General features: G+C 70.4%; 46 protein-coding genes (1 of these 46 only partly in view). 22 read left to right on the top strand and 24 right to left on the bottom strand.

Translation table 11 applies throughout. The features are described from left to right. The first annotated feature begins 95 nt into the window (after positions 1 to 95). Positions 96 to 1700 carry an alpha/beta hydrolase gene (locus OHN74_RS02575; RefSeq protein WP_327692861.1) on the top strand — a complete coding sequence of 535 codons (1605 nt, stop codon included), beginning with the start codon at positions 96 to 98 and terminating at the stop codon, positions 1698 to 1700. 210 nt (positions 1701 to 1910) lie between these two features. Here the strand turns inward: OHN74_RS02575 and OHN74_RS02580 are convergent, their stop codons facing one another. Beyond that, positions 1911 to 2351 (bottom strand): SsgA family sporulation/cell division regulator, encoded by a 441-nt coding sequence (locus tag OHN74_RS02580; protein WP_327692862.1) that lies wholly within the window; start codon positions 2349 to 2351, stop codon positions 1911 to 1913. A 485-nt stretch (positions 2352 to 2836) separates the two neighbouring features. On the opposite strand from OHN74_RS02580, the gene OHN74_RS02585 reads away from it, so the two are divergent. Next, positions 2837 to 4279, top strand: coding sequence for a PP2C family protein-serine/threonine phosphatase (locus tag OHN74_RS02585; protein WP_327692863.1), 1443 nt, complete (start codon positions 2837 to 2839; stop codon positions 4277 to 4279). Positions 4280 to 4329: 50 nt separating this feature from the next. Here the strand turns inward: OHN74_RS02585 and OHN74_RS02590 are convergent, their stop codons facing one another. Next, positions 4330 to 5826: a DNA-binding protein NsdB gene (locus OHN74_RS02590; RefSeq protein ID WP_327692864.1), complete on the bottom strand. Its 1497-nt coding sequence runs from the start codon at positions 5824 to 5826 to the stop codon at positions 4330 to 4332. 233 nt (positions 5827 to 6059) lie between these two features. Between OHN74_RS02590 and OHN74_RS02595 the strand changes: the two genes are divergently transcribed. After that, entirely contained in the window at positions 6060 to 7205 is a 1146-nt protein-coding gene (locus OHN74_RS02595) for an aminoglycoside phosphotransferase family protein (RefSeq protein WP_327692865.1), read from the top strand. Positions 7206 to 7426: 221 nt separating this feature from the next. Continuing rightward, entirely contained in the window at positions 7427 to 9406 is a 1980-nt protein-coding gene (locus OHN74_RS02600) for an N-acetylmuramoyl-L-alanine amidase (RefSeq protein ID WP_327692866.1), read from the top strand. Between the two features lie 74 nt (positions 9407 to 9480). Here the strand turns inward: OHN74_RS02600 and OHN74_RS02605 are convergent, their stop codons facing one another. From OHN74_RS02605 to OHN74_RS02635, 7 genes are all read right to left on the bottom strand, one after another. Further along, entirely contained in the window at positions 9481 to 9978 is a 498-nt protein-coding gene (locus OHN74_RS02605) for a hypothetical protein (RefSeq protein WP_327692867.1), read from the bottom strand. A 72-nt stretch (positions 9979 to 10050) separates the two neighbouring features. Further along, complete coding sequence (locus OHN74_RS02610) at positions 10051 to 10665, bottom strand: CGNR zinc finger domain-containing protein (protein WP_327692868.1); 615 nt, start codon at positions 10663 to 10665, stop codon at positions 10051 to 10053. Positions 10666 to 10767: 102 nt separating this feature from the next. Further along, a complete protein-coding gene (locus OHN74_RS02615) occupies positions 10768 to 11010 on the bottom strand; it encodes a DUF397 domain-containing protein (protein ID WP_055523791.1) in 243 nt (80 codons plus the stop codon). 83 nt (positions 11011 to 11093) lie between these two features. Then, entirely contained in the window at positions 11094 to 12260 is a 1167-nt protein-coding gene (locus OHN74_RS02620) for a thiolase domain-containing protein (protein ID WP_327692869.1), read from the bottom strand. After that, the gene (locus OHN74_RS02625) at positions 12250 to 13308 is read right to left on the bottom strand and encodes a thiolase domain-containing protein (RefSeq protein ID WP_327692870.1); all 1059 of its coding nucleotides are present in this window, start codon (positions 13306 to 13308) and stop codon (positions 12250 to 12252) included. Before OHN74_RS02625 ends, OHN74_RS02620 begins: the two co-directional genes overlap by 11 nt. Then, on the bottom strand, positions 13305 to 14252 hold the full coding sequence (locus OHN74_RS02630; protein WP_327692871.1) for a Zn-ribbon domain-containing OB-fold protein: 948 nt from the start codon (positions 14250 to 14252) through the stop codon (positions 13305 to 13307). Before OHN74_RS02630 ends, OHN74_RS02625 begins: the two co-directional genes overlap by 4 nt. A 46-nt stretch (positions 14253 to 14298) precedes the next feature. Beyond that, positions 14299 to 15099, bottom strand: a complete 801-nt coding sequence (locus OHN74_RS02635) for a crotonase/enoyl-CoA hydratase family protein (protein WP_327692873.1) — start codon at positions 15097 to 15099, stop codon at positions 14299 to 14301. Between the two features lie 193 nt (positions 15100 to 15292). Here OHN74_RS02635 and OHN74_RS02640 point away from each other — a divergent pair, with 193 nt between their 5' ends. From OHN74_RS02640 to OHN74_RS02655, 4 genes are all read left to right on the top strand, one after another. Then, positions 15293 to 16912: an acyl-CoA synthetase gene (locus tag OHN74_RS02640; RefSeq protein WP_327692874.1), complete on the top strand. Its 1620-nt coding sequence runs from the start codon at positions 15293 to 15295 to the stop codon at positions 16910 to 16912. 173 nt (positions 16913 to 17085) lie between these two features. Continuing rightward, entirely contained in the window at positions 17086 to 19128 is a 2043-nt protein-coding gene (locus OHN74_RS02645; protein ID WP_327692875.1) for a sulfatase, read from the top strand. Positions 19129 to 19670: 542 nt separating this feature from the next. Then, positions 19671 to 20966, top strand: a complete 1296-nt coding sequence (gene paaK / locus OHN74_RS02650) for a phenylacetate--CoA ligase PaaK (protein ID WP_327692876.1) — start codon at positions 19671 to 19673, stop codon at positions 20964 to 20966. A gap of 104 nt (positions 20967 to 21070) precedes the next feature. Continuing rightward, positions 21071 to 21637 carry a cysteine hydrolase family protein gene (locus tag OHN74_RS02655; protein WP_327692877.1) on the top strand — a complete coding sequence of 189 codons (567 nt, stop codon included), beginning with the start codon at positions 21071 to 21073 and terminating at the stop codon, positions 21635 to 21637. 3 nt (positions 21638 to 21640) lie between these two features. Here OHN74_RS02655 and OHN74_RS02660 read toward each other — a convergent pair whose 3' ends face one another. Further along, entirely contained in the window at positions 21641 to 23140 is a 1500-nt protein-coding gene (locus tag OHN74_RS02660) for a fatty acyl-CoA synthetase (RefSeq protein WP_327692878.1), read from the bottom strand. Positions 23141 to 23252: 112 nt separating this feature from the next. Between OHN74_RS02660 and OHN74_RS02665 the strand changes: the two genes are divergently transcribed. Beyond that, positions 23253 to 25679: a penicillin acylase family protein gene (locus OHN74_RS02665; RefSeq protein ID WP_327692879.1), complete on the top strand. Its 2427-nt coding sequence runs from the start codon at positions 23253 to 23255 to the stop codon at positions 25677 to 25679. A gap of 120 nt (positions 25680 to 25799) precedes the next feature. Here OHN74_RS02665 and OHN74_RS02670 read toward each other — a convergent pair whose 3' ends face one another. Both OHN74_RS02670 and OHN74_RS02675 read right to left on the bottom strand, forming a co-directional pair. Further along, positions 25800 to 27350, bottom strand: coding sequence for an acyl-CoA synthetase (locus tag OHN74_RS02670; RefSeq protein ID WP_327699953.1), 1551 nt, complete (start codon positions 27348 to 27350; stop codon positions 25800 to 25802). 8 nt (positions 27351 to 27358) lie between these two features. After that, positions 27359 to 28501 carry an NAD(P)H-dependent flavin oxidoreductase gene (locus OHN74_RS02675; protein ID WP_327692880.1) on the bottom strand — a complete coding sequence of 381 codons (1143 nt, stop codon included), beginning with the start codon at positions 28499 to 28501 and terminating at the stop codon, positions 27359 to 27361. Between the two features lie 183 nt (positions 28502 to 28684). Here OHN74_RS02675 and OHN74_RS02680 point away from each other — a divergent pair, with 183 nt between their 5' ends. Beyond that, positions 28685 to 30463, top strand: coding sequence for a serine hydrolase (locus tag OHN74_RS02680; protein WP_327692881.1), 1779 nt, complete (start codon positions 28685 to 28687; stop codon positions 30461 to 30463). Between the two features lie 38 nt (positions 30464 to 30501). Here the strand turns inward: OHN74_RS02680 and OHN74_RS02685 are convergent, their stop codons facing one another. The 4 genes from OHN74_RS02685 to OHN74_RS02700 form a co-directional block, all read right to left on the bottom strand. After that, positions 30502 to 32097 (bottom strand): phytoene desaturase family protein, encoded by a 1596-nt coding sequence (locus OHN74_RS02685; protein WP_327692882.1) that lies wholly within the window; start codon positions 32095 to 32097, stop codon positions 30502 to 30504. Between the two features lie 65 nt (positions 32098 to 32162). Then, entirely contained in the window at positions 32163 to 34397 is a 2235-nt protein-coding gene (locus OHN74_RS02690) for a serine/threonine-protein kinase (protein ID WP_327692883.1), read from the bottom strand. A 57-nt stretch (positions 34398 to 34454) separates the two neighbouring features. Then, positions 34455 to 35312, bottom strand: coding sequence for an oxygenase MpaB family protein (locus tag OHN74_RS02695; RefSeq protein ID WP_327692884.1), 858 nt, complete (start codon positions 35310 to 35312; stop codon positions 34455 to 34457). A gap of 123 nt (positions 35313 to 35435) precedes the next feature. Next, on the bottom strand, positions 35436 to 36134 hold the full coding sequence (locus OHN74_RS02700) for a TetR/AcrR family transcriptional regulator (RefSeq protein ID WP_327692885.1): 699 nt from the start codon (positions 36132 to 36134) through the stop codon (positions 35436 to 35438). A 149-nt stretch (positions 36135 to 36283) separates the two neighbouring features. Here OHN74_RS02700 and OHN74_RS02705 point away from each other — a divergent pair, with 149 nt between their 5' ends. Beyond that, the gene (locus OHN74_RS02705) at positions 36284 to 36991 is read left to right on the top strand and encodes an SDR family NAD(P)-dependent oxidoreductase (protein WP_327692886.1); all 708 of its coding nucleotides are present in this window, start codon (positions 36284 to 36286) and stop codon (positions 36989 to 36991) included. Between the two features lie 261 nt (positions 36992 to 37252). On the opposite strand, the gene OHN74_RS02710 is transcribed toward OHN74_RS02705, so the two are convergent. Further along, positions 37253 to 38146, bottom strand: coding sequence for a M23 family metallopeptidase (locus OHN74_RS02710; RefSeq protein ID WP_327699954.1), 894 nt, complete (start codon positions 38144 to 38146; stop codon positions 37253 to 37255). Between the two features lie 332 nt (positions 38147 to 38478). On the opposite strand from OHN74_RS02710, the gene OHN74_RS02715 reads away from it, so the two are divergent. From OHN74_RS02715 to OHN74_RS02730, 4 genes are all read left to right on the top strand, one after another. Next, the gene (locus OHN74_RS02715; protein ID WP_327692887.1) at positions 38479 to 38727 is read left to right on the top strand and encodes a hypothetical protein; all 249 of its coding nucleotides are present in this window, start codon (positions 38479 to 38481) and stop codon (positions 38725 to 38727) included. Between the two features lie 338 nt (positions 38728 to 39065). Next, positions 39066 to 41516, top strand: a complete 2451-nt coding sequence (locus tag OHN74_RS02720; protein ID WP_327692888.1) for an MMPL family transporter — start codon at positions 39066 to 39068, stop codon at positions 41514 to 41516. A 125-nt stretch (positions 41517 to 41641) separates the two neighbouring features. After that, complete coding sequence (locus OHN74_RS02725; RefSeq protein ID WP_327692889.1) at positions 41642 to 42922, top strand: sensor histidine kinase; 1281 nt, start codon at positions 41642 to 41644, stop codon at positions 42920 to 42922. A gap of 66 nt (positions 42923 to 42988) precedes the next feature. After that, a complete protein-coding gene (locus tag OHN74_RS02730; protein ID WP_327692890.1) occupies positions 42989 to 43645 on the top strand; it encodes a response regulator transcription factor in 657 nt (218 codons plus the stop codon). Here OHN74_RS02730 and OHN74_RS02735 read toward each other — a convergent pair. Next, on the bottom strand, positions 43615 to 44295 hold the full coding sequence (locus OHN74_RS02735; RefSeq protein WP_327692891.1) for a DedA family protein: 681 nt from the start codon (positions 44293 to 44295) through the stop codon (positions 43615 to 43617). The genes OHN74_RS02730 and OHN74_RS02735 overlap by 31 nt on opposite strands. Then, positions 44292 to 45023 carry a class I SAM-dependent methyltransferase gene (locus OHN74_RS02740; protein WP_327692892.1) on the bottom strand — a complete coding sequence of 244 codons (732 nt, stop codon included), beginning with the start codon at positions 45021 to 45023 and terminating at the stop codon, positions 44292 to 44294. Before OHN74_RS02740 ends, OHN74_RS02735 begins: the two co-directional genes overlap by 4 nt. Positions 45024 to 45146: 123 nt before the next feature. On the opposite strand from OHN74_RS02740, the gene OHN74_RS02745 reads away from it, so the two are divergent. Then, positions 45147 to 46301 (top strand): sensor histidine kinase, encoded by a 1155-nt coding sequence (locus OHN74_RS02745; RefSeq protein WP_327692893.1) that lies wholly within the window; start codon positions 45147 to 45149, stop codon positions 46299 to 46301. After that, entirely contained in the window at positions 46298 to 46948 is a 651-nt protein-coding gene (locus OHN74_RS02750; RefSeq protein WP_327692894.1) for a response regulator transcription factor, read from the top strand. The genes OHN74_RS02745 and OHN74_RS02750 overlap by 4 nt, the downstream gene beginning before the upstream one ends. 168 nt (positions 46949 to 47116) lie before the next feature. On the opposite strand, the gene OHN74_RS02755 is transcribed toward OHN74_RS02750, so the two are convergent. Further along, positions 47117 to 47611, bottom strand: coding sequence for a peptidase inhibitor family I36 protein (locus OHN74_RS02755; RefSeq protein WP_327692895.1), 495 nt, complete (start codon positions 47609 to 47611; stop codon positions 47117 to 47119). 37 nt (positions 47612 to 47648) lie between these two features. After that, positions 47649 to 48575 (bottom strand): hypothetical protein, encoded by a 927-nt coding sequence (locus OHN74_RS02760; protein WP_327692896.1) that lies wholly within the window; start codon positions 48573 to 48575, stop codon positions 47649 to 47651. Between the two features lie 327 nt (positions 48576 to 48902). Between OHN74_RS02760 and OHN74_RS02765 the strand changes: the two genes are divergently transcribed. Next, complete coding sequence (locus tag OHN74_RS02765; protein WP_327692897.1) at positions 48903 to 49988, top strand: DUF5937 family protein; 1086 nt, start codon at positions 48903 to 48905, stop codon at positions 49986 to 49988. Positions 49989 to 50216: 228 nt separating this feature from the next. Here the strand turns inward: OHN74_RS02765 and OHN74_RS02770 are convergent, their stop codons facing one another. Continuing rightward, the gene (locus OHN74_RS02770) at positions 50217 to 51347 is read right to left on the bottom strand and encodes a DUF3533 domain-containing protein (protein WP_327692898.1); all 1131 of its coding nucleotides are present in this window, start codon (positions 51345 to 51347) and stop codon (positions 50217 to 50219) included. Positions 51348 to 51499: 152 nt separating this feature from the next. Here OHN74_RS02770 and OHN74_RS02775 point away from each other — a divergent pair, with 152 nt between their 5' ends. Continuing rightward, entirely contained in the window at positions 51500 to 51976 is a 477-nt protein-coding gene (locus tag OHN74_RS02775; protein WP_327692899.1) for a hypothetical protein, read from the top strand. Here the strand turns inward: OHN74_RS02775 and OHN74_RS02780 are convergent. Further along, the gene (locus OHN74_RS02780; RefSeq protein WP_327692900.1) at positions 51939 to 52259 is read right to left on the bottom strand and encodes a CocE/NonD family hydrolase C-terminal non-catalytic domain-containing protein; all 321 of its coding nucleotides are present in this window, start codon (positions 52257 to 52259) and stop codon (positions 51939 to 51941) included. The genes OHN74_RS02775 and OHN74_RS02780 overlap by 38 nt on opposite strands. Before the next feature lie 210 nt (positions 52260 to 52469). Beyond that, entirely contained in the window at positions 52470 to 53063 is a 594-nt protein-coding gene (locus OHN74_RS02785; protein ID WP_327692901.1) for a TetR/AcrR family transcriptional regulator, read from the bottom strand. A 1009-nt stretch (positions 53064 to 54072) separates the two neighbouring features. On the opposite strand from OHN74_RS02785, the gene dctA reads away from it, so the two are divergent. From dctA to OHN74_RS02800, 3 genes are all read left to right on the top strand, one after another. Then, complete coding sequence (dctA, locus tag OHN74_RS02790) at positions 54073 to 55518, top strand: C4-dicarboxylate transporter DctA (protein ID WP_327692902.1); 1446 nt, start codon at positions 54073 to 54075, stop codon at positions 55516 to 55518. Beyond that, positions 55518 to 56693, top strand: a complete 1176-nt coding sequence (locus tag OHN74_RS02795; protein WP_327692903.1) for a glycerate kinase — start codon at positions 55518 to 55520, stop codon at positions 56691 to 56693. Before dctA ends, OHN74_RS02795 begins: the two co-directional genes overlap by 1 nt. A 132-nt stretch (positions 56694 to 56825) precedes the next feature. After that, a protein-coding gene (locus OHN74_RS02800) for a LysR family transcriptional regulator (RefSeq protein ID WP_327692904.1) crosses the window boundary here: on the top strand, positions 56826 to 57671 show its 5' portion. 66 nt of this gene lie beyond the right edge of the window; only the first 846 of its 912 coding nucleotides appear in the window; it begins with the start codon at positions 56826 to 56828; its stop codon lies beyond the right edge, outside the window.

Below are 57671 nucleotides of genomic sequence, written 5' to 3' on the forward strand. Positions count from 1 at the left end.
GGCCCACACGCCAAGAGGCGAGGCTCTGTGAGCCCGCATATCGTGTTCGAGGGCGCCGTCCCGGTCCGCAGCCGGGCCCGCCCCTGGAGGCACTCATGCGGTCCGCGCACCGACGCCGGGCGCTCGCCTCGGCCGCGACCCTCGCCCTGCTGGGGACGGGTGCGCCGACGGTGGCCACGGCGGACGACGACCCCGGCCTGTCCCGCTTCTACCACCAGAAGATCAAGTGGTCGGCCTGCGCCGACGAGACGGCGATGGACGACGTGCCTACGGACGACCTCCAGTGCGGCAAGGTCACCGTCCCGCTCGACTACGCCGAACCCGGCGGCGACACACTCGACCTGGCGATGGCCCGCTACCGGGCGACGGGTGGGTCCCGGGGTTCCGTGCTGCTGAACTTCGGCGGGCCCGGCGGCGCGGGCGTCAGTCAACTCGCCTACGAAGGCAAGGACTTCATGGGTCTGACGAACGGCTACGACGTCGTCACCTTCGACCCGCGCGGCGTGGGCAGATCCTCTCCCGTCAGCTGTGGCGAAGGCACGGACACGGACGCCGAGGTGACCGGCGGCGAGACCGGGGCCGATCCGCGTGCCGTCCTCCGGCAACTGCGCAGGGCCGCCCAGGCCTGTGTACGGCACTCCGGGCCCGTTCTGCGCCACATCGGCACCGTCGACGTCTCCCGCGACCTCGACGTGATGCGTCAGGCCCTCGGCGACAAGAAGCTCAACTACCTCGGATTCTCCTACGGGACCCGTCTCGGCGCGGTCTACGCCGCCCAGTTCCCCAAGAAGGTGGGCCGGTTCGTCCTCGACGGCGTCGACACCCTCACCGAATCGCTCGCCGAGCAGGGTCTCGCGGGCGCTGCCGGGCAGCAGACCGCCCTGGATGGCTTCCTCAGCTGGTGCGTTGCGGACATCGCCTGCCCGTTCGGGCAGGACGCCCGCATCGCCCGCCGACGGGTCGTCGACCTGGTCGCCTCACTCGACCAGGACCCGGTGCCGACCGGCTACGGCGACCGCTTCTCCGGCCAGGACCTGGTGGGCGCCATCGGCCAGGGGCTCTACAGCAAGCGGATGTGGTCGCCCCTGGAGCGGGCTCTCGCCGCGCTGGTCGAGGACGGGGACGCGCGAGGAGTCATGGCGTTCGGCGGCTCGGGCACCGCCGTCCCCGCCCTGCCGAGGCGGAGCCTCGTACCGCGGAGCAGCCCGTCCCCGGACTCCGACGGCCACCTCGTCGACGAGGTGGAGGTGCCCATCGACAACCTCCCCGCCGCGCTGATGGCGGTCAACTGCGCGGACGACCCCGACCGGCCCACCGCGGCCCGGATCACCAAGGATTTCGCCGCCCTGCGGGCCGCGTACGAGAAGGCCTCCCCGGTGTTCGGCCACTACCGCCTCACCGAGGTCCTGACGTGTTACGGCCGCCCGAGGGGCACGGACTTCATCCGTACGCGGGTACGGGACGTCGACACGCCGAAGATGCTTCTGGTGGGCACGCGCGGCGACCCGGCCACGCCGTACCGCTGGACCACGGAGACGGCCGAGCGGCTGGGCTCGTCGGCCGTCGTCCTCGACAACAAGGGCGAGGGCCACACCGGGTACGCGTCCTCGAAGTGCGTGCACCGGACGGTCGACGCGTTCCTGCTGTACGGCTCCCTCCCGCCCGACGGCAGTTCCTGCGCCGCGGACGACGCGGGCTGAGGCCGCCTGCGATGCCGGGCGGAACCGGTCGCACTCCCCCGCTCCCGCTCGCTCCGACCACTCCGAATGCCTGACGTCCGAATCAGCCCTGTGGTGCACATATGGCGCACGCCCTCGGCCCTGCCACGCTGCTCGTCGGCGTGCTGCGCTGCTGACCGCCGCGCCACCGACCCCCACGTCCCCGGTCTCCGGCCAGCGACCTGTCCGCGCTCACTGCTCCCTTCCCTCGCTGCCCGCCGAAGGCGCGCCGAGGAGGTCCGACAAGCCTCGGTCGACGGCGTCGCCGAGGTCCTCTCTCCCGGCCGCCACGACGGCGAACGTACGGAGCAGGAAGCGTCGCAGGGCCGGTGTGCCGAACTGGAGCAGGGCCAGGCCGTGCGGCGAGTGGAGTTCCAGGACCGTGTGTGCGGCGCTGCACGGCCAGATGTGGACGTCGCCGCCCCCGGCGGGCCGCCGTACTCCTTCCTCCAGCAGGCTCCGGGCGAAGGTCCAGCTCACCTCCTCGCCGTCCAGGGCGACCTCGGCCGGGAAATCGATGTGCACGGCCAGCGGATCCGTCGAGACGTAGCGGAGCGTGGCGTGGACGGGGAGCTCCTGCTCCTCCGAGGTGATCAGGCGTGCACGCGCGGGCTGTTCGAGGGTGACATCCATGGCAGTCTCCGCTCCGGTTCGGGCCGACGATGGTGATGCCGACGCGTTGTGCCGACGTGGTGTTACGACCCCGAAATGGCCTCTCCGATTACGCGGATTCCGCAGCTATTAATGTGAGCTGCATCACCAAGTCGCGTGGTTTTCCGCAGGGATCAAGGACCGCTGGGCGATTCGGGGGCAACCTGACGATGCGCCCCGGCAACACATCGCCACGCATCGCACAAAAGACCGTCGAACACGCGCTTGAATGAGTGGCCACTCATCTCCATCGATCCACCAAGTCGCGTACCCCGCCTACGACTTGGCACACCAGACGCGTACCGTTTTCGCATCAGGAAAATCGTCCAAGAAGACTGTGGCATATGCCAGAAGCACCACCGTCCCGTGTGTTGCCAAATCCCTTACAGGCCGTCGCAGGCTGTGCAACAGTCGTAACCGGTCCTTCCGTCAGCCTTGGTCGTACCGTCCCTTCATCGGAGTGCGTCATGCCGCCCCATCTCTCCGCGGACCGTCCAGCCGCCCAGCCGCCCTCGCGCGGCTCGGTCGAGGCGCTCATCACGCAGACCCGACAGCTCAAAGGTGACGTGGACGCCGTACGACGGGACACACCCGCCGACGGATCGGACCCGCAGGGCCGCTGGCAGCGCGCTCTGTACGACCTGGCGCTGCATCAGCTCAGCGACCTCGACGAACACCTGGCCCAGCTGCGGGACGGGCCGCAGCGTCTTCCCGAGGCGCCCCTCGCCGCCGAGGCGGTCCCCGCCGTCCGAGCCGTGCCGACGGCTCCCCGGCGCGACTCGCTCCTCAGCCGGGTCGGCAGCGCGGAGTGGAATCTCCTCAACGACGAGGCAAGCTGGTCCGGCGAGCTGTACCAGATCCTCGGCCGGGACCCCGCCGCGGACCCGCTCACCCTCGACGAACTGCCCTCCCTGGTGCTCGACGAGGACCGGCCGAGGCTCACCGCGATGGTCACGGACTGCCTCATCGACGCCAAGCCCATCGACGGTGAGTTCCGCATCGTGCGGCCCGACGGCGGTGTCCGGACCGTGCACATGATGGGCGAGCCCGTGCTCGACGCCGACGGCAGCACCGCCTCGATGTGGGCCGTGCTGCGGGACGTCAGCGAACTGCGCCGCAGCCAGCGGACGGTGGGCGAGACCCATGACTCGTTGCAGCGTCACCGGCACCACGCCCAGTCCGAGCGTCGGCTCGCGGTCGAGCTGCAGGAGGCCGTGCTGCCGCCATGGCGTGGCTCCCTGCGACTCCCGCACCAGGGACCGCAGGCTCTGGACCTGGCCGCCCACTACCTCCCCTCCTCGACGAGCGCGCTGATCGGCGGCGACTGGTACGACGCGCTCGAACTGTCCGACGGCGACACCTTGTTGAGCGTCGGAGACCTCACCGGCCACGGGGTGACCGTGACCTCGGGCATGGCGATGCTGCTGGGGGCGCTGCGCGGCATGGCCGTCGCCGGCACCCAGCCGGGGCAACTCATGACCTGGCTCAACCAGTTACTCGACGCGTCCGTCCAGCCGGCCCTGGGCAGCGCGGTCTGCTGCCGCTACCGGCCCGAGTCCCGAACCCTCACCTGGGCCCAGGCGGGCCACCCCGCCCCGCTGCTGTTCCGCGACGGGACGGGGCGCACGCTGAACCCACCGGACGGCGTCCTGCTCGGCGCCACCTCGGGCGCCGTCTACGGGCAGGCCGAAGAGACCCTCGCACCCGGCGATGTGCTCCTCCTGCACACCGACGGACTGGTGCCCGGCGGCCGGGAAGGCACCACCGCCGCGCACCGCCTGCTCGAACTGGCCCCGCGCTTCGACGAGGCGCGGACCGCGCAGGAGTGCGTACGGGCGGTGGTGGAGGAGTTCGGCGAGACCGAGCGCGAGGACGACGCCTGCGTGATGATCGCCAGGGTGGCCCCGTAACCGTCGAGGCCCCGTAGCAGGCAGGGGCGAGGCGAGGCCCCGTAGGCCGGCTACGCCCGTGTGCTGTTGGTACCCCTTCCTTTCACCTGCTTCGGCAGCGACAGTTTGATCTCTTCCCGGAGTTCGCCGATCTTCGGATAGCTGGAGTACTCGGCGGTGAGCCGGTACATCTCGCGCAGCCGGTCCCAGGTGCGGTGGGAAGAGTTCGAGCCCATCGACACCAGGGCCAACCGCGCGTATCCGGCGGCCTGTTCGGGGTCGTCCGCGATGAAGCAGGCGGAGGCCATGGACAGGAAGTCGAAGATCTTCGACCGCTGGCGGCCGTCGACCCTCAGTTCCAGGGCCTTCTCCGCGTAATACTGGGCCTGTACGGCCGCGGCAGGTTCGTGCTCGGCCAGGGTGCGATAGGCCAGCGCCTGCATGCCGTACAGGTCCTCCGCCTTGAACATCTGCATCCAACTGGGCGGCGGAACATCGCCCTTGTCGGAGACGAAGAGATCCTCGGCCTGCCCGAGAGTGCGGCGCATCGCCTGACCGCGCCCCATCGACGCCTGCGCCCAGGCCTCGACGGTGTACAGCATGGCCTTGGTGCGGGGCAAAGTCTCCTCGCCCGAACCGGAGTTGGCGAGCTTCATGAGGTCGAGCGCGTCGTCGGGCCGGCCAAGGTGCACCATCTGGCGAGCCGCCCGGGAGAGCGCCTCCCCGGCGCGCGGCCGGTCGCCGCCCTCACGGGCCGCGTGGGCGGCGATGACGAAGTACTTCTGGGCCGTGGGTTCCAGGCCGACGTCGTGCGACATCCAGCCGGCGAGGACGGCGAGGTTGGCGGCGACGCCCCACAGACGCCGCTGAAGGGGTTCGGGATGTCGGTAGGCGAGCATGCCGCCCACCTCGTTGAGCTGACCCACCACTGCCTTGCGCTGGAGCCCGCCGCCGCGGGCGGCGTCCCAGGCCCGGAACACCTCGACGGCGCGTTCCAGTTCCTCGATCTCCTGCCACCCGATGGGGGCGGCCTCGTACCGGTCGAAACCGGCGGGGTCGGCGTGCAGGGGATCGTCGAGGTCGGGTGCGTCGGCGGAGAGAGTCGGGTCGGTGTGCAGCCAGTCGTGCATGGCACTGCTGAGTGCGGAGCCTGCGGTGAGCGCGACGCCCGCACCCACCAAGCCGCGTCGGTTGAGCATGAGGTCCATTCCCGTGAATTCGGTGAGGACCGCGGCAGTCCGTTCGGGCGCCCACGGCACACCGTCGGGAGCTTCAGCACTCCCGGCGCCCGGCCGTTTCCCCACACGCCCGTGCCGGACCAGACCTAAGTCCTCTATGGTCACGACACGGCCGAGACGCTCGGTGAACAGTGCAGCCAGTACGCGCGGCACGGGATCTCGCGGGATCTCTCCCGTGTCGATCCACCGCCGCACCCGCGAGGTGTCGGTCGCCAGCTGGGGGTGGCCCATGGCCGCCGCCTGCCGGTTGACCAGCCGCGCGAGCTCGCCCTTGGACCAGCCGGCCAGGCCGAACAGGTCCGTCAGACGAGTGTTGGGTTGTCCGCTCACGTCAAGCCCCCAGGTTCTCGGCTGAGTTGACAGTAACCGTCTGTCAGTTGCTGAGCGACTATTCGCCAGGGTTCGCCAGGGTTCGCCAGATGGTGTGCCACTGGCCGACGGGTGTCAGGTAGGAACGCGCCACCCCGACCCGGTCACCGAGGAACACTCCCCAGGGTGCACCTGGGAGGCCGGGCCGGGTAGCGCACGACCACCGTCGGCACACGAAGGGATCTGTTTCTCCCATGTACGCAGCATCGTCCTCCGTGTCCGCCCCTCCAAGGCTCCTGCACCCCCGCCCGGGTGGCAGCGGCCCTTACCTCGACCCCGCACGACCGGGGGCTCCCGTACTCGGCGCCGGTGCCGGCCGGGCGCGACGGCTGCCGGGGATCGGCACCCAGCCGCTCAGCGGCAGACTCGACCTGTCCGGTCCCCAGGGCGCGCAGCTGCGCACGGCCATCGCGTCGGTGCACCGGATCTGCCCGGAGTTCGCCCCGGTTCAGGTGCTGCGCCGCAGTGGACGCTCCGTGCTCCTGGTCGGGACGACGGGGCGGAGCACGGCCGTCGCGAAGTGTTTACTGGACCAGTCCCCAGCGTGGGCCGAGCGCATCCGGCACGAAATAGCCGCATACCGCTCGTTCGTGCGGCACCGCCCGCCGGTGCGGGTGCCCCGTCTGATCGCGGCGGACCCGGACAACTGCACGCTGGTCATCGAGCGGATGCCGGGCCGGGTCGCGGCCCTGCAGAGGCATCCGGCCGAGACACCGCCGCGTGCGGACATCAGGGCGGCGCTGGGCGCGATCTGCCGGCTCAACGCCTGGCGTCCACCGGCGGGTACGTTCGACGCCCCGCTGGACTACGCGGCACGTATCTCCCGGTACCACGAGCTGGGGCTCCTCACCGACCGGGACATGGGCGATCTCCAGAAGCTGGTGCACGGGATCGCGCACTCGGCGGGCCGCCAGGGCATGGGCCAGTTCTGCCACGGCGACGCACTCCTGTCCAACATCCTCCTCTCCCCGGCCGGTCCAGTGCTGGTGGACTGGGAGCACGCGGGCTGGTATCTGCCGGGGTACGACCTGGCAACGCTGTGGGCGGTCCTCGGTGACGCGCCGGTGGCAAGGCGGCAGATCAGCCAGCTCGCGCAGGCGGCGGGACCGGCGGCACGGGACGCCTTCCTGGTGAACCTGATGCTGGTACTGACGCGCGAGATCCGTACGTACGAACTGGCCGTGCAGCGTTCGATGCACGAGGCGACCCCGGCGGCACCGGGACCGGCCCATCCCGGTGCTGCGCCGTCCGGTGAGGAACAGCGGCTGCTGCTGAGGCGGCTGCACGACGACTGCCAACTGGCCCGACGGGCCGTGCGCGCGGCGGTCGGTACTCGCTGACGGGGGGCGTGGGCCCGCGATGCGCCTGAACAGCGGCGCAGCGCGGGCCCACGCCATGTCCGGGCGCAGGTCGCCACGAAAGTTCCCGCACCTCTATTGACATGGGAAGTCTCCGGCCTCTGGGCATGATTGACGGACCGTCGGGCAGCCGAGCCGCTAATGTGCGTAACGGCTCCGCACGTCCGCCGCTCCCCCACGCCCGCCCGACCCCGGAGGCCGCATTGCGAGGACATGCCACCGACCCCGCCCGCCCCACCGATCCCGGACACAGACGCCTGCGCAGAGCCGCCGGCGCGCTCGCCTCGGCGGCACTGCTTCTGCCCCTGCTCGGCGCGGCCCCGGCCGACAGCGACGCCTCGGCCACCGGGCTGCAGCGCTCCTTCTCCGCTGCGGCGAACAAGTACCACGTGCCGCAGAGCCTTCTGCTCGCCGTCTCCTACATCCAGTCCCGCTGGGACACACACGCCGGGGCGCCCAGCGTCACCGGCGGCTACGGCCCGATGCACCTCACTGACGCCCGTACCGCCCTCGCCGACGCCCCGCACCACAGCGAGGGCACGGAGGACGCGCGCGGCGACAGTGCCCGTCCGGCCCTGCACCCCACCACGGAGGTGCCGACACAGGCCGAACTCCCGCCCCGTCTGCAGACGTTGACGAAGGCGGCCGAGCTGACCGGCCTGCCCGCCGAGCAGCTCCGCACCGACCCGGCCGCCAATGTGGCCGGCGGCGCCGCGCTGCTGGCCGCCGCCCAACGGGACCTGGCCGAGCCGCTGAGCGCCGACCCGGCGGACTGGTACGGGGCGGTGGCCCGCTTCTCCGGCGCCGACGACACCGCGACGGCCGCGGCGTACGCCGATGACGTGTACGACGTACTGCGCACCGGCGAGGAGCGCACGACCGACGAGGGACAGCTGGTGGCCCTGGCCGCGCGTCCCGGACTGGCCCCCGACACCGCCCAGTTGCGGCGGACCGGGCTGCGGAAGGTGTCCGCGGCGGGCACCGAGTGCCCGTCGACGGTGTCCTGCGAGTGGATTCCGGCGCCGTACGAGGAGTTCGGCGAGGGCGACTACGGCAACCACGACCTGGGCGACCGGCCGGCCGGCCAGAGCATCCGGTACATCGTCGTCCATGACACGGAGGGTGCCTGGGACGGCGTACTGACCATGGTCCAGGACCCGACCTATGTGTCCTGGAACTACACGCTGCGCTCCACGGACGGGCACATCGCGCAGCACGTGAAGGCGAAGGACGTGGCCTGGCACGCGGGCAACTGGTACGTCAACGCCAAGTCGATCGGGCTGGAGCACGAGGGGTTCCTGGCGAACCCGGACGCCTGGTACACGGAGGCGATGTACCGGGCCTCGGCCCGGCTGGTGAAGTACCTGGCGGACAAGTACGGCATCCCGCTGGACCGGCAGCACATCCTCGGCCACGACAACGTGCCGGGCCCGACCACCTCGACGGTCTCAGGAATGCACACCGACCCGGGCCCGTACTGGGACTGGCAGCACTACTTCACGCTGCTGGGCCGCCCCTTCGAGCGGACGGCCCACGTGCGGGGCGACAGCCCAGTGGTGACGATCCGGCCGGACTACGCGTCGAACCGGCCCACGTACACGGGCTGCGTCACATCGGGCCAGGCGTGTGCGGCGCACGGGTCGAGCGAGGTGCGGCTGTACTCGCAGCCGGACACCTCGTCGGCGCTCGTCAAGGACATCGGGACGCATCCCCCGGGCGGCGTCTCGACGATCGGCGTGAACGACATCGGGTCGCGGGTCTCCACCGGCCAGCAGTACGCCGTCGCGGAGCGCAGGGGCGACTGGACGGCGATCTGGTATCTGGGCCAGAAGGCCTGGTTCCAGAACCCGGCCGCGAACCCGACGGCGGTGGCTTCCGTCGGCGCGGTCGTGACACCGAAGGACGGTCTGACGGAGATCCCGGTGTACGGGAGGGCGTACCCGGAGGCCTCGGCCTATCCGGCGGGTGTGCCTGCCCAGGCGGTTTCGCCGCTGCCGTACAAGCTGCCCGCGGGCCAGACGTACGTGGCCGGGGAGAAGGTGCCCGGCGAGTACTACTACGCCGTCACCTTCGACGCCGCCTCGCACCGGGTCGTGGTGGGCAAGGATCAGTACTACGAGATCCAGTTCGGCCACCGGGTGGCGTTCGTCCGGGCGGCGGACGTACGGCTCACCCTGTCCTGAGCCACCGACGACAGAGGTGAGGGCCGGTTTCCGCCGCGCGGCGGAAACCGGCCCTCACCTCTGCGGATGTCGCTTCAGGCCGTCTGGAAGAGCTCCGCAGGCAGCGGCTTCAGCAGCGCGTAAAGGTCGTCGGTGATCGGTCGGTCCCAGGCCGCGATGGTCACCAGGACGTTGTCGCTGCGGTCGAACTGCACGCAGGCGATCCGGCTCTCGGAGAGCTTGAGACGACGCACGATGAGGAGGTTGTCGCCCTGCATCACCGGGACGTCCTCGGTGCCGACGACGGTGACCTCCTCCTCGTTCTCCAGGGCCACCAGCAGCTGGGCCACCTCGAACGGGACCTCGTCCTCGGCGACGTCGCGGGCCGGGGAGCCCTCGGGCAGGTTGCCGATGACCATCGCGGGGCCTCGGCCGCCGAACAGGTCGTAGCGCAGGAACACGCCCTGGCAGCTGCCATCGGGGGCGGGCAGCAGGCCCGCGCCGAGATTGCCGGGCCAGTCGCCCGGATCCATGGCCAGGACATCGAAGTCGGGGCCGGCGGGAGTGGCGCTGCGGCGGCGGAGGAACGACATACAGCCATGGTACGTGCCCGCCCGAGGCTCCTGTTCCGCGGGCGCCGCCTCCGCACTATGTCCTACTGGGCCCTACTGGCTCGTCTGCTTGCGCCGCTCGTGATGGCGGGCGACGCGGGCCCGGTTCCCGCAGGAGGGTCTGCACCACTCCTGCCGCGGATGTTCCTTGAGGAAGTAGCGCACACAGCGCGGCGCGTGGCAGGCCCGCAGCCGTTCCCGGTCCGCACTGGCGAGAAAGGCGACAGCGGCCCGAGCGAGCACGGTCACGACCTCCCCCTCGCCCCGCAGGCCCTGGAGTCTTACGACGGGTTCGGCGTCGTCGGCCCAGTCGAGCACGGGGACGGTGGGCGTGCGGGCGGCAGCCGCGTTGAGCCGGCGCAGCGCCTCGGTCGAGGGCAGCAGCCGTGCCGCGTCCGCCGGGCTCGGCTCCCCGGGCCGCACCGCGCGCGCGAAGAGGGTCCGCACGGCGACACGCAGTTCCCGTACGGCGGTCAGCGCAGCCTCGTCGGCGACGAAGCCGTCCGTGTCCGGCAGGGTGTCGCGGTGTGCGTGCACCCAGGTGGTGAGGCCGGCGGTGTCGGTGAGGTCGTCGGCGATGCCGCCGTCGCCGTCGTGGCGGACGGTGAGAGCGAGGTCGAGGGTGAGCCGCGCGTCGTCGGTGATGTGGCTGGTGATCAGGTCCCGCATGTGGCTAATGCTAATCCCCGAGGCATCCATTAGCACCGCAGGGGCGGCCCTGTCGTTCGCGGGCAGCCCCTGCCACTGCCTTACCTCAAGGTCAACGCGGTCTCAGGTCAGGTCGAACTCCCCTTCCCGTGCCCCCGACACGAACGCGCCCCATTCCGCGGGCGTGAAAATCAGGGAAGGGCTGTGCGGGCGGCCACTGTTGCGCATCGCGATGAACCCCTCGACAAAGGCGATCTGGACATCCCCCCGCCCACTGCTGCTGGACTGCCAGTCGGCGTTGCTGAGGTCCAGCTCCGGCTTGTCCCAGCCCGCGAGCGGGTGCTCCTGGATCGTGCTCTCGGCCACGTCCGTGCTCCTCCCGGTTACGTCGTCCGCCGCCAGCCTAGCCATCGGTTCCTGCCGCCGACAGGCCACGTGAGGGGGACGCTTCAGGAGGTGGGCGGTTCACTGCCGACGAGCCACATGGAAAAGAACTGGGAGCCACCGCCGTAGGCGTGCCCGAGGACCCTGCGGGCCCCGTCCACCTGGTGTTCTCCGGCCAGCCCGCGCACCTGAAGGGCCGCTTCCGCGAAGCGGATCATGCCCGAGGCGCCGATCGGATTGGTCGACAGAACGCCGCCCGACATGTTGACCGGGAGGTCCCCGTCGAGTTCGGTGACCCCGGACTCGGTGAGTTTCCAGCCCTCGCCCTCGGCGGCGAAGCCGAGGTTCTCCAGCCACATGGGTTCGTACCAGGAGAACGGGACGTACATCTCGACGGCGTCGATCTCCCGGCGCGGGTCGGCGATCCCGGCCTGCCGGTACACGTCGGCCGCACAGTCCTGGCCCGCCTTCGGGGACACCGCGTCCTTGCCCGCGAAGAGCGTGGGTTCGCTGCGCATCGCGCCGCCGTGCAGCCAGGCGGGCGGGCGCGGTGAGCGGGCGGCACCTGCACGGTCGGTGAGGATCATCGCGACCGCGCCGTCCGAGGAGGGGCAGGTCTCGGAGTAGCGGATCGGGTCCCACAGCATGGGCGAGGCCTGGACCTTCTCCAGCGTGATGTCGTGCTCGTGCAGATGCGCGTAGGGGTTCAGTAGCGCGTTGCGCCGGTCCTTGTACGCGACCAGCGAGCCGACCGTGTCGGGGGCACCGCTGCGTCGCATGTACGCGCGGACATGCGGGGCGAAGAAGCCGCCCGCCCCGGCCAGCAGCGGTTGCTGGAAGGGGATCGGCAGGGACAGTCCCCACATGGCGTTCGACTCGGACTGCTTCTCGTAGGCCAGGGTGAGGACGGTGGCATGGACCCGGGACCTGATGAGGTTGGTGGCGACGAGGGCCGTGGACCCGCCGACCGAGCCTGCCGTGTGCACGCGCAGCATCGGTTTGCCGACCGCGCCGAGCGCGTCGGCGAGATACAGCTCGGGCATCATGACGCCCTCGAAGAAGTCGGGCGCCTTGCCGATGACGACGGCGTCGATGTCGGCCCACGTCAACTCGGCGTCGGTGAGCGCCCGTTGGGCCGCCTCTCGCACCAACCCGGCCATGGACACGTCCCGGCGGGCGGCGACGTGCTTGGTCTGTCCGATCCCGACGACCGCCACGGGTTCACTGGGCATGACGGGGCTCCCCTTCGAGTACGGCGACCAGGTTCTGCTGGAGACAGGGTCCGGAGGTGGCGTGGGCGAGCGCCCGGTCGGACTCGCCCCGGTGGATACGAGCGGCGGCCTCGCCAATGCGGACAAGACCGGCGGCCATGATCGGGTTGGCGGCGAGGGCACCGCCGGAGGGGTTCACACGGACGTCGTCGCCCAGCCGGAGCGCCTTCCTGAGGACCACCTCCTGCGAGCTGAACGGCGCGTGCAACTCGGCGGTGTCCACGGGCCGTTCGAATGCGCCGGCCTTCTCTGCGGCGAGCCGCGTCGACGGCGAGTCGGTCAGCTCTCGGACGCCCAGCGAGTGTGCCTCGATGCGGTGGTCGATGCCCCGGATCCAGGCGGGCCGCTCGCACAGTTCCCGGGCGCGGTCACCGGCCGCGAGGATCACGGCGGCGGCCCCGTCGCCGATCGGCGGGCAGTCTCCGGTACGCAGCGGATGCACGACGTACTCCCCGTGCGGAACCGAACCCCGCAGCTGGGCATGGGAGTTGGCCTGGGCGTCCGCCCGGCTCCGGGCGGCGACGGCGGCGAGCGCGGGCTCGTCGGTGTAGCCCTCGTCGATGAGCGCCTGCGCCTGGAGCGCGGCGAGCGCCACGGAGTCCGGCCACAGGGGGGCCACGTAGTACGGATCGAGCTGCCGGGTCAGGACGTCCCGCACCGAGCCCGGCGACGACTTGCCGTACGCGTACACGAGGGCTGTGTCGGTGTCACCCGTGAGCAGTTTGGTCCATGCCTCGTACAGCGCCCAGGCCCCGTCCATCTCCACGTGCGACTCGGAGATGGGTGGCCAGGCGCCCACGCCGTCGAGCGCCAGGGTGAAGGAGAAGGCGCGGCCGGCGAGGTAGTCGGAGGAGCCTGAGCAGGTGAAGCCGATGTCGCTGGTCTTCAGGCCGGTCGCGTCGAGCACCTCGTGCAGCACGGGCATGAGCATCTCTACTTCGGAGAGCTCGTCACTGGTGCGCCGGTGATCGGTCTGGGCGAAGGCGACGACGGCGATCTCGCGTGTCACAGCGACTCCTTGAACGTCTCGTAGTCCGCGTCGGGTTCGCCGGTGGGCCGGTAGTGGTCGGGGTAGCGGCCCCCTTCCGTCCACACCGGTTCCACCCGCAGCCCCATGCGGACCTGGTCGTAGGGGATGCCCCCGATCCGGCCGTGCAGAGCGAGGTCGGCGCCGTCGAGGGCGATGTGCGCGTAGACGTAGGGCACTTCGATGTCGAGGTTGCGCGCCTTGATGTTGACGATGCAGAAGGTGGTGACCGTGCCGCCGGGGCCCACCTCGACCTGCTCGGCCGTGGCGACACCGCAGGTGGGACACGCGCCCCTGGGCGGGACGTACACCTTCCGGCAGGACGGGCAGCGCTCGCCGACGATCCGCCGCTCGGCGAGGGCGTTGATGTAGGCGGTCTGGGCGCGGCCGGGCGAGTAGGTGTAGTCGAGGCGGGCCTGAGCGACGATGCCGGTCACCATGGACTCGAACTGCCCGTCGTGGTCGCCCGTTTCACCGCCGATCGCGCTGTCGTCGGGCTCGAAGCAGGCGATGTCCGTGATCGCTCCGGAGCGCTCCGCCGCCCAGCGGATCCGGACGCGCATACCGGTGTGGACGGCGTCGGGGCCGGGAGCGTCGAGAGCGTGCAGAAGGGCCGTGTCGGCGCCGTCGAGCCGGACCAGGACCCAGGCGAAGGGTGTGTCGAGGGGCTGGCCGCGGCGCGGGGCGTGGTTCCACGCCCAGGTGGTGACGGTGCCGGTGGGTGCGACCTGCACGAGGTCGCGTATCTCGTCGGCGGTCACCGGGTCGTACTCGACGGGCGGGACGAGGGTGCGGCCGTCGGTGGTGCGGACGCCGAGGACCACCTGTTCTCGCAGGCCGGTCAGGAAGGCGCTCTGGACGGGGCCCAGAGAGCGGGTGAAGGGAAATTCGACGACCAGGGGGGCTTTGAGGACTTCGGTGGTCATCCCGGGTACTCCTTCGCGGGGTCAGGGCCTGATCCGCCGGACAGGCCTAGGCCCGCCGGTAGACGGGCGGGCGCTTCTCGGCGAAGGCACGGGTGCCTTCCTTGGCGTCGGCGGTGTCGAAGACGGGCCAGCCGCGCTTGAGTTCGGCGGCGAGGCCCTCGGTCTCGGTCAGCTCGGCGGTCTCGTAGACGGATGCCTTGACGGCCTCCACGGCGAGCGGGCCGCAGGCGTTGATGCGCTCGGCGATCTCCAGGGCCTTGTCCAGGGCGGTCCCGTCGGGGACGACGTGTCCGATCAGGCCGATCGCGGCGGCCTCCTGGGCGCTGTACGGGCGTGCGGTGAGCAGCATTTCCAGGGCGTGGGTGCGCGGGATCTGCCGTTGGAGGCGGACCGTGGAGCCGCCGATCGGGAAGAGTCCGCGCTTGACCTCGAAGAGTCCGAAGGTCGCCGACTCGCCGGCGACCCGGATGTCGGTGCCCTGGATGATCTCGGTGCCGCCGGCGACGCAGTACCCCTCGATCGCGGCGATCACCGGTTTGCGGGGGCGGTGGTGGCGCAGCATCGCCTTCCAGTGCAGGTCCGGGTCGGCCTTGAGCCGGTGACGGTATTCCTCGCCCTCCAGACCGCTCCCGGCCAGGGCCTTCAGGTCCATCCCGGCGCAGAAGGCGCCTCCGGCCCCGGTGAGCACGATCGAGCGGACGGCGTCGTCCGCGTCCGCCTCGACCCAGCCGTCGTACAGCCCGACGAGCATCGGCAGCGAGAGCGCGTTCTTGGCTTCCGGCCGGTTGAGTGTGAGCACCAGTGTGGCGTTCTCACGCCGAACGGTCAGGTGTTCCGTGCCACCCATCGCCCATCTCCCCTCTGAAAGAACGAGAACAGGTGAAGAACGAGAACAGGTTGCAGGAGCGGAGGAAGCACTTCAAGGGTTTTCTGACAGGTAGTCAGATTTCTTCGGTGCCGCCCCTTCACAGTTGCCGCGCCCTTTGCTCTGATGACGGCGAGCCGACAACCGCCAGGGATGCCCAGGGTCAGGAGGAGCGGTGGAGTACAACCTTGCCGACCTGTTCGAGTCGGTCGTGGATGTGGTGCCGGACCGTGCGGCACTCGTGTACCTCGACCATCCCGGTACGGGCGCGGAACGCCGCCTGACCTACGCGGAGCTGGACGCCGCCGCCAACCGGATCGCCCATCATCTGATCGACAGCGGGATACGCCCCGGCGAGCATCTGGGCCTGCATCTCTACAACGGGGTCGAGTACCTCCAGACGGTGCTCGGGTGCCTCAAGGCGCGGGTCGTACCCGTCAACGTCAACTACCGTTACGTGGAAGAGGAGTTGGTGTACCTCTACCAGGACGCCGCCCTCGCCGCCCTGGTGTTCGACGCGGAGTTCACTGAGCGGGTGGCGGCGGCACAGCCGCAGGCCACGGCGTTGCGGCACCTGATCCGCGTGGGCGAACCGGAACCGGGCTCGCCCGAGTTGGGGGCAGTGCCCTTCGCCGAGGCGGAGGCCGCCGGGTCACCCGAGCGGGGCTTCCCGGCCCGTTCGGGCGACGACCAGTTCATCATCTACACCGGCGGCACCACCGGTATGCCCAAGGGCGTGATGTGGCGCCAGGAGGACTTGTTCTTCGCGGGACTTGGCGGGGGCGCCCCCACCGGCGAGCCGGTCAAGTCCCCGCAGGAACTGGCCGAGCGGGTCGCGGCCGGCGGTGAGGGGATCACCTTCTTCCCCACTCCCCCGCTGATGCACGGCACCTCGACCCTGACCGCCTTCATCGGCTTCAACTTCGGCCAACGAGTGGTGATCCACCGCAAGTTCACCGCCGAGGACGTGCTGCGCACGATCGAGAAGGAGAAGGTCACCAGCGTGTCCCTGGTCGGCGACGCGATGCTGCGTCCCCTGATCGACGCCCTCAACGGACCCATGAAGGGCACGGACTGCTCAGCCCTGTTCAGCGTCTCCTCCTCCGGCGCGATCATGTCGGAGACGGTGCGCGCCGAGTTCCAGGCCCTGGTCCCGAACGTCATGCTGCTCAACAACTTCGGGTCGTCGGAGTCCGGCTTCAACGGTACGGCGACCGAGGACTCGGGCCCGGAACGCGGCTTCCGTATTCGGGTCAACTTCCGGACGCAGGTGGTGGATCCGGCCACCCACGAGCCGGTGCCGGCGGGCGAGGTGGGCCGGATCGCGCAGTGCGGCAACGTACCGCTCGGTTATTACAACGACCCGCGGAAGACGGCGGAGACCTTCTTCGAGAGGGACGGCGAGCGGTGGGTGCTGCTCGGTGACATGGCGACGGTCGACGAGGAGGGCGTCGTCACCGTCCTCGGCCGGGGCTCGCAGTGCATCAACACCGGAGGCGAGAAGGTGTATCCGGAGGAGGTCGAGCAGGCGCTCAAGTCCCATCCGGACGTGTACGACGCACTCGTGGCCGGTGTCCCGGACCCGAGGTGGGGAAACCATGTCGCGGCGGTGGTGCAGTTGCGGAAGGGGGCGCCGCGGCCCTCGCTGGAGGACGTCCAGTCCTACTGCCGTACGCATCTGGCCGGCTACAAGATCCCCCGCCAGCTGGTGATCACCGAGACGATACAGCGGTCACCCAGCGGCAAGGCGGACTACCGGTGGGCCCAGGAGGTGGCGGTCGGGGCGGACCGGTAGGCGGGGGTCGCGACTCGCCGGTGGGCCGGCGGGGACGACGGCGTACGCTGTGCGCGCGGTTGACCCGGGTGTTTGAACGGAGGGTGACGCAGGGCCGTACGCGAGGTCGGCGGCCCTGCCCTGCGGGCCCGGTCCGCCGTGCCATCAGCGGCTTCGCACGGAAGGACCCACGGGTGTCGCACCACACGCCCCCTCGTCAACTGCCGGAGACGGACGCGGACGCACCGGACGGGGCCACGGCCGAGGAGGCCTCGACCGCTCCCGCGGTGAACGGCACCGAGCCCGGCGCTCCGGCGGACGTGGAGTCGGCGGACGAGGAAGCGGCCTCCGCGACGGACGCAGCTGCCGTGCCGGCGACGACCGCGGAGGCGGAGGCGGACGGGCCGAGCACACGCCCTGCGGTGGAGGACGCAGCCGGCGGCATGGAGGACGGGAAGGCGCCCGACGAGGCCGTCGTCCCCCTCGCCCGCGCGGCCTCAGACGACGAATCCGCCGACGCGGCGGCCTCCGGGTCCACGTCCACCGACGAATCAGACCCGGGCGACACCGCCTCCTCCTCTGCCCGCCCCGGCTGGTTCGGCTGGCGCCGTCGTTTCCCCCGCACCGCACGTGCCGTGCGGGTGGGCACGAGTGTCCTGGCCGGTGTGCTGGTGCTCGGCGTGCTCCTCATGCCCAACCGCCTCGACCGGGTCACCCTGCAGTCGTTCCTCCGTCTGCCTGTCGAGGCGATCTTCCTCGCGGCCGTCCTGCTCGTACTGCCGTCGAAGGCGCGGCGGATCACGGCCGTCGTCCTGGGGGTGTTCGTCGGGCTGTCCACCGTCCTGAAGTGCCTCGACATGGGCTTCTACCAGACCCTGGCCCGGCCGTTCGACCTGGTCTTCGACTGGATTCTGCTGAGCAACGCGGTGGACTTCCTCAAGGACTCGCTCGGTCGCTCGGGCGAGGTGCTCGCGGTGATCGGCGTGATCGTCCTGCTGATCGCCGTTCTCGTGCTGAGCGCGCTCGCGATGGTGCGGCTGGCCGACCTGATGGCACGGCACCGCCCCGTGTCCGTGCGCGGCACGCTGGTCCTCGGCACCGCGTGGATCGTCTGCTTCACCATGGGCGCGCAGGCAGGCGGCGTGACGATAGCCACCAAGGGCTACTCCCAGTACCTCACCAACAAGGTGCAGTACGTCCGCGAAGGCCTCGGGGACGCCGAGGTCTTCGAGAAGCAGCTGCACGTCGACGCCTTCGCCGACACCCCGTCCGACCAGCTGCTGACCGGACTTCGCGGCAAGGACGTGCTGTTCACCTTCGTCGAGAGCTACGGCCGGGTGGCGATCGACGATCCGACGATGGCCCCGGAGATCGACAAGACGCTCAAGGAGGGCGACGCCAGGCTCAAGTCGGCCGGGTTCGCGGCACGCAGCGGCTGGCTCACGTCACCCGTGACGGGCGCCGGCAGCTGGCTCGCCCACACGACGTTCCTGTCCGGTCTGTGGGTCAAGAACCAGCAGCGGTACCGGACCGTGACGACCAGTGACCGCGCCACCCTCACCAGCTACTTCCAGAAGACAGGCGCCTGGCGCACGGTCGGCATCGTCCCCGGAGTCCGCAAGTCCTGGCCAGAGGGCAAGTACTTCGGTCTCGACCACATCTACGACTCCACGCACCTCGGCTACCAGGGTCCCTACTTCAGCTGGACACCGGTGCCGGACCAGTTCAGCATGGAGGCCTTCCAGAAGCTGGAGCACGGGAAGAAGGACCGCGATCCGATCATGGCGGAGATCATCCTGGCCTCCAGCCACAACCCCTGGTCCCCCATCGCTCACATGATCGACTGGAACGACCTCGGGGACGGTTCGGTCTTCAACAAGATCAAGGCGGAGGGCACGAACCCCACCGAGGTCTGGAAGAGCGCCAAGCGCGTGCGGACCGAGTACCGCAAGGCCATCCAGTACTCCCTGGACAGCCTGGTCCAGTGGGTCCAGCGCTACGGCGACGACAACACCGTCCTCGTCCTCCTCGGCGATCACCAGCCCGTCCCCATGGTCACCGGCGGCAGCTCCAACAAGGACGTGCCGGTCACCATCGTCGCCCGCGACCCGAAGGTGCTGGACCGCGTCGCCGGCTGGGGCTGGACGGACGGACTCAAGCCCGCGGCCAACGCCCCGAAGTGGGGCATGGACAAGTTCCGGGACCGCTTCATGACGGCGTACGGCCCGGAGAAGTAGCGCCGTCCGCGCCGAGGAACGGTTCCGGCCATACGCGCGGCGAGCGCGACGACGTCCGCCAGTGGGACCGGATCGCCGGGGCCGCCCCCGATCGCCGGCGTCGGTGCGGCGATCGGGGGCATACGGTCCCGCATGGCGGGGCCGCGCGCGTCCCGCTGTGCGTCGGTGGCCAGGATCATGGCCCGGTCGAACGGCAGTTCCCCATCGGGGAGTTCGGCGGGCGCCCGAGGCACCGTCCGTGCTGTCGGCACCGCGGCGGCGGAGCAGGAGGACGGGCGGCGCGACTTCGGGGCCCCACACCCGCTACCCGGGGGAGATGCCTTTCGCCTCGACTGTGGTGAGTTCGGTGCCCACGCCGACGCACGCAACCGGCCCTCGGCGGTAGTCGGCCCCCGTTCCCCCGAGGGCTCACCCTCACCGGATTCCGAAGCACGGCCTCTTGCACGCGCCACGCCCTCCTGGATTACTGATCCCGAACACCTCGACCGAATGATCGGTCGCCCGTATTGGCACTGACGGTTGCGATGTGAGGGAGACGGCCGATGGCGGATGCGACGGAGTGGCTGGACGCGGGCGAACGCCTCGGCATCGAGGCCCTGCGCACACTCCAGCTGGAGCGGTTGCGGACCTCGCTGCGCCACGCCTACGAGAACGTTCCCTTCTACCGCGACTCGTTCGACAACGCGGGTGTACACCCGGACGACTGTCGTTCCCTCACCGACCTGGCGCTGTTCCCCTTCACCACCAAGGCGGACCTGCGCGACAACTACCCCTACGGGATGTTCGCCGTTCCCCGCGACCGGGTCCGCCGCATCCACGCGTCGAGCGGGACCACCGGACTCCCCACGGTCGTCGGCTACACCGACAACGACCTGTCCCTGTGGTCCGACCTGGTGGCCCGCTCGATCCGGGCGGCGGGCGGACGGCCCGGTGACACGGTCCATGTGGCCTACGGATACGGCCTGTTCACCGGCGGTCTCGGCGCGCACTACGGCGCCGAACGGCTCGGCTGTACGGTGATCCCCGCCTCCGGGGGCATGACGGCCAGGCAGGTCCAGCTGATCCAGGATCTGCGGCCCGGGATCATCATGGTGACGCCCTCGTATCTCCTGACGATCCTCGACGAGTTCGAGAAGCAGGGCGTCGATCCCCGGGGTACCTCCCTACGGGTCGGCATCTTCGGCGCCGAACCATGGACCGAACAGATGCGCGAGGAGATCGAGGGGCGGTTCGCGATCGACGCGGTCGACATATACGGCCTGTCGGAGGTGATCGGCCCTGGGGTCGCCCAGGAGTGCGTGGAGACCAAGGACGGGCTGCATGTGTGGGAGGACCACTTCTTCCCGGAGGTCGTCGACCCGATCACGGGCGAGGTGCTGCCGGAGGGGGCGAAGGGGGAGCTGGTGTTCACCTCGCTCACCAAGGAGGCGATGCCGGTGATCCGCTACCGGACGCGGGACCTGACGCGTCTGCTGCCCGGTACGGCCCGCGTCTTCCGGCGGATGGAGAAGGTCACCGGCCGCAGCGACGACATGCTGATCGTGCGTGGAGTGAACCTCTTCCCCACCCAGATCGAGGAGATCGTGCTGCGCACACCGGGCATCGCACCCCACTTCCAGCTCCGCCTGACCCGGGAGTCCCGCCTCGACCTCCTCACCGTCCGGGCCGAGGCGCGCCCCGGCGCCACCCCCGAGATCCGGGAGGCGGCGGCCCACTCCATCGCGACCGCGGTGAAGGACGGCATCGGGGTCTCGGCGGCGGTGGAGATCGTCGAGCCGGAGTCGCTGGAGCGGTCGGTGGGGAAGATCCGGCGGGTGGTGGACCTCAGGTCGCGCTGAGACCTGACTGGCGGGAATCCGCCAGGTCAGCTGCCGTTGTCAGTGGTCGGTTCTAGTGTGGGTGGCGAAATGAGCATCCGCGCCGAGGAGATGAAGAGGTTCCCATGACGACCCTGCCCGACCGCCCGAACAGCGCACTGCTCATCATCGACGTCCAGAACCAGGTGGTGGACGGCGCCCACAACCGCGACGAGGTGCTCGCGAACATCAACACCCTCGTCGACAAGGCCCGTGCGGAGGGCGCGCCCGTGGTCTGGGTGCAGCACTCGAGCGACGAGCTGAAGGCGGGCGACAAAGGCTGGGAGTACGTGCCGGAACTGGTCCGCCGCGACACCGAGCCACTCGTCCACAAGAAGTACGGCGACTCCTTCGAGGACACCGAGCTGGAGGACGTCCTGGCCGAGCACGCGGTCGGCCGGCTGGTCGTCACGGGCGCCCAGACCGACGCCTGTGTCCGCTCGACCCTGCACGGCGGCATGGTGCGCGGTTACGACGTGACGCTCGTCGGCGATGCCCACACCACGCAGGACCTCACGAAGTACGGCGCTCCCAAGCCGGCCGAGGTGATCTCGCACACCAACCTCTACTGGCAGTACCAGACCGCCCCCGGGCGCACTGCCGGGACGGTCAGCACCTCGGATGCGACCTTCACCGCCGCCGCCGAGGGGTGACGGTCAGGAGTCCGCGAACCGGTCCCTCAGCTCCCGTTTGAGGATCTTCCCGCTCGCGTTGCGCGGCAGCTCGTCCACGAACACGACCCGCTTCGGCGCCTTGAAGTGGGCGAGCTCCTCGCGCGCGTGGGCGATGAGTTCGGCCTCCGTCACCTCTCCGCGCGGGACGACGACCGCCGTGACCGCCTCGATCCAGCGCTCGTCGGGAAGGCCGACGACGGCCACCTCGGCAACCGCCGCGTGGGTGTACAGGGCGTCCTCGACCTGGCGTGAGGCGATCAGTACGCCGCCGGAGTTGATGACGTCCTTCACCCGGTCGACGACGGTGTAGAAACCGTCGGCGTCCCGGACGACCAGGTCACCGGAGTGGAACCAGCCGTCTCGGAAGGCGGCGGCCGTCTCCTCGGGCTTGTCCCAGTACCCCTCGCACAACTGCGGGGAACGGTAGACGACTTCGCCGGTCGTGCCGTCGGGCACTTCGTCGCCGTTCTCGTCCACCACCCGAGCGTCCACGAACAGCACCGGGCGCCCGCAGGAGTCCATTCGGCCCTTGTGCTCGTAGGGGCCCAGAACCATGGAGAGGGGGCCGATCTCGCTCTGGCCGAAGCAGTTGTAGAACGCGAGTTTGGGGAGTCGCTCGCGCAGCCTCTCCAGAACGGGGACGGGCATGATCGACGCCCCGTAGAACGCCTTGCGCAGTCCGCTCAGGTCGCGGGTCGCGAAGTCGGAGCGGCCCGCGAGGCCGATCCACACGGTCGGTGGTGCGAACAGACTGTCCGCCCGGCCGGCCTCGACGAGGTCGAGGATCGCGTCACCGTCCGGTCCGTCGAGGATGATGTTCGGGGCGCCGACCGCGAGATACGGCAGCAGAAACACATGCATCTGCGCCGAGTGGTAGAGGGGCAGCGAGTGCACGGGCCGGTCCCCGGGGCTCAGGTCGAGGGCGGCGATCGCGCTCAGGTACTCGTGCACCAGGGAGCGGTGGGTCATCATCGCGCCCTTGGGCAGCGCGGTCGTCCCGGAGGTGTACAGCAGTTGCACCAGGTCCTCGGCGCGCGACTCCGGACCGTCGTAGGGCGCGGTGTCGGCCAGCCGGGCGAGCAGTGAGTCGTCGGCGTCGCGCAGTGGCAAGGTCCGGACGCCGTCCGGGAGTCGGTCGACGAGGTCCGGGTCGGCCAGGACCAGGGTGCTGCCGGACTGCTCCACGATGTAGGTGAGGTCATCGCCGGTCAGGTTCTGGTTGACCGGGACGTGCACGAGTCCGGCGCGGGCACAGGCGAGGAAGGCGATCAGATAGGCGTCCGAGTTGTGGCCGTAGGCGCCGACCCGGTCGCCGGGGGCCAGGCCCTCGGCGCGCAGTACGCCCGCCGCACGGGAGACGGCCTCGTCGAGTTCGCCGTACGTCCAGGCACGCTCGCGGTACTCGACCGCCGTCCGCGCCGGAACGCGCTGGGCGCTGCGCCGCAGCACCCCGTCAACCGTGCTCCCGTATTGCTGCGTCATAGCTCATGATCCTCGTTCCGTCACCGAACGAGGTCAAGCACCGGAGGGGGTCAGGGAACATACCCGTTGGTACGCTCAACCGCCCCTTCCCTCTATGACGTTGGGAGGCACGATGCGCACCCGTTTGAGACGGCTGGTCGTCACCGCCGCCGCATTACTCACCGCCACGACAGCACTGCCCTCCGCCACGGCGCAGAGCGGGCCGTCACAGGCATCGCAGGCGTCACAGCAACACCCGTCCCACGGCGGGCTCTCCGCCGTGATCCGCTATACCGAGTACGGCATTCCGCACATCGTCGCGAAGGACTACGCGAACCTCGGCTTCGGCAGTGGCTGGGCCCAGGCCGCCGACCAGGTGTGTGTGCTCGCCGACGGTTTCGTGACCCTGCGCGGCGACCGCTCGCGCTGGTTCGGGCTCACCGCCGAAACCGACTTCTCGCTCTCCGACGCCTCCGACAACCTCTCCAGCGACCTGTACTTCCGTGGAGTGCGGGACAACGGCACGGTCGAGCGACTGATCGCCCAGCGGGCGCCGCAGGGCCCGAGCAAGGCCGTCAAGGACCTGATGAACGGCTGGGCGGCCGGCTACAACGCCTGGCTGAAGCAGAACCGGGTCAAGGACCCGGCCTGTGCGGGCGCCGCCTGGGTCAGGCCCGTGACAGGTCTCGACGTCGCCACCCGCGCCTACGCCCTCGCGGTGCTCGGCGGGCAGGGCGGCTTCGTGGACGGGATCACCGCCGCGCAGCCGCCCTCCGCGTCCACCGCGGCCACCAAATCGGCCCTCCCTGACGCCTCTGCCGCCGCCAAGGGCGCGCGCGAGCTGTTCGACATCTCCGACATGGGCTCCAACGCCGTCGCGTTCAACGGCAGCACGACCGCGAACGGCCGTGGCCTGCTGCTCGGCAACCCGCACTACCCGTGGCAGGGCGGACGCCGGTTCTGGCAGTCCCAGCAGACCATCCCGGGTGAACTGAACGTCGCGGGCGGATCGCTGCTCGGCTCGCCGACGATCTCCATCGGGTACAACGCGAACGTGGCGTGGAGCCACACCGTCTCGACCGGTGTGCCGCTGAGCCTGCACCAGCTGAAGCTGGACCCCGCCGACCCGACGACGTACCTGGTCGACGGCGTGCCGGAGCGGATGACACGCCGGTCCGTGACCGTCCCGGTGAAGGACGGTACTCCGGTGACCCGCACCCAGTGGTGGACCCGCTACGGCCCCGTCGTCCTCTCCCCCGGCGGCGACCTCCCGTTGCCCTGGACCACGACGACGGCGTACGCACTCAACGACCCGAACGCGGTGAACCTGCGCTTCTACGACACCTCGCTCGGCTTCAGCAAGGCACGCAGCACTGCCGACGTCCTCGACTCCCTCGGCCGGCACCAGGGCATCCCCTGGGTGAACACCGTCGCCGCCGACTCCTCGGGGCACTCCCTGTTCGCCCAGTCGCAGGTACTCCCCCGGATCACCAACGAGTTGGCCGCCGCTTGTTCGACGCCGCTCGGCAAGGTCCTCTATCCGGCGGCGGGGGTCGCGGTCCTCGACGGATCCCGCACCGACTGCGCCATCGGCAACGACCCGGACGCGGTGGCGCCCGGAATCTTCGGGCCCTCACGGATGCCGACGCTGAAGGACACGCCGTACGTCGAGAACTCCAACGACAGCGCGTGGCTGACCAACCTGGACCGGCCGATCACCGGCTACGAGCGGATCTTCGGCCCGGTGCGCACGGCCGCCTCACCGCGCACCCGTGGTGCCGTCGCCGATGTGGCGGCGCTGGCCGCGAAGGGCGGGCTGACGGTCGCGGATCTCCAGCGGCAGCAGTTCGCGAACCGTTCGACGTCGGGCGCGCTGGGCGCCGCGGACGCGGCCCGGGCCTGCGCGGCGTTGCCGGGAGGTACGGCAACAGGCAGCGCCGGTACGGCAGTCGACGTCAGTCAGGCGTGCGGTGTGCTGGCGTCCTGGGACCGCACCATGAACAGCGACAGCCAGGGCGCGCTGCTCTTCGCCCGGTTCTGGCGGCAGTGGCTCGGCGCCGTGCCGTCCGCGCAGCGCTGGAAGGTGCCGTTCTCGGCGGCGGACCCGGTCGACACCCCGAACACGCTCAACACGGACGCGCCGGGCTTCGCCAAGGCTCTCGCCGACGCGGTGACGGAGCTTCGCACGGCGGGCATCCCGCTGAACGCCAGGCTCGGGGACCACCAGTACGTGGTACGGAAGGGTCAGCGTCTGCCGGTCGGCGGCGGCACCGAGTCCCTGGGCGTGTGGAACAAGATCGAGCCCGTGTGGGACACCGCGAACGGCGATTACCGGGACAACGCGTTCGGGTCCAGCCACATCCAGGCCGTGGGCTGGGACGGCAGCCGCTGCCCGGTGGCCCGCACGCTGCTGACGTACTCCCAGTCGTCGAATCCGAACTCGCCGCACTTCGCGGACCAGACGCGGCTGTTCTCGGCCGAGAAGTGGGTCAGGGCAAGGTTCTGTGAGAAGGACATCCTGTCGTCGCCCGCGCTGCGGGTGATCCGGGTGCACGGCTGACCAACTGACCGACGTACTCAGAGTCGGCCCACCGTGGTCCCGTCCCTTCGCCGGGGCGGGACCACACCGCGGTTCGCACCACGATTCGTACAGCGGTTCGCACCGCCATCGCACGGCCGCTCACACAGGCCGCGTACGACCCTCCCAGTACGGGTCGCGCAACCGCCGCTTGTACAGCTTGCCGTTGGGATCGCGCGGCATCCGCTCGATGAAGTCGACGCTCTTGGGCCGTTTGTACCCGGCGAGCCGGCGCGCGCAGTGGCCGAGGATCTCGGTGGCGAGGTCGGGCCCCGGGACATGTCCGGGCGCCACTTCCACGACCGCCTTGACCTCCTCGCCCCAGTCGTCGTTCGGGATGCCGAAGGCAGCGGCGTCGGCTACGGCGGGGTGGGCGAGGAGGGCGGACTCGATCTCGGCGGGGTAGATGTTGACCCCGCCCGAGATGATCATGTCGATCTTGCGGTCCCGGAGGAAGAGATAGCCGTCCTCGTCCAGGAGGCCCAGGTCTCCGACGGTGAAGAAGTCGCCGATGCGGTTCTTCCGCGTCTTGCTCTCGTCCTTGTGGTAGGCGAAACCCCCGGTGCTCATCTTCATGTAGACCGTGCCGAGTTCGCCCGGCGGCAGCCGGTTCCCGTCGTCGTCGAAGATCGCGAGTTCGCTGATCGGCCAGGCCTTGCCGACCGTGCCGGGCTTCTTCAGCCAGTCCTCGGCGGTCGCGAACGCCCCGCCGCCCTCGCTGGCCGCGTAGTACTCCTCCACGCAGTCGCCCCACCAGTCGATCATGGCCCGTTTCACATGGTCGGGGCAGGGCGCGGCGCCGTGGATGGCATGCCGCATGGACGTCACGTCGTACGCCCGCCGCACCTGCTCCGGCAGCGCCAGCAGCCGGTGGAACTGGGTCGGGACCATGTGGGTGTGCGTGCACTTGTGGGCGTCGATGACACGGAGCATCTCCTCCGGCGTCCACTTGTCCATCAGCACCAGGCGGTGCCCGATGTGCAGGGACGCGCCCGCGAACTGGAGTACTGCCGTGTGGTAGAGCGGCGAGCAGACAAGATGCACGTTCCCGCCGAACGGCTTGATCCCGAAGATGCCGAGGAACCCGCCGAGGTACGCCTCCTCGGGCGGCTTGCCCTGCAACGGACGCCGAATACCGCGCGGGCGGCCCGTGGTGCCCGAGGTGTAGTTCATGACCCAGCCGAGGGTGCGCTCGTCGGGCGCCGATTCGGGCTGTCCGTCGAGGAGTTCGGTGTACGGCCGGAATCCGTCGACCTCGCCGACCGCGTACCGCCGCTCCACCGGGAGCTGCGCCTCGTCGGCGGCGGCGCGGGCCGCATCGGCGAACCGCTCGTGTGCGATGAGCACCTTGGCGCCGGAGTCGGAGACGATCCAGGCGATCTCGGGCCCGACGAGGTGGTGGTTGACGGGGACGAGGTAGAACCCGGCCTGGGAGGCGGCCAGATACGCCACGAGGAACTCGACGCCGTTGGGCAGGACGACGGCGAAGGCGTCACCGCGTCCGAGTCCGGCGGCGCGCAGCCCGTGCACCAGTTGGTTGGTGGCCGCGTGCAGGCGTCCTGCGGTCCACTGCTCACCGTCGGGCGCGATGAGGACCGTACGCTCCGGGTCGACGGCGGCCTGCGCCCAGAATCCGTTGGCGGTCCGGCTCACGGTCTCGCTCACGACTGGTCGCCCCTTCCGTCGGCGTTGCTTCCGTCGGCGTTCCGTCCCGCGATCCGGTTGACTCGGTTCACGGCTTCCTCGAAACCGCTGGTCAGGTCGTCGAAGACGGCCTGGACGCTCCGCTCGCTGTTCATCCGGCCGACGATCTGACCGACCGGTGTGCCGAGGAGCGGTGCGACCTCGTACTTCTGGATGCGCGAGACGGCCTCCGCGACGAGCAGACCCTGCAGGGGCATGGGGAGGGTGCCGGGTCCGTCGGTGGAGTCCCAGGCGTCGGTCCAGTCCGTGCGAAGCTGACGTGCGGGTTTGCCGGTCAGTGCGCGGGAGCGGACGGTGTCGCCCGAGCCGGCCGCCAGCAGCTTCTGCGTGAGCGCGGTCGAGTGCATGTCCGCCTCGGTCACGGTCAGCCACATGGAGCCCAGCCAGACCCCCTGGGCGCCGAGGGCCAGCGCGGCGGCCACCTGTCGTCCGCTGCCGATTCCGCCGGCCGCGAGCACCGGCAACGGGTCGACGGCGTCGACGACTTCGGGGGTCAGCACCATGGAGGCGATCTCGCCGGTGTGGCCACCCGCCTCGTAGCCCTGTGCGACGACGATGTCGATACCGCCCTCGGCGTGCTTCCGCGCGTGCCGGGCGCTGCCCGCGAGGGCCGCGACGAGCACATCCTGATCATGCGCGCGGGCCACGACATCGGCGGGTGGCGAGCCCAGAGCGTTCGCCAGCAGTTTGATCGGGTAGTCGAAGGCCACGTCCAGCTGGCTACGGGCGACCTGCTCCATCCACCCCGTGATGCGCCACCCGGACGCCTCGCCCTCGGCCAGTTCGGGCACGCCGTACTTGGCCAGGGTGTCCCGGACGAACTGGCGGTGCCCCTCGGGGATCATCGCCTCGACCTCGGCCTCGGTGACCCCCTCGACCTTCCGGGCCGGCATGACGACATCCAACCCGTACGGCCGGCCGTCGACATGTGCCTCGATCCAGTCCAGGTCGCGCTTGAGGTCGTCCGGCGCCGTGTATCGGACCGCGCCGAGCACCCCGAAGCCGCCGGCCCGGCTGATGGCCGCGGCGACGGCGGGGAACGGCGTGAAGCCGAAGACGGCGTGCTCGATTCCCAGTTTCTTGCTCAGCTCCGTCTGCATGGCCGCAGGATGCCGCAGTCCTCCGGACGAGGGAAGACCTTTTCTGATACACCGTCAGATTCTTGGCCACGGAGGCCCGTACGGCTGACGCACGGTTGACACACACCTCGGTTGACACGAAAGTTTCACCCCGCAGGGCGGTCCCGAAAATTGCTTTCAGGCGGTGCGGTGGGAGGCTCCCCGATGAGGGAAGACGCGGCAGGCAGCAGACTGACACGACGTCAGCTGGCCAGACGCACCATGGCGTTGGGCGGATCCCTGGCCTTCGCCTCCTTCCCGGCGGGACCTGCCGAGGCCACCCCCAGGACGACGGGCCGGCACCTGACCCTGCGCCACGGCTCACCCGAACGGGCCGGTCTCCTTCCCCAGCACCTGGACCAACTGGTCACGGACGCGGAGGCGTTCCTCCACCCCTCCCCCAGTCATCCCTGGTACGCGGGCGCGGTCCTGCTCGCCGGGCGTGGCTCCACCGTGGCGCTCCATCAGCCGATCGGCATGGCGGTGCGCTATGCGGCGTACGACGAGAAGACGGACACCGGTGTCGAGTTTCCGGCCCCGGAACAGATCTCGATGGCCAGGGAAACGGTGTTCGACCTCGCCTCGGTCTCCAAGCTGTTCACATCGATCCTGGCCGTGCAGCAACTGGAACGGGGTGCTCTGGAGCTGGAGGGAAAGGTCGCAGCGTATCTGCCGGAGTTCGCACGGGCCGGCAAACAGGAGGTGACGATCCGTCAACTCCTCACCCACACCTCGGGCTTCCGCGCCTGGATCCCGCTCTACAACGCCCCGACCCACGAGCAGAAGCTCGAACTCATCTGGAACCAGGCGCCCCTGAACACGCCGGGCACCAAGTACCTCTACTCGGACCTCAATCTCATCTCGCTCCAGCTGGTCCTGGAGAGGATCACCGGTCTCCCGCTGGACACGCAGCTCCGCGACGAGATCACCGCTCCCCTCGGCATGCACCGCACGCGCTACAACCCGCCCGCCTCCTGGAAACCGAGGATCGCCGCCACCGAGGACGCCCGCAAACCCTGGTCCGGGCTCGACCGGGGCCTGGTGTGGGGCGAGGTCCACGACGAGAACGCCTACAGCCTCGGCGGAGTGGCGGGCCACGCCGGTGTGTTCTCGTCGGCCTGGGACCTCGCCGTTCTCGGCCGCACACTCCTCAACGGCGGCGCCTACGGCAGGGCACGGATCCTGTCGCCCGCCTCGGTCGAGCTGATGTTCACCGACTTCAACACTGCCTTCCCCGGCGACGAGCACGGCCTAGGTTTCGAGCTCTACCAGCACTGGTACATGGGCGCGATGGCCACACCGCGCACCGCAGGACACACCGGCTTCACCGGTACCTCGATCGTCCTCGACCCGACGACCGACTCCTTCCTGGTCGTGCTCGGCAACTCCGTTCATCCCGTGCGCAATTGGCGCTCCGGCTCCGCACCCCGGGTCGCCGCCGCGAACAACCTGGCCCGCGCCGTGCCGGTTCGCCCACGCCAAGGACGTAGAGCCTGGTTCTCCGGCATGACGAGTTCGACGACGGCGACACTCACCCTCCCGCCCCTCGCCACCACTGCCGACTCCCGCCTGCGCTGCACCCTGTGGTGGGACACCGAGCCGCAGTCGGACATGCTGTTCCTGGAGTCCTCGGCCGACGGCGGCGCGACCTGGCAGCCGGTCCCGTTCACGGCCTCCCCCGCCGGCGGCACCCCGCAACAGCATCCGACGGGTTCGGTCACCGGCTGGTCGGGGCGCGTCTGGCACCGCCTCACGGCGGACCTGCCCGCCGCGCCGGCCCTCGTCCTGCGCTGGCGGTACACGACCGACCGGCTGTACGTCGGCCGTGGAGCCTATGTCGACGGCCTGAGCGTGCGCGGCGGTGACGGCACCATGTTCGACGAGACGCGTCCGGCGGACGCGGCACGTATCGAGGCGATCGGCTGGACGGCGTCCGCGAACTGACCCGGCGCCAGGCGCACTTGAGCGCGACGGCCGCCGGATCAGCCCTCGTCCGCCTCCAGCACCGCCATGGCGGCGTTGTGCCCCGGCACCCCGCTCACACCACCCCCGCGCACCGCGCCCGCCCCGCACAGCAGGACGTTCGCGTCCGGGGTCTCCACTCCCCAGCGCCCGCTGCCCTCCTGGGCGTAGGGCCAGGTCAGGTCGCGGTGGAAGATGTTGCCGCCGGGCAGGCGCAGGTCGCGTTCCAGGTCGAGTGGAGTCTTCGCCTCGATGCAAGGGCGGCCGTCGGCGTCGGTGGCGAGACAGTCCGCGAGGGGCTCGGCGAGGTGGGCGTCGAGCTGGGCGAGGGTGGATTTCAGCAGCTCGTCCCGGACGGCGTCGTTGTCGCTCGCGAACAGCCGTGCGGGTGTGTGCAGGCCGAACAGGGTCAGCGTCTGATAGCCCTGCTCGACGAGGTCCGGACCGAGGATCGTCGGGTCGGTGAGCGAGTGGCAGTAGATCTCCGACGGTGGCGCGGCGGGCAGTTCACCAGCTGTCGCCTGGGCGTGGGCGGCGGCCAGTTGCTCGTACCCCTCGGCGATGTGGAAGGTCCCGGCGAACGCCTCGCGCGGGTCGACGGACGTGTCCTTGAGCCTAGGCAGCCGGGTGAGCAGCATGTTCACCTTGAGCTGGGCGCCCTCGGCGGGGCTCGGCGGCGCCTGGCCCGTCAGCGCGGCCAGTTCCTGCGGGGATGCGTTCACCAGGACGTGCCGGGCGCCGACCGTGCCCTCTCCGTCAGCTGTCCGGTAGGTCACCTCGGCGGCTCGGCCGTCGGTGTCCACCCGTACGACCTCGTGGCCGGTGGCGAGCACGGCTCCCGCGTTCCGGGCGGCGCCGGCCAGCGCGTCCGTGAGGGCGCCCATACCGCCCACGGGCACGTCCCAGGCGCCGGTACCGCCGCCGATGACGTGGTAGAGGAAGCAGCGGTTCTGCCGCAGGGAGGGGTCGTGGGCGTCGGCGAAGGTGCCGATCAGCGCGTCGGTGAGGACGACACCGCGTACGAGGTCATCGGCGAAGTTCGCCTCGACGGCGGCGCCGATCGGCTCCTCGAAGAGGGTGCGCCAGGCGTCCTCGTCGTCGACGCGGCTGCGGAGTTCGTCGCGGGTGGGCAGGGGCTCGGTGAGAGTGGGGAACACCTTTTCGGCGACGCGGCCGGTCATCCCGTAGAAGCGCTGCCAGGACTCGTACTCGCGTTCCCCTCCGGTGAGGCGCGCGAAGGCCTCCCGGGTGCGGAGCTCCCCGCCGCCGACGAGCAGCCCGGTGGCCCGGCCGTCCCGTTCCACGGGGGTGTACGAGGAGACGGTGCGTCCGCGCACCCGGAAGTCCAGGTCGAGATCCCGCACGATCTTCCGGGGCAGCAGACTGACCAGGTAGGAGTAGCGCGACAGCCGGGCGTCGACCCCGGCGAACGGGCGGGTCGACACGGCGGCGCCGCCGGTGCCGGCCAGCCGTTCCAGGACCAGCACGGACTTCCCGGCACGGGCCAGATAGGCGGCGGCGACGAGGCCGTTGTGGCCACCGCCGACGATCACCGCGTCGTATCGGTCGTGGCGGTCCGGTCGGCCGGCTCGGTCGGGGCGCTCATGTGCGGGCATGGTTCTTCGTAACACGTGATGATCCACCCCGGCCAGAGCTGTACGGCCGAGGGGCCCCGGCACACTCAGTGACCGGACGCCCGCTGCTGCCGCAGAACCGCCACCCTCCGGTACAGCTCGACGGCCTCGGCGCCCCGGCCGAGCTGTTCCAGGCAGTGGGCCTCGTCGTTGCGGCTGGCGAGGGTGTCGGGGTGGTCGGCGCCGAGCACCTGCTCGCGGGCCGTGGCGACCCGCCGGTACTCGGCCAGGGCATCGGGCCAGCGGCCGAGCCAGCCGAGGCCGACGGCCACCTCCCGGCGGCTGACCAGCGTGTCCGGGTGGTCGGCGCCCAGGATCCGTTCGCGGATCGCGCACACGTCACGGGACTCGGCGAGCGCCTCCTCCCAGCGGTCGAGACGGCCGAGGTTGACGCCGAGACCGTGCCGGGCACGCAGGGTCTCGGAGTGCGCGGGGCCGTTGACGCGGGTGCGGTCGTCGATCAGGTCGCGGTACAGCTTGAGGGCCTCCACGCTGCGGCCGAGCCGCCCGAGGCTGATCCCGACCTCGTAGCGGGCGGCCAGGGTGTCGGGGTGATCGGGGCCCAGTGCCTCGGCGCGCGCCCCGGCGACCTCCTGGTAAGTCTGGAGAGCCTCGGGCCAGCGCCCCAACTGACCGAGTGCGTAGGCGACTTCGTACTGAGTGACCAGTGTGTCCGGATGGGTGGCGCCGAGCACCCGGGCGCGCGCCGCCGCCACCTCGCAGGCCATGCGGTACGAGTCCTCCAGGCGCCCCAGACGACTCAGGTTGAAGGCGAGGTTGTGGCGGCAGCGCAGGGTGTCCGGATGGTCGGGGCCCATCGTGCGCTCCCGGGCGGCCAGAACGGCCGTATAGGCCTGGTGTGCGTCGAAGTGACGGCCCAACTGCCCCAGGACGTAAGCCATTTCCTGGCGGGCGGCCAGCGTGTCCGGGTGGTCGGCGCCGAGCACCCGCTCCCGCTCCCGGGCCACATGGGTGTACTCACGCAGGGCGTCGGCGGCGCGGCCGGTGCGGCTGAGGGTGAAGCCGACCTCGTAGCGGCTGGCGAGAGTCTCGGGGTGGGCGGGTCCGAGGATGTGTTCGCGTTCGGCGGCGACCGCGCGGTGCACCTCGCCCGCCTCGGCCCAACGCCCGAGGCGTCCCAGGCTCAGGCCCGCGTTGTGCCGCCCGGCCAGCGCGTTGAGCGCCTGCGGCGAGGGCGCGGGCGGCAGTTGTGGCAGGGATGCCTCGGGGCGGCCGGTGACCGGCCGGGCGATCCAGTCGCCGGTGAGGCCTGCCGACGGGTCCGGGGGTACGGCGCCGGTCCCGGCGCCGGTCGCCTTGTGGCCGGAAGTCATGCCCCGGGTCCAGGACGGCAGCCGGGGTTCACGGACGGCGGGTTCGGGGGGCCGGAGGTGGGGCTGTGGGGAGACGACGGTCGGCACATACAGCGGGGTGGCCCGGCCCGCGCTGATCCGGCGGGCCAACTCCCTTGCGTCGCGAGGGCGTTCGTCAGGCAGCTTGGCGAGGAGGGCCAGGATGACCCGCTCCAGGAACTCGGGGATCTCGGAGCGGTGGCTGCGCGGGGGCTCGGGTGGGGTGTCACGGTGCCCTATGAGCACCGCCCAGGCGTCGTCGAGGTCGAACGGCGGTACCCCGGTGGCCAGTTCGTAGAGGACGCAGCCGAAGGAGTACAGGTCGCTGCGCTGGTCGACCTCGCTGCCGCTGATCTGCTCCGGCGACATGTAGTGCGGGGTGCCCATCGCGATTCCGGTGCCGGTGAGCCGGGAGGTGAAGCCGATGTCGTGGCCGAGGCGCGCTATGCCGAAGTCGCAGATCTTCACCGTACCGTCGGTCAACCGCATGATGTTCGCGGGCTTCAGATCACGGTGGACGATGCCCTGTTCGTGGGTGTAGGCGAGGGCGGCAGCGACCTGGTCTGCGATGTCGACGACGTCCGGGACGCGCAGCGGATGGTGCTTGTTGTCCTCCAGGAGCTGGCTCAGATTGCGCCCGTCCAGCAACTCCATGACGAGATAGAGCACCCCGTCGGACTCGCCGAAGTCGTGCACGACGGTCACCCCGCGGTGCTGCAACGCGGCGGCCACCCGCGCCTCGCGCCGGAACCGCTCCCGCAGGACACGCGTGAAGGAGTGGTCGTGGTGCGGCCCGAGGGGCTTCAGACACTTCACGGCGACCTGGCGCCCCAGCGACTCGTCGCGAGCACGCCACACTTCCCCCATGCCGCCGCGCCCGATCAGATCGATCAGCCGGTACCGGCCCTGGATCAGTCTGGTGTCCGCCATCTCGTACTGCCGCCCCCGGTCCTGTTCGCCCTCCCCTGGCCCGTCCAGTATGGCGAGCTATCCTCCGAGTTTGTACGGCGCGGGGCGCGAGCCGGGGCCGAGCCGTGCCATGGCCCGCAGCACGTGTTTGGGCGGGAGTTGCCAGCGAAGACGTGCGGGAACGCGGCGCAGCAGGGTGCCGGTGGCACGCAACTGCCGGGTGACGGCGGCCGGTTCGGCTGCGGCTCGGCCGTACAACTCATGGGCGTACGGCGGCAGAGAGGCGTACGCCAGCTGCGCCACGCGCCGCCACACCAGCTCACGCGCCGGGACGAGCAGCGGATGCGTCGGCGGGCGGAGGAGGAAGTCGTCCACCACGCGCGCATCTGCTCCGACGGCCAGTTCGGGCCGGACCTTCTCGAAGTAGGCGCGCATCTCGGCCTGGTTCGCCGGTACGGCGTCGGGGTCGAGACCCACCAGGCGGGCGCTGACCAGGTGTTCCCGGATGTACCGGTCGGCGTGCGCGTCGGCGATCGGGTATCCGGAGCGGCGCAGGATGTGCAGATAGGAGTCGATCTCGGCGCAGTGCACCCACAGCAGCAGTCCGGGCTCGTCGACGCCGTAGCGCTCCCCGGTGTCCGGGTCGACGGCGGACAGCATGCGGTGGATCTTCCGGACCCGGGCGCCCGCCTTCTCGGCCGCTTCCGTGGTCCCGTAGGTCGTGGTGCCGACGAAGCTCGCGGTGCGCATCAGCCGGCCCCAGGCCTCTTTCCCGAAGTCCGAGTTCTGCGTGACCCCACGCACCGCTCGCGGATGCAGCGCCTGGAAGTACAGCGCGCGGACTCCGGCGACCCACATCATGGGGTCGCTGTGCAACTGCCACGTCACGGACCGGGGGCCGAACAGTCCCGGATCGCCTACGCGTGTGCCGTCCACTCGACGCCTCCCCTGTCGGGCTGTCTGAAAGGACACGCCCTCCCCCACGACGTCACCCCACATCCTTCCCCCAGCACCTCTGGGTCATTCCCGCAACGGGCCGTGATGCTACCGGCCCCGGGTTCAGCCGCCCTTCCCGGGTGCGGGTGCGGCGACACCGGCGGGGGCGTTGCGGAGCATCGCCTGGTAGAGGGCGTCGTGTGCGGGTGAGGGGGGCAGGGTTCCGCGGGCGGGCGCCTCCAGGGACTGGATCATCAGGGCGACGACGCGACGCCAGGCGTCGGGGGCGGCTTCGCCGGTGGCGTTGACGACGCCGGCGTTGGCCATGTGGATCAGTACCAGGTCGGAGGGGTCGAAGTCCGCGCGGAGCCGGCCCGTGGCCTTGGCGCGGCTGATGAGCCGCACCATGCCCTCGTACGCCTCGTTGCGGCGGTCCTCCATCGCTTTGGCAGTGGGGAAGGTCGTGGTCAGGACATCGGCGAAGCCGTAGTCGGCCGCCTGCATCGCGCAGGCGGTCTCGATGTAGCCGACGAAACCGTGCCAGGGGTCGGGGTCGTCGAGGGCGACGGCGACCGCGTCCGCGTAGGCGTCCATGCGATCGGCGAAGACGGCGGCGACCAGCTCCTCCTTCGTGGGGAAACGGCGGAAGATCGTGGCGATCCCCACCCCCGCCTCACGGGCCACGGAGGCCATGGAGGCGTGCAGACCGTCGTGCGCGAACACCCGGCGAGCGGCGGCGATGATCCGCTCCCGGTTGCGCTCGGCGTCGCTGCGCAGCGGCTGGGCGGCGGGTTCGTCAGAGCGCTGGGCGCGAGGGTTCATACCCGCCAGTTTAACAATCGGATTGCCCTATCCGGTTCTCGTGCTACCGTGACCACGGAGAACCGGAAAGGTCCATCCGGATACTAAATGGATATCCCTATCCGAATGAACCCCTGTCTCCATCACGCCATACCAACGGAAGGAACGCCGTGACCAGCATCGCCATCGTCGGAGCCGGCCCCCAGATGGGCCTGGCCATCGCCCGCACCTTCGGCACCCGGGGATTCGACGTCGCCCTGATCTCGCGCAACCGCGAGAAGCTCGACGGAGTCGTCGGCAAGCTCGCCGCCGAGGGCATCACCGCCGCCGCGTTCCCCGCGAACGTGCTCGACCGCGCCGGCCTCACCCACGCGCTCAAGGAGGCGTCCGCCGAGTTCGGTGGGATCGACGTCCTGGAGTACTCCCCCGTGGGATCGTTCGGCATCACCACGCTGACCGCTCCGGCCACCACCGAGCCGTCCGATGTGGAGTTCGAGATGAACTTCCAGCTGTACGGCGCCATCGCCGCGACCAAGGCGGTGCTGCCGGCGATGCGTGAGGCCGGTGCGGGCACCCTGCTCTACACCACCGGTGCCGGCTCGATCTGGCCCGACCCGCGGGTGGCCAACGTCAACGCAGCCGCGGCGGCGCTGCGCAACTGGGTGATGAACCTGCACAAGGAACTCGCCGACGCCGACACCGGCATCCAGGCCGCCCACATCGGCATCGACTCGTCGATCGGCGTCTCCGTCATCCCGGGCATCGAGGCGGCCCAACCCGAACAGATCGCCCCGCTCTACTGGGACCTGCACACCACCCGGCGCGACGAGGCCGAGGCCGTCTTCCGCCTCGACGGCGAGGCATTCCCCCGAGCCTGACACCTCAGCGGCCCCCGCCGCACCTCGTCCCGGACCAGCTGTGCCGTGACCGGGCCGAGGACTGCCTTCCGGCATGCGTCCTCGGCCCGGCCATGGATCCCGCACGCCCGTACACCGTCGAAACGTCGAAACGTCGACTGTCACCTTCCCCGAGGGACGGCGGTCAGCGACGAGACCGGACTGGTCTCCAGCCGATGGTCACGGATCCGCCTCCCGGACGTACGCAGGACCGTCCGGTGCTGCCCGAGGGTTCCTGAGACGTCACGCGGGGACCTCGTCATCCCTGCAGTTACGGATCACCAGGCCGTCGTTGTCCTTGGCCTCGTCGTTCCCCCAGCGTTGGAGGTAGTACGCCGACACAAAGGCACGGCCCTTCCCACCGGGCGCCACCTCGTCGAGGTCGGTCAGCAGCCACCAGTGGTTGTACGAGTCGCCCACCCGCACCTCGTCGCCCGCCTTCTTGCACAGGACGTAGTTGGTGCCCTTGAGCAGCTTGCCCTGGGGCGCGCACTGCGGCCTGCTGTCACCGACGCAGTCGACTGCGTCGTAGCCGGTCGCGTCGGCGAAGGTGTCCACCCAGTACTTGGTGGGCTCGCCGCCTCCGCCACAGGCGTTGGTACTGGTCACCTTGGGGAAGACGTCGTCCGGTGAGAGCCGGTACTCGGTCCCCTGGATCACCGGGTGCACCATCTCGTCGGTTTCGCCGTCGTTGTCCCCGTTGCTGTCGAAGAGCTGCTCGTAGTGCAGATGCGCCGAGGTCGTACCGACCAGGCCCAGCCGCCCGAGCGTGGTCCCGGAGGCGACCTGCTGTCCGAGGCGCACATCGACGCGGTCCATGTGCAGATAGACCGTGAACCAACCGTTGCCGTGGTTGATCTCCAGGCCGCCCGGCTCGAAGCGCTCGGTGACCGTGCCGGCCGCGGACGCGGCCACCAGCGAGCCGAGGGTGCTCCCGCCGACCCGGTACATGTCGAGCTTCTTGTCGTCGGGCGCATGACCCCGGTACGTCTGCAGCTGCCAGGTCTGCCCGCAGGCGAAAGGCAGTTTGAAATCGGGCCTTGCGGCCGGTGCCGCGAGCGCCGAACGCGCGGTCCCCGGCGCGGCGGAAGCCGTCGATACCGTGGCCGCCAGAGCAGTCAGGACCGCCACGAACATGACCAGAACCGCGGCCGCCCGGCCCGGACCTCTTTCTCTTCGGAGTCGCACGAAACCCCACCCTTCCCTGTCACCGATCCACATGGCTGTTCCGTGGGCACGGTGCCCCATCCGGCGAGGAAAGGGACTCCCGCAAGTTCCGGATGTCCTCCCCCGCCGCCCCACGGCTAGCCTCCGAACGTCGGTTCAGGGACCGCACAGGCATCACAAGGGAGGGAACACTCCTGCGTGTTGGGGCGGGACTGCGGTGGCTGCCGGCCGCCGTTCTGCGGCACAGTGACCGCCGAGCCATCGACCTCCACCCCCAACCTGCCTACGAGCCTTGGGCCGAGATGATGACCCGGTCCACGACGCACCATCCGTTCCTGACGCAGCGACTGCGCGAGTGGTCCTTGTTCCGGGCCGTCACTCTGGGGCAGCCATGCCGTCCGGACGCCTTGCTCGAGTCGTCCAACTGGCTCCAGCTCAAGGCGGCCGAAACGTCGAACGCCGCCGTCCTCGCGATCCTCGCCGCCGGCGGTCGCACCAAGCGGATCCGCAACACCGCCCGGACCAACCTCCGGCAGCACGGCTCGTCCTGAGTCACAGATCAACTGATCCACAGATCTTGACCATTGCTCCTTTGCCCATTGCTCCTCCGGCGAGGCGATTCCTCAGCCACGTCCCGAACGCCTCACGTCCGCGCCCGGGCGAAGACGTCAGCCGAAGGCGGTCACCGGGCCACCGTCTCCCCGCGGTCAGGGCAGCGCCGGCCGACGGGATGAGAGGAGGACGGGGAGTAGTACCGCGGTACCGATCGGCTCCGCCCGATTCGGTTCCGCGGTACCGGATGGTCGCCCGTTACCGCTCCTAGGTTGAGATCGCGGGTCAGTCAGGACCGGCTCACCCAATGATCTCTTCTCCTGGTGGGAGTAATTCCGTGGCCACCTTTCTCTATCGGCTCGGCCGGCTGTCGTTCCGGCGGCGACGCATCGTCGTGATGCTGTGGGTCGCCGTCCTGGCCGCCATCGGCATCGGCGCCATGAGTGCGCCCGGCACATCCTCCGGGGCCCTGAGCGTTCCGGGCACACAGTCGCAGCGGGCGATCGACCTGCTGCGGAAGGAGTTCCCGCAGGCCTCCGCCGACGGCGCCACGGCCCGTGTGGTGTTCGAGGCGCCCAGCGGGCAGAAGCTCACCTCCGCCGCGAACAAGGCCGTGGTCGAGTCCCTGGTGGCGAAGCTGGAGAAGTCGCCGCAGGTGTCGGGCGTCACTGATCCCTTCAGCAGCGGCCTGTTCAGCAAGTCCGGCACCATCGCCTACGCCCAGGTGTCCTACAAGGTCCCCGAGGCCGATGTCAGCGGCGCGGCCCACGCCGTCCAGGCCGACGTCGTCCAGCAGGGCGAGAAGGCCGGCCTGAAAGTGAGCCTGGGCGGCAACGCCGTCAAGGACAAGGCCGCGAGCAAGGTGGCCGAGCTGATCGGTGTCGGGGTCGCCGCCATTGTTCTGGTGATCACCTTCGGCTCGATGATCGCGGCCGGACTGCCCCTGCTCACAGCGATCCTCGGAGTGGCCGCGGCCGTCCTGTCGGTCACGCTCGCCACGCACTTCTTCGATCTGGCCTCGGCCTCAACGACCCTGGCACTGATGCTGGGTCTGGCCGTCGCCATCGACTACGCCCTGTTCATCGTCTCCCGCTACCGCAACGAGATCCGCGACGGCCACGAACCGGAGGAAGCGTGCGGACGTGCCCTGGGCACCGCCGGGTCCGCGGTCGTCTTCGCCGGCTTGACCGTGATCGTCGCGCTGAGCGGCCTGACCGTCATCGGTATCGGCACGCTCACCTCCATGGGGCTGGCCTCCGCCTTCGCCGTGGCCGTCGCCGTGGTCATCGCGCTGACCCTGCTGCCCGCCGTGCTCGGCTTCGCCGGTATGCGGATCATGAAGAGCAGGATGCTGACCCCTCGTATGAAGGCGCTGGAGCGCGGCGAGGGCGAGTCGATGGGTGTGCGCTGGGCGAAGTTCGTCACCCGCAACCCGATCAAGGTGCTCGCGGTCGCGGTGGCCGCCCTGGCCGTGCTGGCCATCCCCGCGATGTCCCTGCGGATGGCCCTGAACGACGACTCCGGCAAGCCCCCCGGCAGCACCCAGCGCATCGCCTACGACACCCTCAGCAAGGGCTTCGGGCCGGGCTTCAACGGACCGCTCACCGTAGTCGTCGACGCCCGTGACAGCGACGATCCCAAAGCAGCCGCCCAGGACGCTTACACCATGCTGAGCAAGCTGGACGATGTCGCCGCCGTTCGTCCTCCCTCCTTCAACGAGGCCGGTGACGTGGCCCTGCTCGGCGCCATTCCCAAGAGCGCCGCCACCAGTGAGGCCACCAAGGACCTCGTGGGCGAGATACGCGGCCACGGCGCCGCCCTGCACCAGGACACCGGCGCCGACCTGATGGTCACCGGTCTGACCGCCGTCAACATCGACGTCAGCACCAAGCTCTCCGACGCCCTCATCCCGTATCTGGCCATCGTCGTGGGTCTGGCCCTGGTGCTGCTCCTGCTGGTCTTCCGGTCGATCGTGATCCCGCTCAAGGCCGCCCTGGGCTTCCTGCTCAGCGTGGTGTCGACCCTCGGTGTCCTGGTCGCGGTCTTCCAGTGGGGCTGGCTGAAGGACCTCTTCGGCGTCGACCAGACCGGCCCCATCGTCAGCCTGCTGCCCATCCTGCTGATCGGCGTCGTGTTCGGACTCGCCATGGACTACGAGGTCTTCCTCGTCTCCCGGATGCGGGAGGAGTACGTCCACGGCGCCGAACCCACGCAGGCCATCGTGCGGGGTTTCCGGCACAGCGGCCGGGTGGTGACCGCCGCCGCGGTCATCATGGTCTCCGTCTTCTCCGGATTCCTCCTCGACGACGCGGCTCTGATCAAGTCGATCGGTCTGGGGCTCGCCGCCGCCGTGTTCTTCGACGCCTTCGTCGTCCGGATGACCATCGTCCCGGCGGTGATGGCCCTGCTCGGTCACCGTGCGTGGGCCCTGCCGAAGTGGCTCGACCGGGTCCTTCCGAACGTGGACGTCGAGGGCGAGAAACTGCGCCACGCGCTCGAAGCCCCGCAGACGGACTCCGCGCCCGAGCCCGTACTCGCCGGTGTCGCCGCCGGGATCCACGGGGGCTCGGACAGCCACAGCGCCCCCCACGTCCTCACCGGCGTCCACGCTTCCGGCGCCCCGGACGCGCCGGCACCTGCCCCACAGGCCCCGGGGAGGGGACACGGACTGTCCGGGCTCAAGCAGCGCCTGGCACGGGGCGGTGACACCAACGTCCCCGCCGGAACGACGGAGTCGGAGGCACCGGCACGAAGGAAACTGCTGAGGAACCCGATGCGCAGGCGCTGACGAGAGCGAGCCGCAGCACCGGCTACTGACGTGGCGGCCCACGCTCACCGGCCGTCTCCCCTGCCCCGCCCGTCGGCCCGATCCCCGGGGCCGACGGGCGCCTGACATCGCGAAGGACCTGTCCCGTGACCGCATCGAATGCCCCCGTTCCCGCCCCACGCCAGGACGAGCGCCAGTTCCTCGAGGCTCTGACGAACGATCCCGAGCAGCGGGTGATCGTCTCGGTCATCTCCCGGCTCGCCTCGTGGCGGCGGGCCGACCTGGCCCGTCCCCGGGTCCGGCGGTGGGGGGTCCCGGTCTTCTGCTTCATGGTCGGCAGCGACGCCTACGCCAATCCCCACAACGTCACGGACCCCCAGCTGCCGATCATCCTCGCCTTCTGCATCCCGCTGCTGTGGCGGGAACGACGCCCCATGCTGGTCTTCGCACTCACCACGGCCGTTTCCGTTGTGTCCCTTCCGCTGGGTGTGCTGACGGGCGCCGAATTCGCCCGGGTGGTCGCCCTCTTCAATGTCGGCCGTCACTGCACACCACGCCAACTGGCCGTCGCCACCGGCGTCACCCTCGTGCAACTCGTCGCATGGGCCTACTTCTTCTGGCGCGGCCAGCAACTGGAGTACGTCACGCGCCCGGAACCCGTGACATTGATGGTGATGGTCGCCGTGGTGGCGTTCGCGGCACTGGGCCTGCTCCTGCGGCTGGCCTACGCCTACATCGACGTCCTGAGGAAGCAACGCGACCAGCAGGCCCGTCTCGCCACCGCCCAGGAACGCGCCCGTGTCTCCCGCGAGATGCACGACATCCTCGGCCACACCCTCGCCGTCATCGTCGGCCTCGCCGACGGTGCCGCACCCCTCACCGAGGCCAAACCCGAACGCGGCGCCCAGACCCTCCGACTCATCAGCGCCAGCGGCCGCGACGCCCTCGCCGAACTGCGCCGCCTCCTCGCCGTCATCGGCGACGACAACGACCGGCCGCACGATGCCCCACTCGCCCCGCAACCCGGCCTCGCCGACCTCGGCCCGCTGATCGACCGCGTCCGCGCCGCCGGCCCCACCGTCACCCTCGATACCGACGGCGACCTCACCGCGCTGGCCCCCGGCCTCCAGCTCGCCGTCTACCGCATCGTCCAGGAAGCTCTCACCAACACCCTCAAGTACGCCGCCGCCGACACCTCCAGCGGCGTACGGATCTCCGTCGGGCACGGCACGGTCCACGTCGACGTCGAGGACACCGGCCCCCTCCGCGCACCCCACACCCGGAGACGGAGCACCGAAAACGGCCGTGGCCTGATCGGCATGCGCGAACGCGCGGCCATCTACCAGGGCCAGGTCACCGCCGGTCCCAACCGTGAGGGCGGCTGGAGCGTCCACGCCCGTCTCCTGAGCACCCCGCCCTCTCCCTAGCCCTCGACTCCTCCCCATGAGCAGGGAGGTACGCCCATCCGCGACCGGAACGGAGATCCCCCGCACATGACCACCGTGCTCATCGTCGACGACCAGGCCCTGCAACGCCTCGGCTTCAGCATGCTCCTGGAACAGCACCCCGACCTCACCCTCATCGGTGAAGCCACCCACGGCGCCGAAGCCGTCCGCAAGGCCGCCGAACTGAAGCCCGATGTCGTCCTCATGGACGTCCGCATGCCCGGTATGGACGGCATCGAGGCCACCCGACGCATCATCGAGTCCGGCGGCCGCTCCCGCATCCTGGTCCTGACCACCTTCGACCTCGACGAATACGCCTACGACGCCCTGCGCGCCGGAGCCTCCGGGTTCCTGCTCAAAGACGCCCTGCCCGACGAACTCGTCGCCGGCATCCGCGCGGTGGCCGCCGGGGACGCCGTCATCTCACCCGGTCTGACCCGCAAGCTCATCGACGCGTTCGGCAGCCGTCTGCCGGGCCACACGCCCGACCAGCAACGGCAGCTGGCCCGTCTCACCAACCGCGAACGCGAGGTACTCACCGCCATGGCGACCGGCTGGAGCAACACCGAGATCGCCGAACGCCTCTCCCTCGCCGAGTCCACCGTCAAGTCGCACGTGAGCAGCATCCTCACCAAGACCGGGGTACGGGACCGGGTACAGGCCGTGATCTTCGCCTACGACACCGGCCTCGTCAGGCCGGCCTGAGCATGGCCGGAGCACTTCGTGGCGGGCCCGGACGGCGGTTCCTGGGCCGGAGGAGACGGGCGGCGCCTTCTCCGCCACAGCAGCGAGCCGCCGATCGCCGTCAGAGCGACCAGGGCGAGGGCAGGACCGCCCAGCGTGAGGACGCGCTGGAGGGAGGTCGCGGCGGCGTATCCGACACCCGCTTCCGCCGCGGCCCACACACAGGCGGCGACGACGCTGTACGGAGCGATCCGCCGGTAGGGCAGTCGGGTGGCACCCGCGGAGTGCGGTGCGAGGGTGCGCACCACCGGCAGGAAGCGGGCCACGAAGACCGCCCGGCCTCCGTGACGCGTCATCAGCGTCTCGGCCCGGCTCCAGGCGGCATCCGGAACGCGACGGCCCATGGGGCCGCCGCGCAGCCGGTCACCGAGGTACCTGCCGGTGCGGTGGGCGAGGAAGTCGCCCACCACCACGGCGCCGGCCGCGGCCGCGACGACGAGAAGGAGGTTGACCTGGCCGGTGCGGGCCAGTGCTCCGGCGGTCAGGAGCAGGGTCAGCGTCGGGACGAAAGCGCCGAGAAGAAGGACCGACTCGGCCAGGACCGCAGCGGCCACCACCGCGTACGCCGCGGCCGGCGGGAGATGGCCGAGGATGTCGGAGAGCGCGTTCACCGACGCACCTCGTCCGGCCTCGGCACGAGCAGGTCCGTTTCCGCGGAGACGAGGGGTCGCTGCAGATGCCAGACGTAGGCGGGGGGAAGGTTGGCCCACACCGTCCAGCGGCCCGTGGCGTAGGTGCGCTGGTAGGCGGCCATGATCTCGTCCACGGCGGCGTGGCGGCGGGCTTCGGCTCGCGATGCCGTCAGGGCGCGGGCCTTGCGGGTGCCGAGGTAGGCGAAGTAGGTCAGCGTGCCGCCGGGGTGGAGGAGTTCCAGGTAGCGGGCCATGATGCGCTCGACCTGCACGGGCGTGAAGTTGGTCAGAGGCAGCCCGGAGACGATGACGTCGTAGCGCTGGTCGGTGTCGAGCTGCTCGACGTAGGTCTGATGCACGTTCACCTGGGCGGATGTGGCTGTCAGGTGCGGGTGCGTGGTGACGAGAGTGCGCAGTCGCCCGGCGAAGCGCGGGTTGGCCTCGACGATGTCCAGGCGGCTGCCCCGGGACAGCTGCGGTATCAGGGCCCGGGTGACCGGGCCGGTGCCGGCGCCGGCTTCCAGGACTGCCAACGGGTGGGGTGCCTGAGCTCGTACGGGGTCGGTGAGCGCACGGGCCAGGGCCTTGCCGCTGGGGGCCACGGCCCCCGTGGTGCGCAGATCACGGACCGCTTCGATCAGGAACATCCAGCCTTCGGCGTTGCGCTGCGCAAGGACACGGTCGTGGGAGGTGGTCCAGTCGTTCATGGAATCGACGCTAGAAAACTGCACCCGGCATGGAATCCGCCGTTCTGCGACGCCGTGCCCCTACGAAAGTAGGGGGTGGACGTCATCGATCGTCAGATGGAGCAGCTCAGCGGTCTGCCTAGGATGACGCAGGTGAGCAGCAGAGAAAGCCGCAGATGGGCGGCGTACGGGCGTGGGTTTCTCGTAACTCTGTGCGTGCTGGCTGCCCTGCTCAACGACGTGGCGGTCCAAGGGCGCCACCTGGCCCCTGTCACAGCCACAGCGCTGGTGTGCGGAGCGGCTCTGCTCGTGCCCCGGCTGCGATGGCCCGCCGCGCCGCTGCTGGTCACCGTGGCCACGGCGTGGTGGGGCTCCTTGCTGCTGCCCATGCTGGCGGTCGTCCTGTACGACCTGGCCGTGAACCGCCGGGCGCGCATCGCGGTGGCCTGTGCCGTCGCCGCGCTGGGCGCAAACCTGTTCAGCTACCGGGACACCTCCCTGTGGACGGGCCAGTCCTACGCGGCCACCGTGGTCCTGCCGGTGCTGGCCGTGCTCGTCGGGCTGTGGCTGGGCAGCCGGCGCCGACTGCTCCTGGCGCTGGCGGCCGACGTCGAGCACCTGAGCGTCGAGGCGCGGCTGCGCGAGGAGGCGGCCCGCATCACGGAACGGTCCCGTATCGCCGCCGAAATGCACGACGTCCTGGCCCACCGTCTGAGCCTGATCGCCCTGCACACCGGTGTCCTCGTCACCAGGAGCGACACACTGCCCGCACCGGTCGCCGAACGCCTCGGACTGCTGCGCACGACGTCCGTCGAGGCCCTCACCGATCTTCGCGACGTCCTCGGTGTACTGCGCGACCCCGACGCCACACCGGCCGGCTCAGCCCTCACGCCGATGATGAGGGAAGTGGAGGAACTGGCCGACGAGGCCCGCGCCGCCGGCCAGCAGATCGAGCTGACCACCGAGGGCCTTCCCGAGCAGGCTCCCACCACCCACCGGCTGGCCGTGTACCGCGTCGTCCAGGAGGCACTGACCAACGCCCGCAAGCACGCCGACGGCGCTCCGGTGACCGTACGCATCGACTACGGGCCGCCCGCCACACTCGTCGAGGTCACCAATCCCCCTGGCACTCCCCGCACGGACACGGTCGGCAGCGGGTACGGACTCGTCGGCCTGCGCGAACGGGTCACCGCCCTCGGTGGGCACCTGGACTCCGGGCCGGCCGGCGCGGGCGCCTGGCGGCTGGCCGCACGCATCCCTCACCCCGCCGGCATCGAGCAGAACGGCACCCGCACATGATCCGCACCATGATCGTCGACGATGACGCCCTGGTCCGCCTCGGCCTGGCCGACCTTCTCGACGGCGACCCCGGCATCGAGGTGGTCGCCCAGGCCCCCGACGGCCTGTCCGCCATCGAGCAGGCCACCGCCCACCGCATCGACGTCGCACTCGTCGACGTACGCATGCCCCGCATGGACGGCATCACCGCCACCGCCCGACTGCGAGCACTCCCCCACCCGCCGAAGGTGATCACCCTGACCACCTTCGACCTCGACGAGTACGTCTACAACGCCCTCGCCGCCGGAGCCGACGGCTTCCTGCTCAAGGACACCGACCCCGCCGAAATCCTGCGCGCCGTCCACCTGGTGGCCGCCGGCTCGGCCATGCTCCACCCCACCGCGGCCCGCCGTCTCATCGACCGCTATCACGCGGCCAACCAGCCCGATGCAACCGCCGCCAAGGCCCGGCTCGACCGGCTCACCCCACGCGAACGCGATGTGCTCACCCTGCTCGCCCACGGCGACACCAACGCCGACATCGCCACCCGCCTCGCCATGCGTGAGAGCACCGTCAAGGCCCACGTCAGCCGTGTCCTGACCGCACTGGAGGTCACCAACCGCGTCCAGGCCGCCCTGCTGGCCCGCGACGCGGGACTCACAGGTTGACGAGCGGTTCGAGGCCGTCCGCGTGACGGCTTGTGCATACCAGCCGGGTCAACCGGCCTGCCGGGTGCTGCAGATGGTCCTTGACACGTTCTGGAGGTTGGCGTCGAACCGGCGGAGGCGCGGCCCGTGCGGAGTCCGCGCGGGCCGCGCCCCGGGTGTCGGTGCCGGTCAGATGCAGGCGTCGTTGGCCCACTTGTGCGAGGAGATGTTGTTGTTCAGGGTCTCGCCCTGTCCGGGGCCGGCGACCTGGAAGTACCACTGCGACAGGTCGGCGTAGTAATAGCCGTTCTCGATGCAGGCGTACGTGCCTCCGTAGGCGGTGTCCCAGTAGACGTGGACCCGCGAGTAGGAGCCGGGGTAGCCGCGGTTCTCGATCGAGCCCGCCTGGTTGCGCATGTTCCCGCCGGGCGAGCAGGTGGACCAGTTGGTGTCGTCGCCGACCCAGGCGCAGTACTTGCCCGTCCTGTTCGCGCCGTCCCAGGCGTAGAAGTTGCCGTCCGCTGCCGCCACCGAGGGCGCCGCGGCGGCGGTGGCGGACTTCGAGTCGGGGGCGGGCGCGGGGGGTGCGGCGGCGCCGGCGATACCCGGTGCGGCGAGGACGCTCAACCCCGCGAGGGCGAACCCCGCGAGGGCGGTGCCGATCTTCTTGGGTGATGCGGACATGACTGTCTCCCTGATGGTCGGTTTCGTGGTCGCGCGGTCAGTGCCCGGAGGGAACGGCACGGGCCCGCAGAAGGGCGGCCCTCTCCAGCCGGAGGCGGCTGTCCACCGCCGCGCGGTACTTCTTCTGCAGGCGCTTGTCATAACGGGCGTCCAGCCGCCGTGCGGTGGCGGACAGCCCGGAGCTGTGCGCGCACCGTGCTTCGTCGACCGCCGTACGCACTTCCTGTTTCCGGTCCTCGGCCCTGCCGGAGGCGAATGCCGCGCGGGCCTGGCCCGGATCCGCGTAACGGTGACCGTGTTCGCGCATGCACGCCGCCCATTCCCGCGTGGAGTCGCGGAACCTGGGATCGGCGAAGACGTCGGTCCGGCGGATCGACCCGAGCGAGTCCGTCACCGCCTTGGCCCGGAACCAGTTCCCGAGGCCGCCGTAGAGCTTTCCCTCCGTCTCCGCCAGGCAGCCGTCGGTACTGCGCCCCGCGGTCACGCCGGTGGGCAGGCGCACCTCCAGTCCCCCGGTTCTTCCGCTGTAGGCGTCGACCGCCTGTGTCCTGCGGTCGGGCGGCAGACCTTGCAGGTAACGGCGGTTCGGATCGGAGCGCCGCACCTGGTCGATACGCCACCGCACGTCGCTGCCGTACCCGTGCCGCCGCGCCCAGGCCACGTCGTCCACCACGTACGGGAACGACTTGTCCTCGGGCACCGGATTCTCCGGCACCTTCCACACCTGGAATCCCTTGCGGGCCATGCAGCTCTGCACCATGGCCTGTTCGGCCTCGTACAGCAAAGACTTCTCCCGCGCCGTCAACGGCTGTTCCGTTACGGCAGGCTTCGTCCCCGCCGGCTGCTCCGCCCGCGCCCGCGGACCCTCCCCGTTCGGACCGCAGGCGGCCATGGCAAGGGCCAGAAGTCCCGAGACGGCGGCCAGTAACAGACGTCCCGACGCGGTGTCCCCCGTGCTGCCCATGGAGTCCTCCTCTCCGGCTCCGGCCTGCGGTCAGCGGCCTGTGGCGGTTGGCGAAGTCGGCTCGCCCCCGAGACTGCCCAGCCGACGCCGGAGGCGCCATGTCTTTAGGCACCGGCCTAAAGACGCAGCCTCCTGCGGCATCGGCTTTTCGGCGTAATTTCGGTCTGGTCAACCCTGTGGTGATGCATGGGATGCTCTGGATGGAACGGGACTCGCGGGGCTATTTGTCCGACACCTGTCACGCCTGACGGCAACCCCTCCGGCGCCACCGCGGAGGGACGGTCACCGCCGTGCGAGGAATCTGCCGGAACCGATCACGGGGGCCACGTGCTCAGGCTGCATTTCACCAAGGACGACCTGCTCAAAACCCGGGTCGCCCGGGAACCCGACCCGTTATGGGAGACCGTGCTCAGCGCTCATCTCCTCGCCAAGGACCAGGGCCAGGCGGTTTTCTCGCACTGGCGCGACCAGGCCCGCAGCCGACTGGGCCGGCTGCCCCGCCAGGAACTGCGCCTGATGCGCACGATCGCCCCGCCTCACGGCAGTTCTCCGGACTTCCTCAACCCGCCCGAGGCCGCCCAGGGGGTCTCCGAAGGCATCGAAGCGGTGCTGACCACACCGAGACGCCGACTGCGCGCCGAGATCGGGCTCATGGACTCCGCGCCGACATGGCTGCGCCCGATCGCCGACGGGGAGCCCGCCGCACTTCGGGACCTGGGGCGGGCGCTGCACGGCTACTTCGACTCCGCGCTGGCCCCGTTCTGGCCCGCCGTACGCGCCCAGGTCGAGGCCGACCGCGCGCTGCGCGCGCGGGCCCTGCTCACCGGGGGCACGGAGGCCCTGCTCGGCTCGTTGAGGCCGACGATCCACTGGCGCCCGCCCGTGCTGGAGACGGACTACCCGGTCGACCGGGACGTGCATCTGGAGGGGCGCGGGCTGTTGCTGGTGCCGTCGGTGTTCTGCTGGCGCAGGCCGATTACTCTGGTCGACCCCACTCTGCCGCCCGTGCTGACCTACCCGGTGGCGCGCAGTGCCGGCTGGTGGGAGGGGCAGTACGGCGGCCCGTCCAGGGAACGGCCGCTGGCGAACCTGCTGGGCAGGGGACGGGCGGCCGTCCTGCGAACGGTGGAGAGCGGGTGCACCACCACCGAGCTGGCCCGCCGCATGGGGGTGAGCGCGGCGACCGCCAGCGAGCACGCCAGGATCATGCGCGAGGCGGGCCTGCTCGCGTCGGTTCGAGACCGCAACACGGTGGTGCACGCGCTCACCCCGCTGGGTGTCGACCTGCTCGCCGCCAACTCCGGGTACCGCCCGCCGGCCGACGCCACGTCCTCATCTCATGGCACGACCGACGCCCCGCCGTTTCATGGGCGGCGAGGGCGCCAGGCCATCAGCAACTCCTCCCACCGATAGAGCGGGACCGGCCCCTCGGCCGACTGACGTTCCGCCGATGAGCGCTCCAACCCGCCTTGAGTACGGAGCCGTTGCACGTCGGCCTCCCGCCGGTCAGGATCCAGCCGGGCCAGGTCGGTCTCGTTGAACCGGTGGGCAGCCGACGAGGAGTTCGTACGCGAGCCGGGCGAATCCGCCGCACGGGGGCCTGAGCGCGAGTTGTGGACTCCGGTGCAGGCGTGCCGTGACTCAGCCGGCGGAGGAAGGCTCGGGCGCCGGCTCGGATGACGCGACGCCCGTCGAACCCTCGACATCCCCGTCGGCGTGCCGGAGTTCGTGCCGCCAGGAGGCGCCCCAGGCGAGCACCGCCCCACCCACCGCGTAGGCACCGAGCACCCAGAGCGCCTGTGTGGTGGCGTGACCCGAGAAGTACACCGTGTTGCGGACCAGGGTCGTACCGGCTCCCGGCGGCAGCGCCTGTCCGATGGCGCTCCAGAACGACGGGAGCAGCGGCGCGGGGTAGACACCGCCGGAGCTCGGGTTGCCCAGCACCACGAAGAGCAGGATGACCACGCCGGTGCCCAGGAGACCCAGCAGGGTCTGCAGGGCGAGTGCCGTCGCCGCCGAGGCGAGGACGACCAGGGTGCCGATGGCACTCAGCGTCCAGAAGTGACCGCCCAGCGCGTCGAACACCGGTCCCACGATGACAGCTCCCGCGATCCCCGACACGGCCGCGTACAGCACGAGGACGCCGAGGCGGATCAGGGTGCGGTGCCTGTTGGCGGGCCGGGAACCCGCCGCCATGCCCATGATCGTCGCGGTCAGATAGCCGCCGATCACCCAGCCGAGCACGAGGTAGAAGGACGTCATACCGCGGCCGTCCCCGGCGTTCGGGAGCCGGATGTCGGTGACGTCGATCTGCCGTTTCTGTGCCGTCTCGATCTTCTGGGCGATCTGTGTGGCGGTCTGCGACACCGACGGCCCGCCCGCCGAGGCGACCAGGAGGGTGTCCTTGGTGCCGGTCGCGTCGAAGAGGAAGGCGGCGTCCGTCTTCCTCATGAGGACCCAACTCCGGGCGACCGCGGCGCTCGGTGCCGCCGTGGCCTCGACCGGATCGCCGTCGAGGGCGTTCAGCTGGGCGACGATCTTCGCGGACGCCTGTTGCGGAGCCGCGACGGCGACCGGGATCCGGTGCGGCGTGGGCGAGTGGAAGGCCCCGACGTAGGACACGACGAAGGCGAGCTGGACGAGCAGGCCGCCCAGCACGAGCCCGAAGGCCCGGAACGTAACGGCGTCCCTGAACTCGGCTGCGAATCCGCGAGTCTTGGCGTCGCGTTCGGTGAGGGATCCACCCGAGGAAGAGCTGGAAGGTGCTTTCACGGGCGAATGATCGCACAGGCGAATGAACCCTTCGTTCCGCTTCACGGAACCGCCACTCACGTGCGAGGGCCATTGGTCCTAGTGCTTTGTGCCGAGGCACAGTGCGCCGGGAGACCGATTCCCGCTCCGTCGGGCGACCATAGTGTGAACGCATGAGCGAAGCGGTGCAGAAGTCCCCCGGCTACCGGGCGGTGGACATCGTCCGCGGCTACGCGGAACGTGACGCCATCGCGGTGCAGGACGCCATGGCCGGTCTGGACCCAGCCGCCTGGACGGAGATGTACACCGTCCTGAGCGGCCTGCTGCACTCCACCGTCGGCATCGTCGGGGTGACCGGCGGGCAGTGGACGGCCGGCCAACTGGTCGAACACGCCGACGAGGTGGCCACTGCCGCCCCGCCCCACTACGAGTTCGCCATCGCCGAGGCAGCGCGGGCCTGGGCCCACGGGGACCAGTCGGCGCTGCGGGCGCTGCCGGGCCAGGACCTCCTGGGGGCCGTGCATGCGACAGCCGTGTTCGTCGCCGCTCTGGGGCTGGCGCTGTGGGGCCGGACCGGATTCCTCGGTGTCCTCGCGGCGTACGACGACACCGTCACCGCCATCCTGAACGGCCAGGCGTCCGGTCTCTGACGGTCTCCTGCGGTTGCTGCGGGGGAAGGCACCGCTGGAGATCTGGACGCGGATGCGGTGGCGTGGACCGTCCCTGCTCGTCGACGTCGCAGAGGCGGACGAAAACGTCGGCGGACGGCAGGCCGGAGCGGAAGAAGACCTCGGCTTCGACCTCGCCGATCACCTCGACACCCTTGTCCAGTACGGGAGTTGTGCAGGTGAGGACATCCGGGCGGGCTTCGAGAGCGGTGTTGCAAGCGGGCGGCGGCCAGGACGGGAAGTCGCGCCGGCTCTCCTCACCCATCACGAACAGGCGGACCGGCGCGCGGTCGGACGGCTCATGGCCTCGCGCGTATGCCAGCCCGAAGTCGACTGCTTCGGCTGTCGCCGCCTGCCCACCCCCATGGAGATGTGCGCCCAGGGACCGACCGTGCCGACCGGGGCCGCGATGTCGGCGACCCGCTTGCTGTGGTCGAGGACCTGCCGGAACGGCGAGTGTCGAATGGTCGGGCCGCTAGACGCGAGTCACACGCCGCACCAGATCCACCCAGGCGGCCTGAAGGCGTGCGACGGGGACCTCGCACTCCTTGTGCAGGTAGTCCGCCGTCTCGAAGTTCACGAAGGCGAGCAGGGCGTGGGCGAGCATCTCGTGGTCGCCGTCAACTCCCGTTTCTTTCAGGAGGGTTGAGACGTGACAATGGAAGGCGCGGCCGATGACGGAGGCGTTGCGACGTTCATGGACCACCTGACGTCCCAGTGCGGCACCCATGTCCACGTCGGCGGCGATACGTTCCATCAGGGCACAGCCGAACGCCGCCAGTCTGTCCCGCGCGGGTGCGCCCGGACCCAGCGGCGGAGGGCCTTCCGTGTACACCGCCTCGAACTCCGCCTCCGCCTCACCGAGGAGGGCGAGCAGGAGACCGTCTCGGTCGCCGAAACGGCGGAAGAGCGTGCCCTTTCCGACCCCGGCGGCCTCCGCGACCGACTGCATCGTCACGTGATCGGCCCCTCGCTCGGCGACCAGCAGGGCCGCCGCCGCCAGCAGTCGGGCACGGTTGCGGGCGGCATCGGCCCGCTCGGTGGAGACGTCACCCGAACCGTCCGTCATGGCGTTCCTGTCACTTGTGCGTACACGCTTCCGTCCGCGATCCACCGTATTCGTTGGCGGTCATCGCTCTCCTCGGGTGCGTCCATGGGCGCCGGCGGTGTGCCATCCGGTTCACAGGGGTGCATAGGGCGGGCGACGGAGTCCGGTCCGGAGCGGCACGTGTGAGCGTGGCCGTGTCCGAGGCTAACGACGCGGAGCCGTGCCGGCACCCGACCCTGGTCCTAGGTGGTCTCGGCAGATGGGCCTAGTACCACGGTCTCGGATCGTGTGGCCGGCGATCGATGCTGGCCGTTGCCCGGTCATGGTGGGTGCGCGCCTCGGCCGGAGCCGTGATCGGACGAAGGCCGCCCCCACGTCCGGCGAATGCCCAGGTGAGCCACCCCGTCCGACGGAGGATTCGAGCGCGCCGACCTGACCGGCCGCATCCCTGTTCTTCGGGCTCCGGCTCCGTCCGCAGGTACCGACCCCAGATCCGGGCCTTGCGATAGGGGCCGTCCCCGCCGCTGTCGTACTGCCGCGTGTCGAAGTCGACCCGGTACAGAAGCTCGCCACTGAGCGCACGAGCATGTTCGTCGGGTACAGGCGCACCCATGGCGTCGATCGTTCCGGGAAACTCGACCTGCCAAGGACCGTCCCAGTCCGGGTCCCTGACGACCGTGACCCTGCTACCCGGTGCCAATGCGCCGGTCGGCCACGTCTGGCTCAAGGGACGACCGAGGATGCGCTCCATCACCTGGCGGTCGTCTGCATCCGCAGGAACGGGGTCGGAACTGTCTGTCATCCCGCCCACCCTGCCCGTACCGCTTCAGAATCACCAGAAGACAAAGGACTTCCCCGTAGCGGTCGCGGGTTGTCGGCATCCGTCAGGCCCGGGAGAGGAATACATAGGCCACGCCTATACGGGGCATCGATTTTTGGTCGTGGACCCCCTGAAGCGGGGCCGGTTCACTGTGGCCCAAAGCTGGCGCGGACCGATCGGGCTCGGTGTCGCGCGATCAGGGAGGCTGCAATGACGCATACCCCGGGCAACGGACGAGCCGAACAAGCCGCGCGTATCGCGGCGAAGCCGTGGTACCGACAGTTGTACGTTCAGGTGCTGGTGGCGATCGTGATCGGCATCGTGCTGGGCTGGCGGTGGCCGGATCTGGCCACCGACATGGAGCCGATCGGCACGACGTTCATCACCGCGATGAAGATGCTGATCGGCCCGATCGTCTTCCTGACGATCATCGGCGGTATCGCCGGGGTCGCGGACCTGAAGAAGGTCGGCCGCACGGGGATCAAGGCGCTGGCCTACTTCCAGGCCGGCACGATCGTCGCGCTGCTGACGGGCCTGGTGGCGATCAACATCTTCCGGCTCGGCGACGGCGTGCACGCCGACCCGGCGACGCTGCAGACGTCGGGAGACGCGAGCCAGTACGTCGAGACGGGCGAGCACCAGCACTGGTGGGAGTTCCTCACCAACATCGTGCCGAACAGCTTCTTCGGCCCGTTCGTCGAGGGGAAGATCCTTCAGGTGATCTTCCTGGCCGTCGTCTTCGGTATCGCGATCAAGATGGTGGGAAAGACGGGTGAGCCGATCATCGCGGCCGTGGGGCGACTGACCGAGGTCGTCTTCAAGGTCCTGTCCTTCGTGATGAAGGCCGCGCCGCTGGGCGCCTTCGGCGCGATGTCGTACGCCATCGGGAAGTTCGGCCTGTCCACATTGACCAGCCTCGGCTCGCTGATCGTCCTCTTCTACGTCACCTCGGCCCTGTTCGTCGTGGTGGTGCTCGGCGGGGTGCTCGCCCTGTATGTGCGGCTGAACATCTTCCAGCTCTTCCGCTACTTCAAGGAGGAGTTCTGGCTGATCCTCGGCACCTCGACCGCCGAGCCCGCACTGCCCGGGCTGATGCGCAAGCTGCAGTTCATGGGCACCGAGCGCTCCACGGTCGGCCTGGTCGTGCCGACCGGCTACAGCTTCAACCTCGACGGCGCGGCGATCTACCTCTCGCTCGCCACCCTCTACATAGCCCAGGCCACCGACACGTCTCTCTCCGTCGGCCAGCAACTCGGGCTGCTGGCCGTCATGTTGCTGACGTCCAAGGGTGCGGCGGGCGTCGCGGGCGGCGGGTTCATCGCGCTCACCGCGACGCTGTCGACGGTCGGTTCCGTCCCGGCCGCGGGCATCATGCTGATCTTCGGCATCGACAAGTTCATGTCGGAGTGCCGGGCCCTGGTGAACTTCTTCGGCAATGCCGTGGCCACCCTGGTCGTCGCCAGGTGGGAGAACGGGCTGGACCTGGAGCGGGCTCGGGTGGTGCTGGCCGGGAAGGCGGGCGAGCCACCACTGACCACCGAGGCCGAAGCCGACGTCGAAGCCGAGTCCGAGTCCGAAAAGGCCGGGGCCGGGCTGGAGACGCACCGCCCGGCCGTCGCGCCCCCCGCTGCTCAGACCGCCGAGATGGCCCCCTGATGACGTCCGTCCTGATCGCCCCGGACAAGTTTAAGGGCTCCCTCAGCGCCGACGAGGTGGCCCGCGCGCTGGAGCGCGGGCTGCGGGAAGCCGCCCCGCACACCCACGTCACCCGACTCGCCCTGGCCGACGGAGGAGAGGGCAGCGTCGCCGCCGCCTGCGCGGGCCGCTTCCGCGCGGAGACGGTCATCGTCAGCGGACCCACCGGGCGGCCCGTCACGGCACCCGTCGCGATCGACGGCCGTACGGTCCTGGTCGAAGCAGCGGCCGTCTGTGGCCTCGGCGTCCTCCCGGAGGGCCGCAAGGCACCACTGACCGCCACCAGCCGGGGCATCGGGCAGGCCGTCCAGTACGCCCTGGCAGGCGAGGTCGACACCATCGTCCTCGCCCTCGGCGGGGTCGCCACCACCGACGGAGGCGCGGGTCTGCTCCAGTCCCTCGGCGCGGTACTGGTCCGCGCGGACGGCACCCCAATAGGCCCCGGAGGCCAAGGACTCGCCGACGTCCACACGGCCGATCTCGCCCCGGCCCGTGCCGCGCTGGCCGGGGTCGACCTGGTCCTGGCCACGGACGTGGACAACCCGCTGCTCGGACCGACGGGCACCGCCGCCGTCTACGGCCCCCAGAAGGGGGCCTCCGAGCGCGACGTACGAGAACTGGACGCGGCTCTGGGCACCTTCGTACGACGACTCGACGCGGCCGGTGTCCCGGACGCGTCCCGCCTCGCACGCTCCGCCGGGGCCGGGGCGGCCGGTGGGCTCGGATATGCCGGGATGCTGCTGGGCGGACGGGTGTGTTCGGGGGCCGACTACTTCCTCACCCTGCTGGGCGCCGACGCGCTGCTCGCCGCGAGCGACTTCGTCGTGACCGGCGAAGGGAGCCTCGACGAGCAGTCCCTGTCGGGCAAGCTGCCTGTCGCGCTCGCCCGGCGGGCCCGTCGGCAGGGCGTCGCGGTGCACGCCGTCGCCGGCCGCTGCACCCTGCCCGCCGAACGCGCCGCCGCACACTTCAGCTCCGTACAGGCTCTGACGGAGCTGACCGACCAGGACTGCGCGAACGACAGCGCGCTGTCCGCGCGACTGCTCACGCGGTGCGGGCGGACGCTCGGCGACCGCTGGATCGGCGGGCGCGCGGACGAAACGGCCCAGGCGGAATACATGGATCGGGCGGACTAGGCCGACCGGCGATTGGCTGGGGAGAGAGAAGCGGGACTGAGGGAGTGCCTGCACGGGCCCGTGACGCCGCCCCCGATTGCCGATCGGTCTATGTTGGCCCTGCCCCAGGACAGATCAACCGGCGGAGGCACCGTGGACGCGCGGCAGTTGGAGTACTTCCTGGCCATCGTCGAGCACGGCGGCTTCAGCAAGGCCGCCACCGCGCTCCATGTGGCCCAGCCGTCGCTGTCGCAGGCCATGGCCAACCTGGAGGCCGACCTCGGGGTGGCCCTCTTCCACCGGGTGGGGCGCGGTGTCGTCCTCAGCGAGGCCGGCACGGAACTGCTGGAGCCCAGCCGCCGCGTCCTACGGGACCTGGCCGCCGTACGCGACACCGCCGCCGCGCTCGCCGGGCTGCACGGCGGCACGGTCGAGGTGGCCACGATGCCCTCGCCCGGCATCGAGCCGCTGACGACCCTCATCCACCGGTTCGCGGAGCTGCACCCGTCCGTGACGGTGAGCACCCAGGCCGCCTTCACCCCCGACGAGGTCGTGTCCCTGGTGCGCAGCGGGGCCTGCGAGCTGGGCCTGCTGGGCTCGTCCAGCCCCCTCAACCCGTCCGGGCTCGACGTCCTGGACGTGGAGGACCAGCCGTTCGTGGTCGTCGCGGCGCCCGGCGGGGCGATCGAGGACGACGTCACGATCCGGCCCCGGGACCTGGCAGGGCAGAAGCTCATCGCCTCCCGCACCGGCAGCCTCATGCGCAGCATCGTCGACGACGTCACCGCGGGCGGCACCGGCACGGAGATCGTCACGGTCGTCGACCACCGCACCTCGATCCTCCCGCTCGTCCTGACGGGGGTGGGTGTCGCCGTCCTGCCTTCCTCCTGGACCCGTCTGGCGCGCCGCTGCGGAGCCGTCGTGGCCCCCATCGAACCGACGGCACACCTTCACGTGGCGATGGTCAGCCTGCCCGCGCACCTCACTCCCGCGGCCCGC

Origin of the sequence: Streptomyces sp. NBC_00459, from assembly GCF_036013955.1 — a bacterium.
Taxonomy (GTDB): domain Bacteria; phylum Actinomycetota; class Actinomycetes; order Streptomycetales; family Streptomycetaceae; genus Streptomyces.

Bases quoted from the DNA above. Each gene is read 5' to 3' on its own strand.
- OHN74_RS02575 (WP_327692861.1), top strand. From the start codon at position 96: ATGCGGTCCGCGCACCGACGCCGGGCGCTCGCCTCGGCCGCGACCCTC.
- OHN74_RS02580 (WP_327692862.1), bottom strand. From the start codon at position 2,351: ATGGATGTCACCCTCGAACAGCCCGCGCGTGCACGCCTGATCACCTCG.
- OHN74_RS02585 (WP_327692863.1), top strand. From the start codon at position 2,837: ATGCCGCCCCATCTCTCCGCGGACCGTCCAGCCGCCCAGCCGCCCTCG.
- OHN74_RS02595 (WP_327692865.1), top strand. From the start codon at position 6,060: ATGTACGCAGCATCGTCCTCCGTGTCCGCCCCTCCAAGGCTCCTGCAC.
- OHN74_RS02605 (WP_327692867.1), bottom strand. From the start codon at position 9,978: ATGTCGTTCCTCCGCCGCCGCAGCGCCACTCCCGCCGGCCCCGACTTC.
- OHN74_RS02610 (WP_327692868.1), bottom strand. From the start codon at position 10,665: ATGCGGGACCTGATCACCAGCCACATCACCGACGACGCGCGGCTCACC.
- OHN74_RS02620 (WP_327692869.1), bottom strand. From the start codon at position 12,260: ATGCCCAGTGAACCCGTGGCGGTCGTCGGGATCGGACAGACCAAGCAC.
- OHN74_RS02630 (WP_327692871.1), bottom strand. From the start codon at position 14,252: ATGACCACCGAAGTCCTCAAAGCCCCCCTGGTCGTCGAATTTCCCTTC.
- OHN74_RS02635 (WP_327692873.1), bottom strand. From the start codon at position 15,099: ATGGGTGGCACGGAACACCTGACCGTTCGGCGTGAGAACGCCACACTG.
- paaK (WP_327692876.1), top strand. From the start codon at position 19,671: ATGGCGGATGCGACGGAGTGGCTGGACGCGGGCGAACGCCTCGGCATC.
- OHN74_RS02655 (WP_327692877.1), top strand. From the start codon at position 21,071: ATGACGACCCTGCCCGACCGCCCGAACAGCGCACTGCTCATCATCGAC.
- OHN74_RS02660 (WP_327692878.1), bottom strand. From the start codon at position 23,140: ATGACGCAGCAATACGGGAGCACGGTTGACGGGGTGCTGCGGCGCAGC.
- OHN74_RS02665 (WP_327692879.1), top strand. From the start codon at position 23,253: ATGCGCACCCGTTTGAGACGGCTGGTCGTCACCGCCGCCGCATTACTC.
- OHN74_RS02675 (WP_327692880.1), bottom strand. From the start codon at position 28,501: ATGCAGACGGAGCTGAGCAAGAAACTGGGAATCGAGCACGCCGTCTTC.
- OHN74_RS02680 (WP_327692881.1), top strand. From the start codon at position 28,685: ATGAGGGAAGACGCGGCAGGCAGCAGACTGACACGACGTCAGCTGGCC.
- OHN74_RS02685 (WP_327692882.1), bottom strand. From the start codon at position 32,097: ATGCCCGCACATGAGCGCCCCGACCGAGCCGGCCGACCGGACCGCCAC.
- OHN74_RS02690 (WP_327692883.1), bottom strand. From the start codon at position 34,397: ATGGCGGACACCAGACTGATCCAGGGCCGGTACCGGCTGATCGATCTG.
- OHN74_RS02700 (WP_327692885.1), bottom strand. From the start codon at position 36,134: ATGAACCCTCGCGCCCAGCGCTCTGACGAACCCGCCGCCCAGCCGCTG.
- OHN74_RS02710 (WP_327699954.1), bottom strand. From the start codon at position 38,146: ATGTTCGTGGCGGTCCTGACTGCTCTGGCGGCCACGGTATCGACGGCT.
- OHN74_RS02715 (WP_327692887.1), top strand. From the start codon at position 38,479: ATGATGACCCGGTCCACGACGCACCATCCGTTCCTGACGCAGCGACTG.
- OHN74_RS02730 (WP_327692890.1), top strand. From the start codon at position 42,989: ATGACCACCGTGCTCATCGTCGACGACCAGGCCCTGCAACGCCTCGGC.
- OHN74_RS02740 (WP_327692892.1), bottom strand. From the start codon at position 45,023: ATGAACGACTGGACCACCTCCCACGACCGTGTCCTTGCGCAGCGCAAC.
- OHN74_RS02745 (WP_327692893.1), top strand. From the start codon at position 45,147: ATGACGCAGGTGAGCAGCAGAGAAAGCCGCAGATGGGCGGCGTACGGG.
- OHN74_RS02750 (WP_327692894.1), top strand. From the start codon at position 46,298: ATGATCCGCACCATGATCGTCGACGATGACGCCCTGGTCCGCCTCGGC.
- OHN74_RS02755 (WP_327692895.1), bottom strand. From the start codon at position 47,611: ATGTCCGCATCACCCAAGAAGATCGGCACCGCCCTCGCGGGGTTCGCC.
- OHN74_RS02760 (WP_327692896.1), bottom strand. From the start codon at position 48,575: ATGGGCAGCACGGGGGACACCGCGTCGGGACGTCTGTTACTGGCCGCC.
- OHN74_RS02775 (WP_327692899.1), top strand. From the start codon at position 51,500: ATGAGCGAAGCGGTGCAGAAGTCCCCCGGCTACCGGGCGGTGGACATC.
- OHN74_RS02780 (WP_327692900.1), bottom strand. From the start codon at position 52,259: ATGGGTGAGGAGAGCCGGCGCGACTTCCCGTCCTGGCCGCCGCCCGCT.
- OHN74_RS02785 (WP_327692901.1), bottom strand. From the start codon at position 53,063: ATGACGGACGGTTCGGGTGACGTCTCCACCGAGCGGGCCGATGCCGCC.
- dctA (WP_327692902.1), top strand. From the start codon at position 54,073: ATGACGCATACCCCGGGCAACGGACGAGCCGAACAAGCCGCGCGTATC.
- OHN74_RS02795 (WP_327692903.1), top strand. From the start codon at position 55,518: ATGACGTCCGTCCTGATCGCCCCGGACAAGTTTAAGGGCTCCCTCAGC.